Here is a 57,671-nt window from a genome sequence, read left to right on the forward strand (position 1 = left end):
GCGGGGAAATTTCAGCGTTTTGGCATTACTCAACAGCTATTCGCGCTGAAGAAGCCGATCCTGATAAGCGATGCCACCAGTCAGTACCTTCAGACCGCTCAATCAGCACCCTCGTGAATGAGGCGGGTTAATATGCCTACGGCGCTCGACTGGGGCGTGGATGGCCGCCTTTACGTCACTGAGGTGAGCGGGGACGTGAAGGTACTGACAGTCGCTTTTGGCGACCCCAACCCGAACGATGGGGACAATGCAGCGAGCTTCTATGTCACCGAAGCCGAAACCATTTCGCTGATAAAGACCATTCCCAACCATAATGACGATGGTTCGAGCAGCGGCTCGAATAGTCGCGAGGTCACTGGAATCGACGTGACCGCTCAGTTCGATGAAAACGGCGCTCCGGTCCTTGTCAACGGCAAACCTGCAGTTACCGTTTATGTCACGTCAAGCGATAGCCGCATTGGTGCAGGCGGCGGCGGAGGCGATACCGGGCTGGACACGAATTCAGGGATCATCACGCGCCTGACCCAGACAGAAGATGGCTGGGATGCGGTGGATCTCGTTCGTGGCTTGGCTCGTTCCGAGGAAAATCACGCTCTCAATGGGCTCGAGGTCATCCAGGAGCTCGATGAAAATGGTCATCTGGTAAGCGAGCGGCTCATTGTGGCGAGTGGCGGCAACTCCAATACCGGTGCGCCATCGAACAACTTTGCCGGCCAGCAGGAGACCGCTTATAGCGGTGCCATCCTTGAAGTCGATCTCGACCAACTCAAGACGATGGAAATCAAGACGGATGGCGGTCGACAATATATTTATGACGTACCGACGCTCGACGATCCCTCTCGTGCCGGTGCGGAGGATAGCAACGAACCGTTCGGCGGCAACGATGGATTCAATGGTGGCAAGATCGATCCCGATGGCCCGGTGCAGATCTATTCTGCGGGATACCGCAACTCTTATGACGTGGAGGTCACCGAAGACGGGCGTGTCTGGACTTACGATAACGGCTCCAACAACAGCTGGGGCGGCCGGCCCATCGGTGAAGCAGGGGATAACGGCAGTACTACTGACAAAGCACAGCAAGCCGGCTATATCGCCACCAACCTGAACAATGGCGACGGTAACGGTAGCGACACCATCAACCTCGAGAACGGTTGGAATCCCAAGAACTACGATCAGTTCCACGAGATCACGCGTTCTGACGATCTTGCCGGACGCATTCTCTCCGCTGGGCAGGGTGGGGCCGCGACTTACACCATGACGCACCCGGATTTCGATGAGCCGCTGACCCTGGTTTATGGAGGCCATCCCAATCCGACGCGCGCCAGCGGGGGGAAGCCGGTTTGCTGTTCACCCCCAAGAACGGAGTCGAGGACGCTTTTCTGCTGGTATCCGAGGACCACTACGATGCGGTCATCGATTGGTTCACCACCGTCGAGAACGCGTCTGGCGGGGCAGGTGCAGGAGAACTGACGAGTCGCGTGATCAGCGTGGCCCCGGGAGAGCTGTATTACATCACCGAGAATGGCAATGCCTATCTGGTCAGCGAAAATCCCGGCAGTCCATCGAGTATTCAAGGGTCGAGCGTGCTGGGCGAAGCCGGCATACCCTCGGATTTCGATGATGTCGTGGCTGCACTGAACCCCATCGAAGGTAATTATCTGGAAGGTGGCTATACCGATGGTTCGCTCGATACGGGGCTCGGATCCATCAATGGTCTGACAGAGTACACCTCGACTGTCTTCGATGACGGAAACACCAAGATGTCGGGAGCGATCCTGGCATCGCAGTACGGCGGCGGTGATCTGATCGTGATGGGGCGCGATGAGAACGGTGTCATGCAGACTGCAAGCGGCTCAGGAGCGACGAAAGCGGCCGATCGAATCACGCTGGAGCTGACCGGCAGTCCCTTGGGCCTGACTTCGATCGGTGATGATCTATCCGCCTGGGACAATCAGTCGGCATTTCGTGGCTCGGTCTGGGCCTCCGTTTACAGCGGTAGCGGTACCAAGGTCGAGATCCTGCAGCCGAACAATGGTGCCGTGCCGCTGGCAGGCTCGGAAGTCAGTGATTCGACGGATCATGATCTCGACGGCGTGGACAATATCCATGACCCCTTCGAGTACAGCGCCACGAATGGCCTCGAACTCACGCCTGACAAGGCAATCATCCTGGATTTTCAACCGACCGAGGCGCCTTATCCGGGAACGCTCGCGGATACCGGTCTGATGGGCGCGGCGCTGGATGGTTCAACGCCCAACCAGGACGCCAATCCCGATCAGGGCACTTCGGGGCTATTCGATAACGGCGGCAATATCATTCCTGGCGCCAACGCGCCGATCTTCCAGATCAAGAACGTGGTTCCCGGCAGCGTGGTCGGTTCGGAAAACGGGGTTCGCGACGCCATGCATGTGGGTGTCAATCCCAGCGACGATGTGCAACGTCTGGTCGCGACCACGCAGGTACAGAACTGGATACCCACGGCAGGAGGCGTGGCGGAGGGACAGCTGACCGGCATCATGTTCGGTGACGGCACGCAAGCCAACTTCGTGCGCTTCGTATTCGGCGAGGTGAATGGCGAGCCGGGTTTCGAGGTCGGCTACGAAATCGGCGACAGCAACTATCAAACCTTGGCGCAGGTGGCTTTGCCGGCGCTGGCCGCTAGCGGGACCGCCGAGGTCGAACTGCGCCTCGAAATCGACATGGCGAACGATTTCGCCCTCCATGCCGATTATCGTCTCAATGGTCAAGACGAGTTCACCGCTTTGCCGCTAGAAGGCTTCACCCTGCCTGAAGGGGTATTACAGGACATCCTGACCGGCTCGCACACCATCGGCGATGACGATACCCAGCTATCATCGGGAGCGGCTTTCGGTTTCCTTGCCGAAACCAGCGAAGGTGCACCGCTGGCACCGGTCAACTTCAACAACCTGCACATCCACGGATTCGGCAACGAGATCGCGGCCAGCACCGCAGAAGGTGTCGGCACCGCGGGCTCTGGTGGCGTGGATACCATTCTTTATACGGGTACCGATACCCAACTGGCACCGCTCGACGGTAGCGTCGAGAACTTCGATGGCTCCGGCTCCGCGGCAGACTTCCATGCCTCGGGCAATAGCGGCGCCAACGTAATGATCGCCGGGAGTGGAGACAATACGTTTACCGGGGGCGGCGGTGCCGACAGCTTCCAGGGGACGCTGGATAATCTCGACGGCACGGAAATCACCGATTTCTCTGCCGACGATGAAGTCGTGGTCCAGGGTGCTTCGTTCGATGCCAGCGACGTGAGCTATCAAGCCGGATCGGCGATCATCACCATCAATGGCGAGACGGCGATCACCTTCAGCGGCGAGGATTTTGCCGACTTCGATCCCAGCACCGGCGCATCCGTATTCAATTTTACGTCCACCGCCAACGGCACGCGCATTACCACGGCGACTGGGTTGACCCCGGTTGCCGCCATCAGCTCGGGCGGGCCCGATATCAACGGTGTCACCCTGCGTGATCAGCAGATCGATTTCCTGTCCGACATGACCAATGCCGAGATCAGTGGCTGGGTCAGCGGTGTCGCCTCCAAGAATTACGTCAATGCAATCGACGTCGATGGCAGCGTACCCGATGCGCTGCATCAGTCCGAGCGTTCGGCAGTGGATACCGGGGAGTGGGGGTATTCGATTCCAGTCGAGAACGGCGAGTACCTGATCGATATGTACTTCGCCGAGATCTACCACGGGGTGGAAAACGGCAATGGTACCGGCGCGCGCGTTTTTGATATCAGCGTCGAAGACGCACTGGTGGAGGATGACTACGACATCATTGGTGATGTCGGCAGCGCCGCTACCGAAGTGGTCAAGACCTATGCCGTCACCGTCACTGACGGTGTGCTCGACATCGGCTTCGATGCCTCGGTCAACCAGGCCAAGATCAGCGGCCTGGCGGTATGGAAGGTGGGCGGCGCCTATGTACCATCCGAGGATGCGACACCGCCGGAAGTGGTCTCGATAACGCTTGATCAACCGCTCGATAACGACAGCGCCATTCTGGCCACGGTCGTGGTGACCGATAATGCAGGCATCGACGTACAGTCCATCACCGGTGATGAACTGATCTTTACCGGATATACGCCAGGAGACGTCTCGCTGGCAACCGGCAGCGACGCGATTACGCTCAGTAGCGATGGCAAGACGGCCACGATCCAGTATCTGATTTCTCCGCCATCGGACAGCAATGCATGGAGCAGTGGTTCGTTCGAGGTGGGCGTTGCCGCCGGTAGCTACACCGATACCGCGGGACTTGGCGTTGCCGCCTACGAGACCGACGCCTTCATCGTCACGAACCTGGACAGTCTGGTAAAGGGCGCGCTGCAACGTGCCATCAATGTCGGCCCGACTAGCGACTCTATCGATAACAGCCTCGAAGGCGATGACAAGCACACCTACGGCGGTGCGATTACCGACGACCCGATTCTGGGTATCGCTCTCGAAGCGGACAATCCCAATTACTACTCGCCAGGCACCAAGACAGGCAGCAATATCGACGGCAAGGCCGGAACCACCGGTAGCAACAGCGGAGGTATCGATCTCGACGGTTCGGCCTACCATACCTATCGGGACTCTTCCGCCGGTTCGTATACTGCCACCTACGAAGTGCCCAATGGTGTCTATGTCGTCGAGCTGCATTTCGCCGAGCTTTACCAGTCCCAGGCGGGGCAGCGCCAAGGTGACTACACGATCCAGGGCGAGATATTCGCCGAAAACTTCGATGCCTTCACCCAGGCAGGCGGCGCCGACAAGCCGGTTGTCCTGACCAAGAACGTCATCGTCACCGACGGCAAGATCGTGATCGACGTCAGTGCGGATACCGGCGAGCCGGGCTTCAACGCCATCGCCATCTATCAGGCCGTCGATGGCGACATGCCGGTCGCCAGCATTCTGTCGATCGATGCACCGGAATCGAGCGATGGGCAAGTGATCGTCAGTGTTCGATATACCGACGATGACGCCATTGCGCAGGCGCAGATCGATGCCAATGACATAACGGTCTCGTCTTCGGCCGGCGGTGCGCCGGTGTCTCCTTCACTGGTGGCTTACGACGATGCCAGTGGCGTAGCCACCTATACCTTCGATGCACCGAACGGCGGCTGGCAGACCGGGACCCTCACCGCTTCGGTCGCCGCCAATGCGGTGCTCGATGGCGATGACAATGGCAACGGCGCGACAGCCAGCTCGGTCTACGCCAACTACTCGACCGACGGTGCCATTCTCGAACTTGATTTCGAGAATCCCGGATCGCCGCTCGAGGAGGGTGGTTTCGACGGCACGCTGGGCAATGTCTCGGATGACTCCGTGGTGACGACCGTCGAAGATGGCGAGCTGGTCGTGTGGACGTCCAACGGCGACATCTCCCAGGCGGCCAACCCCAGTGCCAATGACTTCGTCAAGCACGTGGCATTGGGCAGCGAATCCCTCAACGAGATCAATATCTCGTCACGCTTCGATAACCCCTTCCCCGAGGCGCTCGCAGGGCAGGGGCTGGATACCACGACCGTGCCCAACTATGCCCAGCAAGGCATCGTCTTTGGCTTGGGTAGCCAGAACAGCAACCAACTGATCAAGCTGGTGTTCGGCGGCAACGGTGGCACGGTGGTACAGATATGGTCGAAGGGCAGTATCGACACGCGCATCGGTCTGGAGGACATGTTGAGCGATGCCTCAACAGGACTGGCGGATATCGCCAAGGTCGAGCTCACGCTTTCCATCGACAAGGCCGCGGGCACCGTAACACCAATTGCGACGTTCTTTGATGCTAACGATAGCGTTCTGGGTGGGCTGCGCGCCGAGCCGACCGAGGGTTTCGCAACGGCAGTCGCAGAAACCCTGCCGGCCGCGGTATTGGCCAACCTGACTGACCCCAGCGGGGAAACGGCTGTCGGGGTGACCTCGACCGATTACAACAATCCGGTGGGATCCTTCAAGGCCAGTTGGGAGCACCTCAACGTGACCTCGCCGGACCTGAGCGATCAGCCCGGTTCGCAGATCGCGATTTCCATCGCAGAGGCTCCAACCGTTGTCGAAAACGGCGATGACGGTACGACCGCGCTGAGTTTCGGTCTGAACGCCTCGGGGGGCTTCAGCGGCGAGGTCGAACTGGAGCTGACCGTCGATGATACGGCCGAGACCCGCACGGCGAGCTTCAGCGACGGCCTCGGGACGCTGGCAGTCGAGGTGGCCAACGATGATCAGGATAACGGTCCGGAGGATGTCACTGTCACCCTGACCGGTGTCGATGACACCGCCTTCACCATCGATGCCGGGTCCGCCTCGGCAACCGGTAGCGTTACCGAGGATGATGCTGATATGAATGCTTCAACGGTCAATCTCGAGTTCAATGATGGCGACACGCTCGAAGAGTTGTTCGATGGCGTCACCGATGGTTCGAAAACCGATACCGAAGAAACCGGCACGGCCACGATTACCGATGGTAATCTGATCATCGGGACCACCGACGGCGATGCCGGAGGCGGCAACGATGCCAATGACAACTACTACACCAGCGTGTCTGGAGGAGACGGTTTCAGTGCTTCGCTGAAGTTCGGCAACCCCTTCCCGACACTGCCGGCGCAGTATTCTCAGCTCGGCATGAATGTCAGTCTCAGCCAGAACGAGTATTTGAAGGTCACGTTCGGCAATACCGGCGGCGGCCAGCAGATCGAGTACTCCTACGAGAATGGCGGAGTGCAGACCAAGCAGACCTTCGGCCTGCCCAGCGGTGTCAGCATCGCGCAGATTGCCGACGTGGTCATTGCGCTCGACGCGAGTGTGGCCAACGACGTGGCGACCTTCTCGGGCAGCATGACCTTCCTCGACGCGTCGGGGCAGGCTTTGGGTTCGACCGCGCTACCGGCGCTCGCTCTGCCGGACGGGCCGCTCAATACGGCCATTGTTACCGAGGGGGCAACGTTCGGGGTGGGAGTCACGCAGACCTCTATCGGTAGCGGTCCGAACTTCGATGCCAGCTATGACTATCTGCGCATTCAGCCAAATGATGGGGAAGCACCGGATGATTCTGCTTCGGAAGAGGATATCGATGGAGATGGTATCGCCAATCAGGATGACGGTGATGTAGACGGTGACGGTGTCAGCAACGGGGACGATGTCTTTGCCTACGACGCTGACGACGGTCAGCCTCTCGCCGATGGCGATAACCTGCGACTGGACTTCGATGTCGACGGAACGCCGTATCAGAATGGCTTTACGGGCGTGATGGCCAGCTCGAACCCGGCGTTCGATGAGGAAGATACTGGAGCAGGGGTGGTCAAGAATGGCCAGCTTAGAGTGACGACGACCAGCGGTGATACCGGGAGTGCCAACACGCCGCAGAACGACTATCACCTTGGCATCGTCCGTGAGGGCGGCTTTGTGCTGGAGACGGTGGTCGATAACCCATTCACCACGACGCCAGGCAGCTACTCGCAACTGGGCATTGCCGTCAGCGTCAACAGCGACGACTTCGTGAAGCTGGTCTTCGGCAGCGTGGGGCAGGATATCGAGTTCTCGACACGTGACAGCGATGTCGAAGCCAAACTTGGCGCCGATTTCCCGGGGGGGTATGGTTTTGCGGACTTCGACAAGGCTAAGCTGGTCATGGAGGTCGTCGTCGATAACAGTGGCAATGCGACGGCCAATGCCACGATCACCTTGCTGGATAGCGCTGGAGCGGCGTTACCCAACAATGCCAGTGTCACGATCAACGGGCTTGACCTCACCGGCTCGCTTGAGCAGGCCATCATCAGCCCGACGGCCTCGGTAGGCGTCGGGGTCACCCATACCCACGGTGGCGCAACCCCCTTCACCGCCGCCTATGACTATCTCGAGGTCACGGCAATGGAAGTCGACGACGATACGGACACCCCCCCGGTACCAGCCACGCAGATCGAGGAGATATTCGACGCATCCAATCTCGACCTCGGCGACGCTTACGGGCAAGGCGATATCGGTTCGGCGCTCGTGACGGTGACGCCAGGCAACAACAATGTCCAGATATCGAACTACGGCAACGACTCGTTCAAGGTCCAGAATACCGGCGACAAGAAGATCGCGGCCGTGTTCTTCGATGTCACTACGGCCCTTTACGGCGATAGCGTCTTCGATCCCGATGGCAAGGGAGGAGACACTACGTTCAAGGAGTGGGCGATCAATAGTGATGGTAACACCGGTGCCATTCAGCCCAGCGGCTATGAGCATTACTTCCTGCCGGGCGCCGATCCCGATCCGTCCAATCCGAACGATAACGGCGGCTTCCGGGGCGCCCTGGTGAAGTTCTCCGCGACGGACGATGGCGGCTTTACCAATGGCGAAGTGGTCGGCTTCAGCGGGGATATGGACCCCAATTCCATTGCCGGCTTCGACAAGGGTGGGGCTGCGGGCGTCGATACCGGTTCGGTTCCGGCATGGGATGTCGGGGGCGTTTCCGGCGCAGAGCTCATCGGTTCCAACGTCTACATCAAGTTCACTGACGGCAGCACGGCCAGTGGCCAACTGATGAGCGATGGCAGTCAGGCGGGCGCGCAGGTTCAGATTACCGAGGCGTCGCCGAACCTGACGGCGGAGCTGTCCGTCAACGGGGTGTCATCCGGCGGCCAAGGTACCTATGGCGGAGTGGTACCGTCTGTCATCGTCAGCGGCCCGGCAGGTGAATGGGTCAGGGTGGTGATGACCAAGGGCCATCAGCCGGTAGCCAACGACCAGAACAATATCGTCGATACCGTCGAGGAACGCTTGGCTGACAAGGATTTCCCGGCTAACAACGCGGCGGAGTTCCAGATCGTTGATGTTCAACTCGGGGCAAGCGGCACTGCAGACGTCTCACAAGCATTCACCTACGGTGATTTCCTCAATGGCACGTCCAGCTTTGGTGGGGATGACACCCTCCCGCTTGGCTTTGTAGCATCAGTCATTGACAACCCGAATACCTCCGAAGGATTGGCGCTGGGTCCGGTCTCGCAACCCATCTATATGGTCTCCAATGGCACGCCGGTCGATGGCAGCAATCCGGTCGATACCGAGCCCTTCGTTAATCATTCGATAGATGATCAGACGATTAAGTTCGAAGACGGATTTGTGTTCGAGATTCCTGATGATGTTTTCGTCGATCTTGATGGTGATGAGCTTACGTATGAAGCTCTGAATCTTCCCGATGGCGTCTTGTTCGATGCTCAAACAAAGACTTTCTCAGGCATGCCGACTTCTGGCGAAGGCAGGTACTCGCTGGAAGTTCAGGTAGTCGATGAGGATGGCGCCTCCGCTACAACAGGCTTTGAGTTAGTGGTGTTGCCTGAAGGACAGAGTGAGCCCGGTGATTATTTTGTAGCCGCAATCGAGCAAGCTAGCGATGACGTCGAGCAGGGCTTTAGTGTTTCTAGCCCTGATCTCGAAATAGGATCCTACGTTGTCGGCCTGCAATTTACTGTACCCGATAATATCAATCTGGATAACGGGGATACTATAGGCAGCGCGGTTATCAACTGGGTGTCTGATAGGTCGCACTCGGCGAACACGACCCTGACTTTCTCTGTAGAAGATACGCTCAACGGTGATGGGTTCGGCTCGGTTACTGACCGAAACTATCTCGCAGAAGAGGAAGTGTGGCAGGCTTCAGGAACCTGGCAGGACGGTGAAAACATCACTGCGGGTATCGACTTGGCGAATCAACTTAACTCTCTTGTTGCTCAGAATGGGCTTAGCGCAGGAGATGTAATCACGGTCAAGGTAGAAGGTGCTGGGGGTACTCGATACATCGAGGCGGCCGGTGGTGATCGCACTGCCCCAACGCTTGCCATTACTATGGCGGATTACGCAAGTATTAACCAGTCGAGTAATGATGCAGCCTACATGCTAGGGAATGGCGAACTTAATGAAACGATGTCTGTAAATAGTGATGTTGATGATATGAGTGCTATGTCAATCAGCGATGAAGTTGGTCTGCTTGGCATCAACGAGAGTGCTATGGGAGGAGAAGTTTTATAAGACAGCAGGTGTCGGGCCCCGGGTAATGTAGGTGCCTATCCAGAAGAGGCCCCGATAACCATTACCATAGCCTGATAACATCTTTTGCACATGGAGCCTCAGGGGTTGGAAGGCCGAGCAGTTTAGATAAACGACGCGCTTTCCCCTGTTGCTTTCATGGATGGCCCGGGAGTGGCGCGTTCTTGATAGGCGGCACGTTCTGGATAGGTGGCATGTTCTTGAGAGAAAGTCGAATCTCGGTGCATGGCTGAATATCGGGAGGTAGCGAGTGAAGATTGGAGCGCCTAAGGGGCCGGCGTTGCCGGGTTGGCTGCCATGCGGCGGGTCAATCCGCTTGATGTCCTGCGTACCCATCTGGCGCAGCAGGTAATCGAGGCGCCGTCGCCCAGCGCGCCTCCCGTTTGTCTCTCCTGTTCATCCCGATCGATGCCTGATCGGATATGTCCCGATGACGGAATGCCGGCTCCTGCAGCCGGCTTTTTTGGGAGGCTGGTCGACGTTTCAGTACTAAGCTCTGTCTGAAAAATCGACGAGCGATGGCCAGACAAGGCAAAAATCGGCGAAAAAGCGGAGTTTACAGGGAAGTAAATGAGCCTTTTGAGCCGATTTTTAACGCAGTATGGGCGAGCGCAGGCATTTTTCAGACAAAGCGTAACCGCGTTGCCGCGCCAAATTCGTCGTGCAAGGCGCGGGATGCAGAAAAGCGGGCTTCCTTGTCGAATCCAGTAGCAATAAGTCATTCATTATATGTTTGATAACGGAAACCGTAGGTCCGGCTTTTAATATTTAAAACAAGAGTTTAGTGCTGTTTTTAAACATAACGCTTTGGTTATGCCTGCCATAAAATATTGATCGGGTTGGTTTTTCTCCTAAACGCTTGATTCGCCTGATGGATCTCCGGAAAACTGTGGGCACCTACCGCAGTGTCCTGCGATAAACGATGACGACTTTCCTGCCATGGCTTTCCGTAAATGGTCAAGGCGTGGTGCGTCATTGCTATACGACTATCGATATACAGCATGAGGAGTATCGGTGCATGGCTGACCATCGGGAGAGAGGCCAATGAAGATCGGGGCGCCCAAGGAGCTCGCCAGGGGAGAAGCGCGAGTGGCGCTGACGCCGGAGAGCGCGCAGCAGATACAGAAGTTGGGGCACGAGTGCCTGATCGAGAGCGGCGCCGGCAAGCTCGCCGGCTTCGGTGACGACGCGTACCGGCAGGTCGGCGTCAGCGTGGTCGATAGCGCGGCGTCGCTGTGGCAAGAGGCGGACGTGGTGATCAAGGTTCGGGAGCCGGTCGAGTCGGAAATCGACCAGCTGAAAGCGGGCCAGACGTTGATCACTTTCTTCTGGCCGGCACAGAACGAGGCGAATCTGGAGCGCTGCCGAGCCAAAGGCGCGACGGTCATCGCCATGGACATGGTCCCGCGTATCTCGCGTGCCCAGAAGATGGACGCGCTCTCCAGTACCGCCAATATCGCCGGCTATCGTGCCGTGATCGAAGCGGGCAACCAGTTTGGGCGCTTCTTCACCGGTCAGGTGACCGCGGCCGGCAAGGTGCCGCCGGCCAAGGTGCTGATCGTCGGTGCCGGCGTCGCCGGACTGGCGGCCATCGGCACCGCGACGAGCCTGGGCGCGGTGGTTCGTGCCTTCGACGTGCGCCCGGAAGTCGCCGAGCAGATCGAGTCGATGGGCGCGGAGTTCCTGTTCCTCGATTTCGAGGAGAGCCAGGACGGCTCGGACACCGGCGGCTACGCCGCGCCCTCCAGCCCCGAGTTCCGCGAGAAGCAGCTGGCGCTGTTCCGCGAACAGGCACCTGAGGTGGATATCGTCATCACCACCGCGCTGATTCCCGGTCGCCCCGCGCCGAAACTGTGGCTCGAGGACATGGTCGCGGCGATGAAGCCCGGTTCGGTGATCGTCGACCTGGCGGCGGAGAAGGGCGGCAACTGCGATTTGACCGTGCCCGATGAGCGTATCGTCACCGACAACGGCGTGATCGTGGTCGGCTATACGGATTTCCCGTCGCGGATGGCGACACAGGCGTCGCTGCTTTACGCCACCAACATTCGCCACATGTTGACCGACCTGACGCCGGAGAAGGACGGCGTGCTGGTGCACGACATGGAAGACGACGTCATTCGCGGCGCGACGGTGACCCATGCCGGCGAGATCACCTTCCCGCCACCGCCGCCCAAGGTGAAGGCGATCGGTGCCGCCAAGCCCAAGGAGAAGGTCAAGGAGCCGACGCCGGAAGAGAAGAAGGCGGCCGAGCACGCCGCCTTCGTGGCCCAGAGCAAGCGCCAGATCGGCATCCTGGTCGCTGGCGGCGTACTGATGTGGCTGCTGGGGCTGGTCGCGCCAGCATCGTTCATGCAGCACTTCATCGTCTTCGTGCTGGCCTGCTTCGTCGGCTTCCAGGTGATCTGGAACGTCAGCCACTCCCTGCATACGCCGCTGATGGCGGTGACCAATGCCATTTCGGGCATCGTGATTCTGGGTGCCGTGTTGCAGATCGGCTCCGGCAGCTGGGTGGTGGCGCTGTTGGCAGGGCTTTCGGTGCTGATCGCCTCGATCAACATCGTCGGCGGCTTCCTGGTGACCCGCCGCATGCTCGCCATGTTCCAGAAATCCTGATCCGCGGAGAATCGATATGTTGCAACACGAGTTCGTTTCCGCCGCGGCGATCGCGGCGAGTGTCCTGTTCATCCTCTCGCTGGGGGGATTGAGCAACCAGGAGAAAGCCAAGCGTGCGGTCTGGTACGGCATCGTCGGCATGGCGATTGCCGTGGTCTTCACCGCGCTGGGCCCGAAGGTCGGCGGCTATGGCTGGATGATCCCGATGATGCTGATCGGCGGGCTGATCGGCGTGTGGCTGTCGCGCAAGGTCGAGATGACCGAAATGCCCCAACTGGTAGCGGCGCTGCACAGCTTCGTCGGCTTGGCTGCGGTCTTCATCGGCTGGAATGCCGAACTGGAGCGCGCGCGAGTCATGGCGATCAAGGCGGCCGGCGTCTCTTTCGATGGCCTGTCGGCGTTTGCCTCGACGCTGGCCCACAAGACCCCGGCGGAACTCGCCTTCCTGCAGGGTGAGGTGGTGCTGGGTGTCTTCATCGGCGCGGTCACCTTCACCGGCTCCGTGGTGGCGTTCGGCAAGCTGGCAGGCAAGATCGGTGGCAAGCCGCACAAGCTGCCCGGCGGGCACCTGCTGAATGCCGGAGCGGTAGCGCTGTGTCTGTTGCTGGCCATCGCTTACTTCAACGGCGCCGGGTTCTGGACACTGCTGCTGCTGGCGGCGCTGGCGTTCTTCATCGGCTGGCACCTGATCATGGGCATCGGCGGTGCCGACATGCCGGTGGTGGTTTCCATGCTCAACAGCTACTCGGGCTGGGCTGCCGCGGCGATCGGCTTCACGCTCTCCAATGACCTGCTGATCGTGACCGGCGCGCTGGTTGGCTCGTCCGGGGCGATTCTCTCCTACATCATGTGCAAGGCGATGAACCGCAACTTCGTCAGCGTCATCCTGGGCGGCTTCGGTGGACCGCAGGGGCCTGCGGCCGAGATCGAGGGCGAGCAGGTCGCCATCGACGCCGGCGGGGTGGCCAGCGCGCTCAACGACGCCGACAGCGTGATCATCGTGCCCGGCTACGGCATGGCCGTGGCGCAGGCGCAGAATGCGGTCAGCGATCTGGTGCGCAAGCTGCGTGCGGCCGGCAAGGAGGTTCGCTTCGGCATCCATCCGGTGGCCGGGCGCCTGCCGGGCCATATGAACGTGCTGCTGGCCGAAGCCCGTGTGCCGTACGACATCGTGCTGGAGATGGACGAGATCAACGACGACTTCGCCAACACCGATGTGGTGATCGTCATCGGCTCCAACGATATCGTCAATCCCGCGGCCCAGGAAGATCCCGCGAGCCCGATCGCCGGCATGCCGGTACTGAGAGTCTGGGAGTCGAAGCAGGTCTTCGTCTGCAAGCGCGGGCAGGGGACCGGCTACTCGGGCATCGAGAATCCGCTGTTCTTCAAGGACAATACGCGCATGCTCTACGGTGACGCCCGGTCCAGCATCGACTCCCTCGTCGGGATGATCGACTAGCCCCGGCGATGTCTGGCTGAACGCGTTTCCTGCACGATCAACGCCCCGTTTTCGGGGCGTTTTTTCGTTACACTGTGGGTATCGCTCATCGTCAATGGAACGGCTATGTCGGATAAAAACGAGTCGGATAAAAACGAGTCGGATAAAACCAGGTCAGGCAAGAACGGGTCGGAAGAACGCATGACGGTCGCGGTACTCGGCGGGGGCAGCTTCGGTACCGCCATCGCCAGCATCGCCGCCGATAATGGCGCCGAGGTTCGTCAGTGGCTGCGCGACGAAGCGCTGGTGGAACAGATCAATCGCGAACACCGCAACGGTCGCTACCTGCCCGATTACTCGATCAATCCGGCAGTGGTCGCATCCACCGATCTGGCGGAGACGGTTGCCGAAGCTGCCGTGGTTTTCATCGCGATTCCCTCCAAGGCCTTCCGCAAGGTGTTGCAGCAGGCGCGGCCGTACCTGCGGCCCGAGCAGATTCTGGTCAGTACCACCAAGGGGATCGAGGCGGACGGCTTCAAGCTGATGAGTCAGGTGATCGAGGAAGAGACGGGCTCTTCGCACATCGGAGCGCTGTCCGGCCCGAACCTGGCTGCCGAGATCGCTCAGAAGCAGCTGACGGCGACGGTGATCGCCAGCGACGATCCCGTCACGCGGGCCTACGTGCAGGCGGCGCTGGGGTGCAGTTATTTCCGCGTCTACGCCGGCAACGATCGCTACGGCGCCGAGCTGGGCGGTTCGCTCAAGAACATCTACGCCATCGCGGCCGGCATGGCCGCCGCGCTGGGCATGGGCGAGAACACGCGCAGCATGCTGATGACCCGCGCGCTGGCGGAGATGAGCCGGTTCGCCGTCGCGCTCGGCGCCAACCCGATGACCTTCCTGGGACTCTCCGGCGTTGGTGATCTGATCGTCACCTGTTCTTCCGAGCTCTCGCGCAACTATCGCGTCGGCTACGCGCTGGGGCAGGGGCACGATCTCGATTCCGCCATCGAAGTGCTCGGTCAGGTGGCCGAAGGCGTCAATACGGTCAAGCTGGTGTGCGAGAAGGCGCATCAGGAAGATATCTACATGCCGCTGGCGCAGGGGCTTTATCGGGTCATGTTCGACGGCATTCCGGCCAAGGACATGGCCAAGGCGCTGATGGAGAGCGAGCAGAGCAGCGACGTCGAATTCATGCTGTCGCGGGAGTCGGTATCCCGCGCTCACGAACTCGCGCCGGATCCCGAGTGATGGGCTGGCTCGCGGTAGTCCGGCATGGAGAGGCAGGGCCGGGCAGCCCGGATGCGGCGCGTCGGTTGACGACCCGCGGGGAGGGCGAGGCCGCGGAGGCGGGCCGATGGCTGGCCTCGCGACAGACGCTGGCCGGCGCCACGATCTGGGTCAGCCCCTACGATCGGGCACAGCAGACCGCACGGGCGGTTGCCGAAGCCATGCACGGCGAAGTCGAGACGGTCGGCGGCGTGACGCCGGACGATGATGTCGGCGCGCTGATCGAACGGCTGACCCTGTTCGATGCGACGCGGCCCTTGATCGTCGTCAGCCACATGCCGCTGGTCGGGGTGCTCACGGGTCGTCTGACCGAGGGGCGCTCCAACGCAGGCGTCATGTTCCCCACGGCAGGTATTGCATTGCTGGAAGCGGATGTCTGGGCAGCCGGATGTGCGTCGTTGAAGGCTTTCTTCTCTCCCTCTTAGGGTGGCGGTTTCAGCTCGACGACAACTGGCAAATGGGCGGAGGCATGTTTGCGCTATCACCTTGACAGCATTCATGTTCGCCAAAAGGGCAGAAGGTCTGATGTCGAGAATCGAGCGTCGAACTGAATGGATTTCGTATGGATGAACAGTCTGATGAGTAGTCACGTCGATGGACGATAGCGGCGATAAACCACGTTCCTCGCGCTCGACCGGCAGCGCACGGCTGACCGATGTGGCTCGCGTTGCAGGCGTGGCGCCGATGACAGTGTCGCGAGCGCTCAACCGCCCCGAGCTGGTGAGCGAAAGCACGCGACTACGTGTTCAGCGAGCGGTGCTCGAAACCGGTTACGTGCCCAATCGGGTCGCCGGCGCGCTGGCGTCGAGTCGGAGCCGGCTAGTGGCGCTACTGGTGCCGACCGTGGCGCACTCGCTGTTCGCTGAAGTCGTGCAGACGGTGATGGGGGCGCTCTCTTCCCAGGGCTATCAGGTGCTGCTGGGTCTGGTCGGTTATACGCCGGAGCAGGAGGAGACGATTCTCGAGACCGTGTTGAGCCGCCGTCCCGACGGGATCGTACTCACCGGCTGTCGCCATTCGGCGCTGACCCGCCAGCGGCTCAAGGCGGCCGAGGTGCCGCTGGTCGAGATCTGGGACATGACCGATGATCCGCTGGACATGCTGGTCGGCTTCTCCCATGAAGCGGTGGGGCGCGCCGTGGCCGAGCATCTGCTGTCACGGGGTTATCGGCGCTTCGGCATCATCAGTGCCGACGATTCTCGCGCGAAGCTGCGGGTCGCCGGTTTCGTGTCGGGGCTCGAGAGCGCCGGCATTGGGGAGTACCAGCTGCGGGAAGTCGGTACGCCTTCGAGCATGCCCTGGGGGCGGGAGAAGAGCGCCGAACTGCTCGATCGCCATGCGCTGGATGCCATCGTCTGCAGCTCGGATATCCTCGCGCTGGGGGTATTGTCGGAGGCGCAGAGTCGCGGGCTGACGGTGCCGGGGCAACTGGCGATCATGGGATTTGGCGACAGCAGTTATGCTGCCGCCAGCTTCCCGGCGTTGAGTACCGTACGTATCGACGGCGCTGCCATCGGCCTGCGGGCGGCCGAGCATCTGTTGCAGCGCATGGCACAGCCGACGTTCGAGCGGGCCGGGCAGGTTCTGGATGTCGGCTTCGAGATCGTCGATCGGGATACCACCTGAGCCGCTTCGGCATGCGGCACGGTGCCGTCGCGAGTCGTCATCCTTTGGTCGTAATCGCAGGGTGGCCTCTTTGTCATACAAATTGATTGCGCTAACATCCCGTCCGTTAGCGGCTCGGCATTTTCGATGATAGCGCAATCATATCGGCGCCGAGCAGATCGGGAGGAGAGTCTCTCAGCCACATCCATGAGGTAGTCCGATGTCCAACGATGCCATTAGCTGGATCCGTTTTTCCCATGTCCTGTTGCCGCTGGCGACACCCATCAGCGACGCGAAGGTACTGACCGGCCGCCAGAAGCCGATGACCGAAGTGTCGTTTTTGTTCACCGAGATCGAAACGCGTGATGGCCATCAGGGGATCGGCTTCAGCTACTCCAAGCGTGCCGGGGGATATGGCCAGTTCGCCCATGCCCAGGAGATCGCGCCGGCCATTCTGGGCGAAGATCCCAACGACACCGGCAAACTGTGGCAGAAGCTGGTGTGGGCCGGGGCATCGGTAGGGCGCAGCGGTCTTTCGACGCAGGCGATTGCCTCGGTCGATGTCGGGCTGTGGGATCTCAAGGCCAAGCGCGCCGGGCTGCCGCTGGCCAAGCTGCTGGGGGCGCATCGCGACTCCGTGCAGTGCTACAACACCTCCGGTGGCTTTCTGCATACGCCAATCGAAGAGGTCAAGGAGAACGCGACGCGATCTCTCGAGAACGGCATCAAGGGCGTCAAGATCAAGGTGGGACAGCCCGACATGCGGATCGACCTTCAGCGCGTCGAGGCCGTGCGCAAGCATCTCGGTGACGACGTGCCGTTGATGATCGACGCCAACCAGCAGTGGGATCGCGCCACGGCCCTGCGCTTCGGCCGGGCCATGGAGCAGTACAATCTGGTCTGGATCGAGGAGCCGCTGGACGCCTACGACGTGGAAGGTCACGCGGCGCTGGCCAGTGCTCTCGACACGCCGATCGCCACTGGCGAGATGCTGGCCAGTGTGGGCGAGCACATGGAGCTGATCAAGCATCGCAGCGCCGACATCATCCAGCCGGATGCTCCGCGGATCGGCGGGATCACCCAGTTCCTGAAACTGGCGACGCTGGCGGACGCTGCCGGCCTGCAACTGGCGCCTCACTTCGCGATGGAGATTCACCTTCATCTGGCCGCCGCCTATCCCGCCGAGCCCTGGGTCGAGCACTTCGACTGGCTGGAGCCGCTGTTCAACGAGCGCCTGGAAACCCGGGACGGCCGCATGCTGGTGCCGGATCGCCCGGGCCTGGGGATCACCCTGACCGAGCAGGCGCGGAAGTGGACGGTCAACAGCGCCGAATTCGGCAAGCGCGGCTGAAAAAAGTGCCTGCGCTCGGTCATACGGCGTTAAAAATCGACGCGAAAGTACTCATTTACACCCACGTAAACTCCGTCTTTCGCGTCAATTTTTGCCTTAGCTACGCGCCCCGGTATGACCGTCGCTCGGCAACTTTTTTACGGAATCGGCCGGGTAATTCCCGACAGTTTGTTGTACGAGGAGTGCAATATGAATTTCCCCAAAGTCAGCAAGATGACGGTGGTGCCGGTCGCCGGGTACGACAGTTTTCTGCTCAACCTGAGTGGCGGCCACGCGCCGTGGTTCATTCGTTGTCTATTGATTCTCGAGGACGATGCCGGCAACCAGGGCGTCGGCGAGATCCCGTCCAGCGAGGGGATTCTCAAGGGGCTGGAACAGTGTCGTCCGCTGGTCGAGGGAGCGGCGGTCAACGAGGTCAAGCAGACGCTCAACCGCTCGCGCCTGCTGCTGGCGAGCAACGGGCGGGAGGAACGGGGGCGCCAGACGTTCGATCTGCGCGTGGCGGTGCACGTGCTGACCGCCATCGAATCGGCGCTGTTCGATCTCTACGGCCAGGCGTTGGGTCAGCCGGTGGCGGACCTGCTGGGGCGATTCGGCCGCCAGCGCGATGAAGTCGAAGCGCTGGGCTACCTGTTCCTGCTGGGCGACCCGGACAAGACCGATTTGCCGTATCCCAAGCCCGAGAATCCGGTCGATGCGTGGGACGAGGTCCGCTGTCGGGAGGCGCTGACGCCGGATGCGGTGGCCAATCTGGCCAAGGCGGCCTATGAGCGTTACGGTTTCAAGGACTTCAAGCTCAAGGGTGGCGTGCTGCGGGGCGAAGAGGAGGCCGACTGCATCCGTGCACTGCACGGCGCCTTCCCCGAAGCCCGGCTGACGCTGGATCCCAACGGGGCCTGGAAGCTCGACGAGGCGGTTCGGATTCTCGATCCGATCAAGCACATCCTCAGCTATGCCGAAGATCCCTGCGGGCAGGAAGAGAGCTGGTCCGGACGCGAGGTGATGGCCGAGTTCAAGAAGCGCACCGGCTTGCCCACCGCCACCAACATGATCGCGACCGACTTCAAGCAGCTGCAGTACGCGGTGGCGCTCAATGCCGTCGACATTCCGCTGGCGGACTGTCATTTCTGGACCATGCAGGGCGCGGTGATGGTCGGTGAGCTGTGTGACGAGTGGGGAATGACCTGGGGCTCGCACTCCAACAACCACTTCGATGTCTCGCTGGCGATGATGACCCACGTGGCGGCAGCGTGCCCGGGCAATATCACGGCCATCGATACACACTGGATCTGGCAGGACGGCCAGCGCCTGACCGAGGAGCCTTTCGCGATCCGCGGAGGCAAGCTGACTGTGCCGAAGACGCCGGGGCTCGGGGTCAAGCTCGACATGGCTCAGGTCGAAAAGGCCCATGCCCTCTACAAGTCGCTCGACGTGCGTAGCCGCAACGATGCGATGGCAATGCAGTATCTGATCGATGGCTGGTCGTTCGATCCCAAGCGGCCAGCGCTGGTGCGCTGACTTCCCGTCAGTCACCCTCGCGGCTCGATATCGATAGATCAAGGCAGCATCTTCGGATGCTGCCTTTTTACGTTCGATGACGATCAGAGCCAACCGATTCCCGAAGGCAGCTATCGTACCGGTTGGATCCACTAATATGAAACTGTCTTTTTTTCAATAGTTTACAGAAATAACTAACATTATATCTCGCTGATGGTTCGCCATTATCTGCCAATTCCAAAGTCTAATATTACGTCAAGTATGATGTATGGCATTCTGCGTTTCGACAATCACAATTCGCTTTGAGTCGAGCGAGGGAGTCATATGATGGCAAGACGTTTTTGGGGCAATCTTTCCGCTTCGCTACCCGCGGTCGCCGTCGCTGGCGCGCTATCTGTCGCGGCCTTTCCTGCTCACGCGGAAAACTGGAGAGGGTGGAACGTTCATCCGGACGGCTACCCGAACTCGGTCGCGTTGAAGTCTTTTGCCGACGAGGTTTCCGAGAAGACGGAAGGAAGAATCAACCCTCGCGTATACAACAATGCGGTGCTGGGCGATCAGCCTGATGCCATCGACCAGGCCCGTAGCGGTGCCCTGGATTTCGGTAACTTCAACATGGGGCCTATGGGCCCGATCGTACCCGAAACCAACGTGCTGTCGTTGCCGTTTCTGTTCGATAGCGTCGATCAAATGTACCGCGTCATGGATGGGGAAATCGGCCAGCGCTTCGCTGATGCTCTTGCGGAAAAGGATCTGATCGCTCTGTCCTGGTTCGGCTCCGGGGCACGCAGTTTCTATAACACCGATCACCCGATCGAAGAGCCGGACGATGTGAAGGGGCTCAAGCTTCGCGTCATGAATAACGACCTTTACGTGCAGATGGTCGACGCCCTCGGCGGTAATGCGACGCCGATGTCCTACGGCGAAGTGTTCCAGTCGTTGAAGACCGGCGTCATCGATGGGGCCGAGAACAACTACCCGTCGTTCGACTCCAGCAACCATTACGAGGTCGCCAAGTACTTCTCCGAAACCGGCCACCTGATCATTCCCGAATGTCTGTGCATCGCCGAGTCCAGCTGGAACGAGCTCTCCGACGAGGACAAGTCGATCGTTCGCACGGCTGCCGAGAATGCGGCGAAGGAACAGCGTGAGCTGTGGGCCGAAGGCGCGAAGAAGAGCCGTGAAGAAGTCGAGGCTGCAGGCGTGAAGGTCAACCAGGTCAAGGACAAGGCCGAGTTCCAGAAGCGGATGGAGCCGATTTATCAGGCCTTCATCAAGGAAAATCCTGACCTCGAATCACTGATTGATGATATCCGCAATACCCAATAAGCCGCCAATGGTGACGAGCCTCTGCTGACAGGGGCTCGTCTTTCGTCTTCGATATCAACTAGGGAAACCCATCGTGGATAACGTCCCGGATTCGGCCACCAATCCTGACACGGTGTCAGACAGGGTGCTGGACGGTTTGGCGCGTTTATGCCTGATCGTTGCTGGCGTGCTGCTGGTGTTCCTGATTTTCTCGTTCGGCTGGCTGGTTTTCGGCCGCTACGTGCTCAATGATACCCCGACCTGGATCGAGCAGTCCTCGCTGTTGATCGTGGTCTATATCACCTGCCTCGGTGCGGGTGCCGGTGTACGTTTCAATTCCCACCTGAGCATCGACTTTCTGCGTGAAGGCGCGCCGCGAATTCCGCGGGTGATCATGCACGCCATTTCCGACGGATTCGTGCTGCTCTTCGGTGGATTCATGGCATGGCAGGGCTGGTTGATGATGATGAACAACGCCGGCCGCCCGATCCCGATGATCGGACTCTCCGAAAGTTGGCGAGCCGCGCCTCTGGTAGCTTGTGGCGTGCTCCTGGTGATTTTCACCTGCGCCAATCTCATTCAACGCATCACGCGTACCGGCCGGGCAGGGAGCTGACACTATGGGGCTTGCGATTCTTTTCGGCGTCTTTTTCCTCGGGCTGATCGTGGGGGCGCCGATCGCGTTCGCGGTGGGGCTGGCCTCGATCGTGACGTTTCTCTACGAGGGGCTGCCGCTGTTCGTGGGGTTCCAGCGAATCGTCTCGGGCATTTCGGTGTTTTCGCTGCTGGCGATTCCGTTTTTCATCTTTGCGGGTGAGCTGATGCTGCACGGCGGCATCTCGAGCCGCCTGGTGCGGTTTGCCTCGGCTGCGGTCGGCCGCGTCCGCGGTGGCCTAGGGATGGTCAACGTAAGCTCGTCCATGCTGTTCGGCGGCATCTCCGGCTCTGCCGTCGCCGATACCTCGGCGCTGGGCTCCATTCTGATTCCGGTGATGAAGGAAAAGGGCTACGACACCGACTATGCGGTCAACGTGACGGTGACCTCCTCGATTGCCGGCGTGGTGATTCCGCCCAGCCACAACATGATTCTCTACGCGGTGGCGGCCGGTGGCGGGATCTCGGTCACCCAGCTGTTCGTGGCCGGTATCGTGCCCGGTATTCTCATGTGCCTGGCGCTGGCGCTGGCGGTGGCGGCCTATGTGGTGGCGGTCAAGCGCGGCTACGGCGGTGAACCCTTCCCGGGCTGGTACGCGCTGCTGATCAGCTTCGTCGCGTCGCTGCCGGGCCTGCTGACGGCGGTGATCATCGTCGGCGGCGTGTTGTCCGGCATCCTTACGGTGACCGAGTCCGGCGCGTTCGGCGCGATCTATGCCATCGTGATCACCGGGCTCGTCTACCGTGAACTCCGCTGGGAGTCGTTCAAGAAGGCGGTCTACCAGGCCGTCAAGACGACGGCGCTGGTGATGATCCTGGTCGGTTGCGCCTCGGCGTTTTCCTACCTGCTGGCGCTCTACAACGTGCCGGAAATGCTCGCCAATACGCTGACATCGCTCTCCGACAACCCCATCGTCGTGTTGCTGATGCTCAACCTGCTGTTGCTGGCGCTCGGCATGATCATGGACATGGCGCCGCTGATCTTGATCTGCACGCCGATTTTCCTGCCGGTGGCACAGCAGTTCGGCATGGACCCCATCCAGTTCGGCATCCTGATGATGATGAACCTGGGCATCGGCTTGTGTACGCCGCCAGTCGGCGGGTGTCTGTTCGTCGGTAGTGCAATCGGCGGGATCAAGATCGAGCAGACCGTCAAGACCATCTGGCCTTTCTATCTGGCGCTGTTCGTGGTGCTGATGCTGGTGACCTACGTGCCGGCGGTCTCCTTGACGTTGCCCAACCTGCTGCAGTGACGCGACAGCACAAGCTCGGTCTTCGAACTATTCGACATCCCTAGGGCGGCTACCGGACAACTGGCCGTCCAAACCAACAGGAGAGATCAACATGCTGAATCGATTACTGGTGACCGGCGCCGCCGGTGGCGTTGGCAAAGCCATCCGTCCGCATCTGGCGAAGCTGGCCCGGCACGTGCGTCTGTCGGACATCGAGGCAATCGACAACGCTGAGGAGCACGAGGAGATCGTCGCTTGCGATCTGGCCGACGCGGCAGCGGTGGCAAGGCTCGTCAGCGATTGTGATGGTATCGTCCACCTGGGCGGCATTTCGGTAGAGAAGCCGTGGGAAGGGATCCTGCAGGCCAATATCATCGGGACCTATAATCTCTACGAGGCGGCCCGGAAGCAGGGCAAGCCGCGCATCGTCTTTGCCAGCTCGAACCATACCATCGGTTTCTACGAGCGCTCGACGCGGATCGATAGCCAGGTCCCGCGTCGGCCGGATTCGCTCTACGGAGTTTCCAAATGCTTTGGCGAGGACCTGGCGAGCCTCTATTTCGACAAGTTCGCGATCGAGACGCTGAGCGTGCGCATTGGCTCCTGCTTCCCCAAGCCCAAGGACACGCGCATGTTGGCCACCTGGCTGGGTGTCGAGGATTTCGTGGCGCTGCTGGAGCGGGCGTTCGTCGCGCCCAAGCTGGGGTATACCGTGGTCTATGGCGCTTCAGGCAATGCCGAGCAGTGGTGGGACAATCGCCATGCGCAGTTCCTCGGTTGGGCGCCGCAGGAGAGCTCGGCACCATGGCGGGCCGAGGTCGAGGCCGAGGCGGCCAAAGCGCCTCAGGACCCGACGGACCCGGCGGTGGTCTATCAGGGCGGCAAGTTCGTGACGCTGGGTCACCCCGACGACGAAACGTGATCCGGGCCGGGGCCGGTCGAGCTGGTATGCTATTCACCTCGAACGTCATACAGCACCGACCGCCCCGAGTGATCGCGGACGCCGGCGTCGGACAGGAAAATCGATAAGGTAGGCAGCACGATGGAGCAGACCAAGGCTTGGGAGATAAAGCGCATCTCTTCTCAGGAGAGTCTATCGCGCCAGATCGCCCGACAGCTGGAAGCCCTGATCACTCAGGGGCATATCGAGGTGGGGGAAAAACTGCCGACCGAGAGCCAGCTGTGCGACATGTTCGGTGTCAGTCGGACGGCGGTGCGCGAGGCGATCGCTCACCTCAAGTCGATGGGCCTGGTCGAGACGCGTCGGGGTATTGGCACGCGCGTTCTGCGCTCTGCGCCGGATCACCAGTTTCCGGCAAGACGCATCAACGCCACCACGGTGGAAGACATTCTGCACGTGCTGGAAATGCGCATGACGCTGGATGCCCAGGCGGCGGCGCTGGCGGCCGAACGGCGCACGCCGGAGGATGTCGCGGCGATGCAGAGCGCTCACGAACGGTTCCTGGCGGCCTGCGAGACGGGTAGTCAGGCTCGCCACGAGGACTATGTCTTCCACCGGGCGATCGTCGAAGCCACGCACAACCCGTTCTTCGTCTCGCTGTACGATCAACTCAACGAAGGCGCTATCCCCCGGACCAAACTTCTGTCCGTCGAGCTCGACCCCGAAGCCATATCTTACTATCTTGAAAGGGTGGCTCGTGAGCACGCCGAGATCCTGCAGGCGATCGTCTCAGGGCAGACGGAAGCCGCACGGGACGCCATGCACCGCCATCTTCAACGGGCGTACGACAACTACGCCGCGTATCAGGATCGCTCCGAAGCTTGATCTCTTGCCGGCCCGGGCGATAAAGGCGGGCCGATCGATTCGAGATATCGTTCGATTGCACTGCCGTCCCACGGGGCGGCGGTGTCTTTCTGTTGGCATTGGCGTCCCGGCATTCGAGCGTTTTCGACATCCCAGCTTTCTCTAACATCCCAGCTTTCTCTAGGAGGCAATGTGAATCTGACTGGCGAACTATTGATCGGACAGCAAACCGTCAAGGGGACCCGCGATCCGATCGTCGCGATCAATGTGGCGACGGGCGAGCGCTTGCCGACCGAGTTTTTCGGCGGCACTTCCGAAGACGTGGCGCGAGCGTGCGAACTCGCCTGGTCGGCATTCGATACCTATCGCGAAACCTCACTCGAAGAACGAGCCAGATTTCTCGAGACGATCGCCGACGAGATCGAGGCGATCGGTGACGACCTGATCGAGCGGGCCGTGGCCGAGTCCGGGCTGCCTCAGGGGCGCATCCAGGGCGAGCGCGGACGCACCTGCGGGCAGCTGCGCCTGTTCGCCAAGACCGTGCGCGCCGGCGAGTGGCTCGACGTTCGCATCGACCCGGCCTTGCCGGATCGCCAGCCGATGCCGCGGGTCGATCTGCGTCAGCGCCACATCGCCTTGGGGCCGGTGGCCGTGTTCGGTGCCAGCAATTTCCCGCTGGCGTTCTCCGTCGCTGGTGGCGATACCGCGTCGGCATTGGCCGCGGGTTGTCCGGTGATTGTCAAGGGGCACCCGGCGCATCCCGGCACCTGCGAGCTGGTCGGTCGCGCCGTGCAGGCCGCCGTCAGGAAGTGCGGTCTGCCCGAGGGCGTATTCTCGATGCTGCACGATTCCAGCTTCGAGGTAGGGCAGGCGCTGGTCGCCGACCCGCGGATCAAGGCAGCGGGCTTCACCGGGTCGCGTAAGGGTGGTCTGGCACTGCTGGAGATTGCCCAGCGTCGTCCGGAACCGATCCCGTTCTATGCGGAAATGAGCAGCATCAACCCCGTGTTCCTGTTGCCGGCCGCGCTGAGTGCACGCGCCAAGGCGCTGGGCGAGGCGTTCGTGGGCTCGCTCAACATGGGGGCCGGGCAGTTCTGCACCAACCCGGGTCTGGTGATCGCGATCGAGGGGCCGGATCTCGACGCGTTCATCGAGTCCGCCAGCGAAACGCTCAAGGCCAGCACGGCCCAAACGATGCTGACGCCGGGTATTCACCAAGCCTACGGCCAGGGTGTAAGCGCGCTGGCGGCGAACGGCAAGGTTCGCGAGGTGGCGCGGGGACTGGAGGGCGAAGGCGCCAACCAGTGCCAGAGCGGCCTGTTCGTGGCTGCCGGCGAGGACGTGATCGCCGATGCCTCGCTGCAGGCGGAAGTCTTCGGCGCCTCTTCGCTGATCGTGGCCTGCCGCGACGCGGCGGAAGTCAAGCGTGTCGCCGAGAGCCTAGAAGGCCAGTTGACGGCAACGCTGCAGATGGATGACGCCGATTACGAGGCCGCCAAGGCACTGCTGCCGACGCTCGAACGCAAGGCGGGCCGTATCATGGCCAACGGCTGGCCGACCGGGGTGGAAGTGTGCGATGCCATGGTTCACGGCGGCCCGTTTCCGGCGACTTCCGACTCGCGCACCACGTCCGTGGGCACCGCAGCGATCTTCCGCTTCCTGCGTCCGGTCTGTTACCAGGACCTGCCGGATACGCTGCTGCCGGAAGCCGTGCGCGAGAGCAATCCGCTGAAGCTGCGTCGCCTCGTCGACGGCGAACGCGAACGCTGATCTCGTCAGCTTGTGTGCCAATCAACGGCATGACGATGACAGGCTGATAAGATAGGGTAATGAGAAGGGCCGCTCGATAGAGCGGCCCTTTTTTCGTCCGGCATCTTTCGTCCGGCATCCGGCATCCGGCAGCGTTCGGGCTATACCAGCCCCAGCCATTTCAGCAGGAACAGCCCCAGGCTGAGGGTGAACATCGACGCGAAGGTCGTGATGACGATGATATTGGCAGCCAGCTTGTCGTTGCTCTTGAACGCCTTGGCCATGACGAAACTGGCCGCTGCCCCCGGGCAACCCAGGTAGAGGAAGATGATCCCCAGTGCCGGGCCGTGAATCCCCACGGCGAGGGCGCCCAGCACCCCGAGCAGGGGAACCCACACCAGCTTCCACAGGCTGGCGTCGAGGGCGATGGTGCTGCTGCGCTTGAACGCGCTGACGGAAAGCGTGCCGCCGATGCAGATCAATCCCAACGGCAGCGACATGCCGGCAAGATAGCCGCCCGAGGTCATGACCCAGCCGGGGAGTTCGATATCCGATAGTGCCACCGGGATCGCGAAGACGACGCTCAGGATGAGCGGATTCTTGGCCATATTCTTGATCAGGCTGCGGAAGTCCGTGGCGACCTCGTCGCTGTAGAGCGACAGGATGAAGACCGAGAAGATGTTGTAGATGACAATGACCGCGCCGGCCAGCACCCCGCCTACGGAAAGGCCGTAGTCGCCGTACTGGCCGGCCGCCAGGGCGAGCCCGACGATGCCGTTGTTGGCGCGGAATGCTCCCTGGGTGAAGATGCCTCTTTCCACGCGGGGGTGCCGCCAGATCGCCCAGGCCCAGGCGAGAAAGAAGCTGATGATGGTGTAGCCGATGAAATAGCCGATCAGCTCCGGCTGCAGGGCGCGACTCAGGTCCGCCTTGATGATGCTCAGAAACAGCAGCGCCGGCATGGTGACCTTGAACACCAGCATCGATGCTGTGGTGATGAAGTGGGAATCGATCCAGCCGAGCCGCTTGAGACCAAGCCCCAGGAAGACCATCAGAAAGACCGGCAGCGTGATTTCCAGCGTATGGGTAAAAGCGGCCAACAGCCCCATGATTCACTCTCCGCCGCGGACTAACCAGAAGCCGACCACGAGCGCCGCGATCAGCAGCGCCCAAAACAAGCGGTTACGCAGACGGGTATCGCGGTGGGATCCTTTGCGAGACACAGTACAATCCTTGCTGGGTAAAAGGGTCGAATGCCGCCGGGACGCGAGCCCGTTTCATGATCGTGACCGTCGAATCCTGTCAGCGGCGATCATGGCCGATGCCACCCGAATGTCGAGCGACGATATCGTGAGGCATGGGCGTTGGGGACGTTCGACCGGGTCGTGAATTTGAAGCCATGCATTTATAGCCGATTAGCCGATAGTCTAAGGGAATTCAGATGTCGATGCTGCGTTATCCACTGGTCTTTGCCCACGCCAACGGGTTTACCGGTGCCAGTTACCGGACGCTGTTGTCGCCGTTGGCGACGCATTTCGAACTGCATCCGCTGGACCGCCTGGCGCATGATCCCCAGTTCCCGGTAGGGCGGAACTGGCTGGCATTGCGCGAAGAGTACCTGTCGGCCACCGAGTCGTTGTCGACGCCGATCGTCGCCGTGGGGCACTCCATGGGCGGCGTGCTTTCGATCATGGCTGCCTCCAAGTCGCCGGATCGCTTTCGCGCCGTGGTGGCTCTGGATCCGCCGCTGCTGCTCGGGCGGGACGCCTGGATGTTGAAGTTCGCCAAGCTCGCCGGCTTCGTCGACCGGGTGACGCCGGCCGGCAAGACGCTGCGCCGTCGCGAGGTCTGGCCCAGCCGGGAAGCGATGGCCGCTTCGCTGCGTCGCCGTTCGTTGTTCCAGGGCTTTACCGAAACCGCGATGGAGGATTACGTCACCGGGGCGACGACCATCGTCGACGATAGCGGCGCGGCGAAGCTGCGCTATGCACCGCGTACCGAGGCCGCCGTGTTTCGCCACCTGCCGGATCATCTCACCTCGGTGCTACGCAAGATCGAGGTGCCGCTGACCGTGATCGCCGGTGAAGACTCCGATCTGCTGACGCCCGAGCGGCGACGCACGCTCTCGCGGCTGGGCATTCGGTTGCGCTGTGTGCCCGGTGGTCACATGTTTCCGTTCGAGCATCCGCAAGCGACCCGTCAGGAGATTCTGGAGGCCATCGACGACATGCTGGGAGAAGGTTCTTGAAGGCACGAGAAATGATTCTGGGTGAAGGGCGTCTGGCCGCGTTGAGCTGGGGCGACGATGCCGCGCCCACCTGGGTCGCCCTGCACGGCTGGCTCGATAACGCCGCGACGTTTTCCCGCCTGGCGCCGGCGCTGGCCACTGCGCTGGGGATTCGCCTGGTGGCGCTGGACCTGCCGGGGCACGGCCATTCACCGCATCGTGGCGTGCGGGCCGAGTACCCGTTGTGGGGTTACATGCCGGACGTGCTCGAAGCCGTGGACGCCCTGGAGCTGAGCTCGACGACATTCGTCGGCCACTCGATGGGCGCCGGCGTTGCCAGTCTGATCGCTGCCGCCGCGCCGGAGCGGGTCGACGGACTGGTGTTGATCGACGGGCTCGCCTCGACCACCAGCGAACCCGGCGAGACGGTGACGCAGCTGCAGGCGGCGTTGCGGGCGCGGCGGCGTTCGCGCAGCGCTGCCGGCAGCTATGCGAGCGTCGACGAGGCGGTCGCGGCGAGGGTTCATGGTGGCGTCACCCGGATCGATGCCGATACCGCGCGGCCCATCGTCGAGCGTAATCTCGGCCGGCAGGAGGACGGGCGCTACTACTGGCGGACCGACCGGCGTCTGGTCCATCCGTCGCTGCTGCGCTGGACGCCGGACCAGATGCTGGCGACGGTGGCTGCCATTCGCGCCCCGGTGCTACTGGTGCAGGCCACTGCCGGCGTGTTGACGCAGCGGCCGCACCTTGGCGAGGCCTGTCGCCGGATCGGCAGGTTCGAGCGGCGCCTCGTCTCTGGCGGACATCATCTGCATCTGGAGGGCATCAGAGTGGCGCAGGTCGCCTCGGAAATCGTACGCTGGTATCAATCGACGGTCGTGGAGTCCATGTCATGAAACCTCGTGTCTCGTTGGTACTGGGGAGCGGCGGCGCACGGGGCTATGCCCACATCGGCGTGATCGAGGAGCTCGAGGCGCGAGGCTACGAGATCGCGTCGATCTCCGGCTGCTCCATGGGTGCCTTGATCGGCGGCATCTACGCCGCCGGCAAGCTCGACGGCTACCGTGACTGGGTCTGCCAGCTCGACTATTTCGACGTGTTGCGCCTGGTCGACATCACCTGGAGCGCCATGGGGGCCATGCGTGCCGGCAGGGTGATGACCAAGCTGGAAGCGCTGGTCGGGGATATCCGTATCGAGGACCTGCCGATGCCGTTCACGGCGGTGGCAACGGATCTGAGCCGCCAGCGGGAAGTGTGGTTCCAGAGTGGCCCGCTGCTGCGCGCGATCCGCGCCTCGATCGCGGTACCCGGCATCATCACCCCGGTCCAGGACAACGGCCATGTGCTGGTCGATGGAGGGCTGCTGAATCCGCTGCCGATCATTCCCACGGTTTCCGTCAACGCGGACATCGTGCTGGCGGTCAATGCTACCGCCCAGACGCCGACGCCCGTGACACTGGAAGATCTGCTGCCCGCCGACCAGGCGGCCCAGGAACATGCCCGTGAAATCGAACGCGAAGCCGAAGGCCAGAGCTTCAGCGGCTGGCTGAAGAACGTGCGCACGCGGGTGCAAGGGATGGTCTCGTCGTTCAGCGACGAAGAGGAAGCCTCGGAAAACACCAGTTGGTCGAGCCAGACCGAGCGCGCCTGGAGCAAGCTCGACATGATGCTGGCCTCGTTCGATATCACCCAGGCCGCGCTGGCCAAGTACAAGATCGCCGGTTATCCGCCCGACATTCTGATCGAGGTGCCCAAGAGTGTGTGCGGCGCTTACGAGTTCCATCGCGCCGAGGCGCTGATCGAGCTGGGGCGCTATCTTGCCTCCCAGGCCTTGGATCGCCACGAGCGCCAGCGGGACCGGACGTCTGTCGCCGCCGAACCGGCCGATGGCCACCGCCACCCGGCCAGCAGCGCCGACCCGCAGGGGCGTCTACCGCTGCCGCTATCCTCGCCCAAGCGCCACGGTTGACGCCGCTCGTCAGTCGCCGCGTGTGCGCAGCAGCACGTAGAGGGCGCCGGTGCCGCCATCGATCTCGCTCGCCGAGCAGAAGGCCAGCACCCGCGACCAGTTCTTGAGCCAGGTGTTGACGTGGCTCTTGATCACCGGGTAATCCGCGCCGCTACCGCGATAACCGCGTGCCTTGCCATGTACCACCAGCACGCAGCGAACCCGGCTGGCGATGGCGTCGTCGATGAACGATTCGAGCTCGACACGGGCTTCGTCGAGGGTGTAGCCATGAAGGTCGAGCCCGCCTTCCCAGGCGATGTGACCGCGCTTGAGCTGGGCAAAGGTTCGCGGTGGCAAATCCGGAATCGAGAACTCCAGGCGCTGATGCGGCGTGACCGCCTCGACGCCGCCATCCGATAACCGGGATTGCACGACTGGCGACGCCTGTTCGGCGGCTTCACGCCGCGCGTCGGCGTTGAGCGCGTCGCGTCGCGGGCGACCCGTGGCCGCGCGGTTGAGTCTGAGCCGCTGAACGCCGGCCGCTTCCAGTGCTTGGCGGAAGGCGTTGTGATCGTCGTCGTCGCTCGAGGAGTGGGTCATTGCCATTGTGCCTTTGCTGACCGCTGTCTTTGGCTTGAGTGATTCAGCGGGCGGAAGGGTAACCGATTCCGCGCGTCATGACATGGCCGGCTGTGAACGCGCGAGCCTTGCGCGTACAATCGTCGTCCGTTTTCCAGCCAGATGCGAGTTCCTTCCATGTCGCCACCGCAGTCGACCCTGACGCTAGCGGACGATGCCATCGTCGAAGACCTGTTCAGCGTGCGGGACTGCCTGCGCTGGGCCACCACCGAATTCCATGCCCATCGGCTGCATTTCGGCCATGGCACCGACAGCGCCTGGGACGAAGCGGTTGCCTTGGTGCTGGGCGCGCTGCATCTGCCGTGGGACATCGACCCGGCCGTGCTCGACGCGCGTCTGCTGGGCATCGAGCGGCGCCGGGTCGTCGCGCTGGTGAGAAGCCGCATCGAGTCGCGTCGGCCGTTGCCCTACCTGCTCGGCGAGGCGTTTTTCGCCGGCTTCCCGTTCGAGGTCGACGAGCGGGTGCTGATTCCCCGTTCGCCCATCGCCGAGCTGATCGAGCAGGGCTTCTCGGCCTGGTTCGATGACCTGCCGCCGGCGCACGTGCTCGACCTGTGCACCGGCTCCGGCTGTATCGGCATTGCCACGGCGCTCTACCTGCCCACCTGCGAGGTGGATCTGGTCGATATCAGCGTGGAAGCGCTCGAGGTCGCCAAGGCGAATATCGTGCGTCATGATGTCGGGCTGCGCGTTCGCGCGGTGGCGTCCGACCTGTTCGAAGGCGTCGCGGGGCAGCATTACGATCTGATCGTCAGCAATCCGCCCTATGTCGACACTCGCGATCTGGCGGCCATGCCGGCGGAGTATCGTCACGAGCCCGATCTGGCGCTGGGCGCTGGTCGCGATGGCCTCGACATCGTCCGACGCATCCTGCGCGAAGCCCGCGCCTACCTGAACGACGGCGGCATGCTGATCGTCGAAGTGGGCAACTCCCAGCGTCATCTGGAGGCGGCTTTCCCGGAAGTGCCGTTCCTGTGGCTGGAGTTCGAACGCGGCGGGGAAGGGGTCTTTGCGCTGAGCGCCGAGGATCTCGATACCTACGCGGATCACTTCGCCGCGTCTCATCCGGCCTGAACCTGAATCTTTCTTCCCTTTCCTGAGGATCGCGCATGTCCGGCAACACCTTCGGCAAACTGTTCACCGTCACCACCTTCGGTGAGAGTCACGGCCCCGCGCTGGGTGCCATCGTCGACGGCTGCCCGCCGGGGCTCGAACTCAGCGAGGCGGATCTGCAGCGCGACCTGGACCGCCGCCGGCCGGGCTCGTCGCGCCATACCACCCAGCGCCGCGAGCCGGATCAGGTCCGGATCCTCTCCGGGGTGTTCGAAGGCCGCACCACGGGCACGCCGATCGGACTGATGATCGAGAATACCGACCAGCGCTCCAAGGACTATTCCAAGATCGCCGAGCAGTTCCGTCCGGCCCACGCCGATTACACCTATCATCACAAGTACGGCATTCGCGACTATCGCGGCGGTGGCCGCTCCAGTGCGCGGGAGACCGCCATGCGCGTTGCCGCCGGCGCCATCGCCAAATCATGGCTCGCACGGCAGGGTATCCGGGTGCGTGGCTACATGAGCCAGCTCGGCCCCATCGCGATCGGCTTCAAGGGATGGGAGGGCGTCGACGACAACCCGTTCTTCTGCCCGGATCCGGACAAGCTGCCGGAACTCGAGGCCTACATGGATCAGCTGCGCCGCGACCAGGACTCGGTGGGCGCCAGGATCACGGTCGTCGCCGAAGGCGTGCCGGTGGGGCTGGGCGAGCCGGTCTTCGATCGTCTGGATGCCGATCTGGCCCACGGGCTGATGAGCATCAACGCGGTGAAGGGCGTCGAGATCGGCGACGGTTTTGATGTGGTGACCCAGCGTGGCACCGAGCATCGCGATGAAATGACGCCGGCAGGGTTCCTGTCCAATCACGCTGGCGGTGTGCTCGGCGGCATCTCCAGCGGCCAGCCCATCGTCGCGCATCTGGCGCTCAAGCCGACCTCCAGCATCACCCAGCCGGGGCGTTCGATCGACATTCACGGCGAGCCGGTGGAGGTCGTCACCAAGGGGCGTCACGATCCCTGTGTCGGTATCCGCGCCACGCCGATCGCCGAGGCGATGATGGCGCTGACGCTGATGGATCACCTGCTGCGCCATCGTGCCCAGAACGGCGACGTTCGCGTCGACACGCCGCGCCTCGGACTTGTCTGAGAACTGGCTGCGCTCGGCCATGCAGCGTTATAAATCGACTCGGCATGCTCATTGACACCAGTAAACTACGCTGCCTCGTCGATTTTGATTCGCTACGCTCACCCTTCGGGCCAGCCTTCGGCCGTTACTCCCTACGGTCGTTGCGCCTTGCCTGACCATCGCTCGCCGAGTTCCTCCGTGTTCAAAATTTTTCAAGAGGGTTCCTCGGAGCTATTGGTACGACAAAATCGTCACATCGATGAATCCCTATCCTCCTGCTGCCTGTCTCGCTGTTGGCGCTCCTTGACCTTGCGCTGGCGCAACTGCTGGCGGTAGCCATAGGTGGCGCCGCGGATCGTCTCGTCGCTCTCCAGGCTCGACCCGAGTGCGCCGGCCACGGTCGCCACCGATGTCGCCAGCCAGGCCAGCGCCGGAAAGGCGAGCCAGCCGACCGATCGGCCGACCGTTGACTCCAGCAGGCTGGCGGGAACGAACAACACGACCGCCACCAGAAACAGTGCGAAGAGGATGACGTAATAGCACGCCACGCCCGCCAGTAGCGTCATGACCGTGGTCAGATTGTAGAATCGGGTCAACCGGGCGTTGTGGGTATAGTGCTGTGGTTCCCATAAGCCGTGATCGAGGATCAACCAGACGATCATGGCGACGATCGCGGCGATCATCAGGGCGACGAAGCGATAGAGTTCATAGGCAGCGCTGAGTTTCCACAGCGTCGGGAAGATCAGCCCGTAAGCCCCGGTGGCGAAGGCGACCGCAACGATCCGCCGGAACGCGGGCAGGATCGTCCAGGGGCGGTTCGCTCTGACCATGCCGCCCAGCAGCTTGGCGTAGCCCGGCCACTTGGTGGCACTGACGAAACGGACGTCGACGTTCTTCTCGCTGTCATCGGCTGGTGTGACACGTTTTATCGGCACCAGGCGCTCGAAGAGCCGCGAACCCATCAGCTCGCGGGCGTTGCTGTTACGGAGACCGCTCTGCTCGCGGGCCTCGCGTCCGTCCTCCATATGCTGCTGCTGGCGTTCACGGTCGTGGCGGTCGCTGCCGTGATGCATCTCGTTGACCAGGTGCAGGATCGCCTCGCGCAGGCGCTGCCTCAGGGGCGAGATGCCCAATGCCGGCAGGGAGATGATCGCGACGCCCAGGTTTTCGCTGGCTTCCGCGAGCGCCATGCGATCGCCACGCAGGAGCGGCAGGTCGGTGATGCAGACCGCGTAATCCCAGCCGTTGGCGCGCTTGATGTTTTCGCCCTGCTCGATGACGTCAGCGGTCGAGTCGTCGGCGCCGATCAGCGGATCGGTGAGGCAGTCGACCCGCCACTGGTGACGATCGTCGGTATGGCGTGCGAGCAGTTCGGGAAGCTCGTCGGCGATGAGATTGGCGGTCCGCTCCGGCAGTTCCGGCGCCGGGACCAGGCCCAGACGCAGGGTGCTTGAGGGAGTGTCCTGCTGTCGTGCCGATTTCCGGGGGCTGCCCCGGTCTTCCTGCTCCATGGGTGACTGCTCCTTGATCCGAGTCCGCGGTTGATTGTGCCCTGGGCGGGTGTGACTAAGCGTAGTCGCTTCGTGGGACTTCGGCGGCCCTGAGCGCGTCGAGTTCCGCGATCATCGCGCGCCCGGCGTTGGAGAGCGTGCGCTGCTTGTGCACCAGATAGCCCAGCCGGCGCTCGATCGGCGGGTGCGCCACCGGCAGTACCGCGATGTCGTCGTCGACCATGCTTTCCGGCAGCACGCTCCAGCCCAGCCCGATACCCGCCATCATCTTCAGTGTCTCCAGGTAATTGGTGGAAAGTGCCACATCGATGTTCAATCCCGCGCGACTGAACGATCCCACCACGATATCGCGAGTGAACGTGAGCGGCCCCGGCAGCACCGCCGGATAGTCCACCAGCGTCGACAGCGCCAGCTCGCCGCGTGCCGCCAGAGAATGGTCGGGCGCGGCGACGAAGCGCAATCGGTCGATCCACACCGGCACCGATTCCACCTGCGGATTGGGCCGGGGCGATAGCGTCACCACGGCCAGTTCGATCTCGCCGGCAACGACGCCATGGTAGGCCTGTTCGGAATCGAGAAAGCGCAGATCCAGATCGACGTCCGGGTAGCGCTGGGTGAACGCCTTGAGTACCGGAGGAAGCCGGTGCAGGCCGACGTGGTGGCTGGTGGCGAGCGTCAGGCTGCCTTCGACGCTGCCGCTCAGGTTGCTCAGTGTGCGCCGGCTATCCTCTACCAGCTGCAGGATCTGGCGGGCGCGGGGCAGCAGCAGCCGGCCGGCCTCGGTCAGGCTGACGCGGCGATTGATGCGGTCGAAGAGCTTGGCGCCGGTCTGATGTTCCAGCGTGGCGATGCGCTTGCTGATGGCCGGCTGGGTGAGGTGCAGTTGCTCGCCGGCGAGCGAAAACGACGTCGTGTCGGCGACCGCGATGAAGGCTTGCAGGCTCTGGGTGTCCATGGCGTCGTTCGCTTTCCGTCCGAGGCATTGATGAATCACGAATCAATGAATTCTGTTATGGAATCCAAAGCATAATCAAGATGAATTGATTTTATGCATGACGGCACCGTATCTTGGTCGCCACACCATTCGCGAGGCGCTGTCACGGCGTCGCGATTCGCAAGCGTTACGTCACCAAGCTGCCTCAGACAGCGTGACGGAGGAGATAACACACATGGCAAGCCAGACGCTCTACGACAAACTCTGGGCGCAGCACCTGGTGACTCAGCGCGACGACGGTTCGGCGCTGATCTACATCGATCGTCACCTGCTGCACGAAGTCACCTCGCCGCAGGCGTTCGAAGGGCTGCGTCTGACCGGCCGCAAGCCGTGGCGCCGCGACGCCAACCTGGCGACGCCGGACCACAACGTGCCGACCACGCTCAAGGAGCGCAGCGCCGGTAACGCCGGGATTCTCGACGATGTCTCGCGCATTCAGGTGGAAACCCTGGATGCCAACTGCGAGAGCTTCGAGATCGAGGAGTTCCGCATCAACGACGAACGCCAGGGCATCGTTCACGTGGTCGGGCCGGAGCAGGGCGCCACGCTGCCGGGGATGACCGTGGTCTGCGGCGATTCCCACACCGCGACCCACGGCGCCTTCGCTGCGCTTTCCCACGGCATCGGCACGTCCGAGGTCGAGCACGTGCTCGCCACCCAGTGCCTGATCGCCCAGAAAATGAAGAACATGCAGGTGCGCGTGGAAGGCAAGCTGGGCCTCGGCGTCACCGCCAAGGATATCGTGCTGGCGATCATCGGCCGTATCGGCACCGCTGGCGGCACCGGGTACGCCATCGAGTTTGCCGGCAGCGCGATCCGCGAGCTTTCCATGGAAGGCCGCATGACGATCTGCAACATGGCGATCGAAGCTGGCGCCCGCGTGGGACTGGTGGCGGTGGATGACACCACGATCGATTACCTGAAGGGTCGCCCCTATGCACCCACTGCCGAGCAGTGGCCGGCGGCGGTCGAAGCCTGGCGTGATCTGGTCTCCGACGACGGCGCGCACTTCGACAAGGTCGTCGAACTCGACGCCGCCGAGATCGAGCCGCAGGTGACCTGGGGCACCAGCCCGGAAATGGTCGCCAACGTTTCCGCCGCGGTGCCCGATCCGGCCAGTGCCGATGACGAGACCGTCACTCAGGGCATGACGCGTGCGCTGGAGTACATGGGGCTCAGCGCCGGGCAGAAGATCACCGATATCCGGCTCGACAAGGTGTTCATCGGCTCCTGCACCAACTCGCGGATCGAGGATCTGCGCGAAGCCGCCAAGGTCGCCCGGGGGCGCAAGGTCGCCGACAACATCCAGCTGGCGATGGTGGTGCCGGGCTCCGGGCTGGTGAAGCGGTTGGCCGAAGCCGAAGGGCTCGACAAGGTCTTCATCGAAGCGGGCTTCGAGTGGCGCGAGCCGGGCTGCTCGATGTGTCTGGCGATGAACGCCGACAAGCTGGGCGCCGGCGAGCGTTGCGCATCGACCTCCAATCGCAACTTCGAGGGGCGTCAGGGTTATGGCGGGCGTACACACCTGGTGAGCCCGGCAATGGCGGCGGCCGCCGCCATCGAAGGTCACTTCGTGGATGTCCGAAGCTATGACTATGATCGCGCCGATGCGATGAGTGCCTAAGGAGGCCAGACGATGAAAAAGTTCGAACGCCTGCAGGGTCTGGTCGCGCCGCTGGATCGCGCCAATGTCGATACCGACCTGATCATTCCCAAACAATTTCTGAAGTCGATCAAGCGTACCGGCTTCGGCCCCAACCTGTTCGACGAGTTGCGCTATCTCGACGAAGGTTATCCGGGCCAGGACGCCTCCAATCGTCCGCTCAATCCGGATTTCGTGCTCAATCAGCCGCGCTATCGCGACGCGCAGGTGCTGCTGGCACGGCGCAATTTCGGCTGCGGCAGCTCGCGCGAGCATGCCCCTTGGGCGCTGGACGATTTCGGCTTCCGCGTGGTGATCGCGCCGAGCTTCGCCGATATCTTCTACAACAACTCGTTCAAGAACGGCATCTTGCTGATCACGCTCGACGAGGCGACGGTGGACCGGCTGTTCCAGGAAACGGAAGCCAACGAAGGTTATCGTCTCAATATCGATCTCGAAGGACAGCAGGTGATCACGCCGAACGGCGAGGCGATTCCGTTCGAGGTCGATGCGTTCCGCAAGCACTGCCTGCTGGAAGGTCTCGACGATATCGGTCTGACGCTCGAGCAGTCCGGCGCCATCCGCGACTATGAAAGCCGTCATCGTGCGGCGAATCCGTGGCTGTTCCGCGATGCGTGACTCAGGTAAGAGTGGTGGTCACAGCGATGTGGTCGAACGCCAGTTCGGCGGTCAGGCGAACGCCTATCTGTCGAGCCAGGTGCACGCCCAGGGCGCCGAGTTCGCCCAGTTGCGGGAGCGTGTCGCAAGGCTCGACGCGCCCCGCGTGCTGGATCTCGGCTGCGGTGCAGGGCATGTCAGCTTTCAGGTCGCCGATCTGGCAGCGGAGGTCGTGGCTTATGATCTCTCGCCGCGAATGCTCGAGGTGGTCGGCGAGGCGACCCGCGAGCGCGGCTTCGGCAATATCCGCACGGTACAGGGCGTCGCCGAGTCGCTGCCGTTCGCCGACGATAGTTTCGATGTCGTCTGTAGCCGTTTCTCCGCCCATCACTGGCGCGATGTGGGGCTGGCGCTGCGCGAGGCGAGGCGCGTCCTCAAGCCCGGCGGTCTGGCGGGTTTCATCGACGTCGCCGCTTCCGAGCAGCCGCTGTTCGACAGCTTTCTGCAGACCGTCGAGATGCTGCGGGATACCAGTCATGTACGCGACTACGCGCCGAGTGAGTGGGCGCAGATGGTTGGCGAGGCCGGGCTCGTGGTGACGGCCAGTTCGCGCCAGCGACTGCGGCTGGATTTCGATACCTGGATTGCGCGAATGCGTACGCCCGACGTCATGCGCGACGCGATCCGTCATCTGCAGCAGCAGGTGGGTCAGGAAGTCCGCGATGCCTTCGAGATCGGCGATGATGGCTCCTTCACCACGGACATGCTGGTGCTGTGGGCCACGAAGTGACAAGTCAAGGAACACGTTCGAGGAAAATGCATGAGCAAGAAGATTCTGGTGTTGCCCGGCGATGGCATCGGCCCGGAAATCACCGCCGAGGCGGTCAAGATCCTGAATGCCTGCCGTGAGGCGGGGCTGGACGCCGAGCTGGAAGAGGCGCTGGTCGGCGGCGCCGGTTTTGATGCCGAGGGGCATCCGTTGCCCGAGTCCACGCTGGCAAAAGCCAAGGCCGCCGATGCGATCCTGCTCGGCGCCGTGGGCGGCCCCAAGTGGGATACGCTGGAAGATCTGAGCAAGCGTCCCGAAAAGGGGCTGCTGGGGCTGCGCAAGAACCTCAACCTGTTCGGCAACCTGCGCCCGGCGCTGCTCTATCCGCAGCTGGCCGAGGCGTCGACGCTGAAGCCGGAAGTCGTCTCCGGGCTCGATATCATGATCGTGCGCGAGCTGACCGGCGGTATCTATTTCGGCCAGCCGCGCGGCATCGAGGAGCGCGACGGTGAGCGGGTCGGGTTCAATACCTACGTCTACTCCGAGTCCGAGATCGAGCGCATCGGTCGCGTCGCCTTCGAGATGGCGCAGAAGCGGGGCAAGAAGCTCTGCTCGGTGGACAAGGCCAACGTGCTGGAAGTCACCATCCTGTGGCGCGAAGTGATGAATCGGCTGGCCCCGGAATACCCGGACGTCGAGCTGTCGCACATGTACGTCGACAACGCCGCGATGCAGCTGGTGCGCGCGCCCAAGCAGTTTGATGTGGTGGTGACCGGCAACATGTTCGGCGACATTCTGTCCGATGCGGCGGCCATGCTCACCGGTTCGATCGGCATGCTGCCGTCCGCGTCGCTCAACGAGAAGCAGCAGGGCATGTACGAGCCGTGTCACGGCAGCGCGCCGGATATCGCAGGCCAAGGCCTCGCCAACCCGCTGGCGACGATTCTGTCGGTGGCGATGATGCTGCGCTACTCGCTGGGCGAGCCGGCGCTGGCCGATCGTATCGAGCGCGCCGTGGGCAAGGTGCTGGATCAGGGCCTACGCACCGCGGACATCGCCTATCCGGGCACCCGCCAGGTTTCCACCAGCGAAATGGGCGACGCGGTGCTGGCGGCTTTTGCCGAGTCCTGAGCCGAATGCGCTAAACTGGTATCATTCACGTCTTCACTTGCTGATGATGCGACGACCAAAATGGGTCGTCGTGTCACATCCATAGTTACTAAAAGTGCCAGTTGGATCGGCGAGCGGAGTCAAGCGCGAGGCGCACGGAGCGCAGGATCCCGAGCATATGGGCTATATGTGAGGTTTCCGAGCACCGCGCAACGAAGCGATTGATCCGCGTAGCCATTCAAATGGTGCTTTTTCTAAAAAATTCGGGGTACGCCATTATGTTGAAAGTCGGATTCGTCGGCTGGCGCGGTATGGTCGGTTCCGTGCTGATGCAACGGATGCTGGACGACAATGATTTCGCCGGGCTCGAGCCGGTCTTCTTCTCCACCTCCCAGGCCGGTCAGGCCGGGCCGGGTATCGGCGTCGAAGTGCCGGCGCTTAAGGATGCCAACGACATCGAATCGCTCAAGGCGATGGACGTGATCGTGACGTGCCAGGGAGGTGACTACACCAGCGCAGTCTATAAGCCGCTGCGTGAGGCTGGCTGGAAGGGCTACTGGATCGATGCGGCCAGTACCCTGCGCATGGCGGACGAGTCGACCATCGTGCTCGATCCGGTCAACCGTCACGTGATCGATGCCCAGCTGGCCAAGGGCGCCAAGACCTTCGTCGGCGGCAACTGCACCGTGAGCCTGATGTTGATGGGCCTGGGCGGGCTGTTCGAGGCCGACCTGGTCGAGTGGATGACCTCCATGACCTATCAGGCCGCTTCCGGTTCCGGCGCCAAGCACATGCGCGAACTGCTGTCTCAGATGGGCTCGCTGCACTCGGCCGTCGCTACTGATCTCGCCACGCCGTCCAGCGCCATTCTCGACATCGATCGCGACGTTACCGCTCGCATGCGCAGCGGCGAGTTCCCGGTCGACAACTTCGGCGCGCCGCTGGCCGGCAGCCTGTTGCCGTGGATCGACAAGGCGATGGACAACGGCCAGAGCAAGGAAGAGTGGAAAGGCGGCGTCGAGACCAACAAGATTCTGGCGACCGGCGACAACCCGGTTCCCATCGACGGTCTCTGCGTGCGGATCGGCGCGATGCGTTCGCACAGCCAGGCATTCACCATCAAGCTCAAGCAGGACGTGCCGCTCGACGAGATCGAGGATCGGCTGGCCAAGCACAACGACTGGGTCCAGGTCGTGCCCAACGACAAGGACGAGACGTTGAAGCATCTGACGCCGGCGGCCGTCAGCGGCACGCTTACCGTGCCTGTCGGTCGCCTGCGCAAGCTGGCCATGGGCGGCGAATATCTCACCGCGTTCAGCGTCGGCGACCAGCTGCTGTGGGGCGCCGCCGAGCCGCTGAAGCGCATGCTCAAGATCCTCCGCGAACAAGCCTGAGCATCACGCCGACATGAGTTGTCCGAGCCCCGCCAGTGACACTGGCGGGGCTCTTTGCTATTCAGGCCGTGGCGCCATATTCAAGTTTATCCAGTCCTTGCCGATGAGTGAGTCGAGGCTTACCCCAATTCGTCGGCGAGGAAACCATGCGGCAACGGCTTACAACGATCACCGGCGGGCTCTGCCTGGTGCTTGCCTCGTCGGTCCATGCCCTCGGCATCGGCGATCCACAGCAGGTATCACCGCTCAACCGGCCGCTGCACGTGGTGCTGCCCCTGACCGATGGAAGCGGCCTCGAGGCCTCGCAGATATCGGTAGCCGTTGCCGATGACGCGGCTTACCGGCAATCCGGATTGTCCCGCAGCCCCTTGGTGGACGCGCTGTCGGCCAAGGTCGTGCGCCGTGACGGCGATCTGGCACTGATTCTCGATAGCTCGCGCCGCGTGCGGGAGCCGTTTCTCGATCTGCTGCTGGTGGTGACCTGGCCAGGCGGTCAGTGGCGGCGCGATGTATCGCTGCTGTTCGACCCCGTCGACTACGCCAGTTCGCAGCCACTGCTGAATGGCGATCGCGATCCCGCGTCGGGATATCCGGTAGCGCGGGGCGTGGTAACGCAGGCCACGGCGATGCGAAGCTCTGCTGCCGGGCCTGCCGACGCCGTCGAACCAGCATTGAGCGATCCGCCCGCATGGCCCACACAAGTCACCGTTCGCCCCGGCGATTCACTATCCACCCTGGCGGCTTCACTGTTGCCTCGAACCGGGGTTGGCCGCCAGCCGCTGATGCTGGCCCTGTATCGCTCCAACCCCGGCGCCTTCATCGAGGGAGACGTCGATCGGCTGCGGGCTGGCGTCAGCCTGGAAGTGCCCGCAATCGCGGCCGTGACCGATATCTCGCCATGGGAGGCGGCATCCCGGCTCGGCGAGCTCGCCCGTCAAACGGATGACGGGCGCCCGATGATCGATATCGTGGCGCGCGCTGCGGCTTCGGAGGCGTCCGACCCCGATCGGCTCGCTGCACTGACACAACAGTTAGCCGACCTGACTGCCATCACCGAACGCCAACGCGCGACGATTGCTGCGTTGCAATCCGAGCGTGACGCGCTGCAGGGCGCGCTCGCGGCCGTCGCTGAGCCATCCACGACGGCAACAAACGCAAACAATGCAAACGCAACCGATGGCGCCTCTGGGCAGGAAAGCGTGCAGAGCGGCACTCCTGTCGTCAGTGCTGTCGCCATTGCGGCTGCGCAGGCCGCGGCCCCGGCGCCTTCCCGCGCGGAGCCGCCCGAGACCGCTGCCAGCGAAAAGACCGTAACGGCATCGACCGGGCCGGCGCCCGCGTCGTCACCTTCGCTATGGCAGCGGCTGCTGGGGCATCTCGACTGGATCGGCGGCGGAGTCCTGATCGTCCTGCTGCTGCTATGGATCTGGGAACGACGCCGCCGTGCGCGTCACGAAGTCGACGAGCCCGCCGATGAGGTGGTGCCGGATGCCGCCGATCCGTCCCCGCTGGCGTCCAGTCGCCAGGCTGCGGTATCGGTAGCGCCGCGTCGGTCGCTGCCGGAAGTGGATGTCGACTCGGTCTCGATCAGTCAGGCGGATATCTTCATGGCTTATGGGCGCCATGCCGAGGCGCGCGACTGGCTGCGCCAGCAACTGGCCCAGAAAGAGAATGCGCAATTTCGCCTGGGGTTGTTGAGAGCTTTGGGCGAGTTGCGTGACATGGACGCGCTGGAACAGGCGCTCGCCGGCTTCGGTGACGACGCCACTCCCGAACAGCGCCGGGAAGGGCAGGCTCTGGTCGATGATTATCGTGCCCGCTACGTCGAGGAGAGCTGGCAGGAGGCGACCGGCGAAACGGAAGAGGAGGGCGAGACGGCCCCGCAGGATACGGTGGAGGATGTCGACGCGTTGTTCGAGTCGCAGGCCAGTCAGGTCGAGTCCGGCGCAGTTCGTGACGAGGCCGATGAGGTGCGTACCAATACCGATGAGGTTCGGCCCGAGACCGACGCGGTGCGTGACGAGACCGATGAGCCCGCCGTGCGTTCGGAAGCCTCGTCCCCGGCTGAATCCGCTTCCCGGACCAATTCCATGTCGGTGCTGTTCGATGACGATCTGACACCGTCTGCCGAGTCTTCGACCCTCACCCATATCGACTACGAAGCCCCAAAGCTGGAACTGGACGCCGGGCGGCGCGAGGTCACGTCGCCAGCGGATTCGGCATCCTCCTCGCTGGACGGCGGGAGCGAGGCATCGTCGCTGACGATGCCGGACATCGATTTTTCCGCCCTCTCGCTGGAATCAACGAGCGAGATGGCACCAGACGGCGGGTCTTGGGCGGACACGGGCAGCGATCGTCCCGAGGTGCCGGATGTCGCTTCGCCGGCGCGTAGCGGCGAGACGCGTGACACGCTTCGGGAAGTTCCTGCGGGGTGGGATGTCGAGGAGGTGGAATTCGAGCCGTCGCATCGGGATAATGGGCGCCCCTAACGACTTTGGGCTGCACAGGTTTCGATGGCGTTTTTCTCCCGGCAGGACGACAACCAGCCGCTCAGCGGTCGCTTGGCCCTCGGCGTCGAGTATGACGGTACGCGTTACTGTGGCTGGCAGCGGTTGCGCCATGCCGACTCGGTGCAGGGCGCGCTCGAGGCGGCATTGAGCAAGATCGCCGCCACGCCCGTGCGTGTGCTCTGCAGCGGCCGCACCGATAGCGGCGTCCATGCCACGCGCCAGATCGTTCATTTCGATGCGCCGGTGGTGCGTACCCAGAAAGCCTGGCTGTTCGGCGCCAATGCCCAGTTGCCGCGCGATATCGCGGTACGCTGGCTGACGCCGGTTTCCGACGATTTTCACGCTCGCTTTTCGGCCCTGGCAAGACGTTACCGCTATATCATCCTCAACCAGCCGACGCGCCCGGTGATGGAGCGTCACAATGTGACCTGGTGTCGCGAGCCGCTGGATGCGGAGCGCATGCATCGCGCCGCCCAGGCATTGGTCGGCGAGCATGATTTCTCCAGCTACCGCGCCGCCGGCTGTCAATCGAAGGTGCCGATTCGCCATTTGCATTTCATCGACGTCCGCCGTTTCGGGCCGATCGTGATGCTCGATGTGCAGGCCAACGCCTTTCTTCATCACATGATTCGCAACATCGCTGGCGTACTGATGGCGGTCGGCCGGGGGAATGAGGACGAGGCGTACCCCGCGCGGCTGTTGTTGCTCAGGGATCGCAAGTCGGGCAACGTGACGGCGCCGGCCTGCGGCCTGCATTTCGTCGATGTGCGCTTCGATGAGCGCTTCGCGCTGCCGGAAGAACCGGTGGGCCCGCACCTGCTATCCTTTCTCGGTGAATGGACCGGTGAACGTGGCGAAATCCCGGATACGCCGCTGATGCGCCGCCGTCGCGTGTGGCCGAAATGGATCGATGATCAGGGCCGGGTAGTCGATCAGCCTCCCCAGGCCTGCTTGGAGACCACGTCATGAATCCCGTCAGGATCAAGATCTGCGGTTTGACCCGTCGTGAAGACATCGCGGCGGCCGTTGCCAGCGGGGCCGATGCACTCGGCTTCGTGATGTGGCCGGGAAGCGCGCGCGCGCTCGATCTCGATACGCTCGCGTCGCTCAGCGCCTCGGTGTCGCCGTTCGTGACACGTGTGGGGCTGTTCGTCGGCCCGAGCGTGGCCGATGTCGAGATGTGTCTGCCTTATCTCGACCTGCTACAGTTCCATGGTGACGAGTCGCCCGAATTCTGCGCGCGTTTCGGCAAGCCCTGGATCAAGGCGCTGCGCATGCACGATGATATCGATCTGCAGGCAGCAGTCGATACCTACGCCGGTGCCGGCGCGCTGCTGCTCGATGCCTATCGCCCCGGCGTGCCCGGTGGCACCGGGAAAACCTTCGACTGGCAGCGTATCCCGGCGGATCTGGCGAAACCCGTCATTCTCGCCGGCGGCCTGACGCCGGACAACGTCGCCGACGCCGTGGCGCAGGTACGACCCTATGCGGTCGATGTCTCCGGCGGCGTTGAAGCGATGCACCCTGTCGACACGTCTTCCGTGGCGTCGTCGCCTGAGACGGGCACGCGAAAGGGAATCAAGGATGCCTCTCGCATCCGAGCCTTCTGCGAACGCGTACAGGCGATGAACGTTTCGCTCGCGTCGGCACCGTCCAGTGCCGATCCAGTCACGTCCCATTCATCCACCGCCACATCATGAGGGTCCCTTCGTGAGCCGATTCCACGATTTGACGCAACTGCCGGATGCTCGCGGCCACTTCGGTCCTTACGGTGGCCGCTTCGTTTCCGAGACCTTGAGTTTCGCTCTCGAAGAGCTCGAAAACATCTATGCGAGTCTCAAGAACGATCCCGAATTCCAGGCGGAGTTCGACTATGACCTGAAGCATTACGTCGGCCGGCCGTCGCCGCTCTACCACGCCGAACGCTGGTCGCGCGAGATCGGTGGTGCGCAGATCTGGCTCAAGCGCGAGGATCTGAATCACACCGGCGCGCACAAGGTGAACAACACCATCGGTCAGGCGCTGCTGGCCAAGAAGGCCGGCAAGCCGCGCGTGATCGCCGAGACCGGTGCCGGTCAGCACGGCGTCGCCACGGCGACGGTTGCCGCGCGCCTGGGGCTGAAGTGCGAGATCTACATGGGCGCCGAGGACGTCGAGCGCCAGAAGCTGAACGTCTACCGCATGCATCTGCTGGGCGCCAAGGTGGTGCCGGTGGAGTCCGGCTCGCGCACGCTCAAGGATGCCATGAACGAGGCGCTGCGCGACTGGGTCACCAACGTCGACGACACCTTCTACATCATCGGCACGGTGGCGGGTCCGCACCCCTATCCGATGCTGGTGCGCGATTTCAGCGCAGTCGTCGGCCGCGAGGCGCGTCGTCAGTCGCTCGAGCAGATCGGTCGGTTGCCCGACGCGCTGGTGGCCTGCGTCGGCGGTGGTTCCAACGCCATGGGCCTGTTCTATCCGTTCGTCGAGGATGACGATGTCGCCATGTACGGCGTCGAGGCCGGTGGTGAAGGCGTCGCCACCGGGCGCCACGCCGCGCCGCTGACCGCCAATGCGCCTCGCGGCGTGCTCCACGGCAACCGGACCTACCTGATGTCCGACGAGGGCGGGCAGGTCGCTGACACGCAGTCGATCTCCGCCGGTCTCGACTATCCCGGCGTCGGCCCCGAGCACGCGCTGTGGAAGGATGTCGGTCGCGTGCGCTACGTGGCGGCGGACGACAACGAGGTGCTGGCGGCCTTCCGTGAGCTGACGCTCGTTGAAGGCATCATGCCGGCGCTGGAGTCGTCGCATGCCCTGGCTCACGCCAAGAAGCTGGCAGGGGAGATGTCCCCGGAGCAGCATATCGTCGTCAACCTGTCCGGGCGTGGTGACAAGGATATCCATACCGTCGCCAAACTCGACGGAATCGAATTTTGATGGCCGGCGCCGACAGGACGATGGCCGGCGACATGACTCGAGGGCGACATGAATCGTATTGAACACAACCGTATCGACCAGCGCTTTGCCGAACTGAAGGCTCAGGGCCGTACGGCGCTCATTCCCTATATCACCGCTGGCGACCCGGCTCCGGCGCACACGGTCGATTTCATGCATGCCTGCGTGGAAGCTGGCGCTGACGTGATCGAGCTGGGTGTGCCGTTCTCGGACCCGATGGCCGATGGTCCGGTAATCCAGAAGGCCTGCGAGCGGGCGCTGGTACACGGCACGCGACTGCAGCATGTGCTGGAGATGGTCGCTGAATTCCGCCAGCGGGACAGCGAAACGCCCGTGGTGCTGATGGGGTATCTCAATCCCATCGAGCGGATGGGGTATGACGTCTTCACGCGCCAGGCCCAGGCTTCCGGGGTCGATGGCGTGCTGGTGGTCGACATGCCCCCGGAGGAGGCGGGCGATAACGCCGCACTGTTCGCGGAGCACGGCCTGCAGTCGATCTTCCTGCTGGCGCCGACGACCTCCGAGGCGCGCGCTCGCGCGATCTGCGAACACGGCGAGGGCTACCTCTACTACGTCTCTCTCAAGGGCGTGACCGGGGCCGCCACGCTGGACGCCGACGCCGTCGGCGAGCAGTTGAACAAGTTGCGCCGTATCACCGAACTGCCGCTATGCGTCGGGTTCGGCATTCGTGACGGCGCGACGGCGGCCGCCATCGGCCGTGTCGCCGATGGCGTGATCGTCGGCAGCGCCCTGGTCGGACGCATCGCCGAGCATGCCGATGACCCGGCGTCCATTCCCGCCGCGCTGAAATCGATTCTCGGCGAGATGCGCGAAGCGCTCGACCGGGAAGCGGCCGGCTGAGCCGCTGCCGCCGATTTGGTATCATTCAGCGTTTGCGGTTGTCGCGACAGCCGTTCGTCGCGGTTGTCGTCATTACTTTTTATGTCGTCATTACTTTCTATTTAGGCAAATAGGGAATCGTTCCTGACATGAGCTGGCTAGACAAGATCGTCCCGTCGATGAGCCGCATCCAGCGCAACGACCGCCGCGCCAGCGTGCCGGACGGCCTGTGGCGCAAGTGCCCGAACTGTGAATCGGTGCTCTATCTTCCCGAGCTGGAGAAGCACCAGAACGTTTGTCCCAAATGTCAGCATCATCTGCGGCTGACCGCGCGCAAGCGTCTCAACTGGTTCCTTGATGCCGAAGGGCGTGAAGAGATCGCGGGGGATCTTCAGCCGAGCGACCGCCTCAAGTTCCGGGACTCCAAGAAGTACAAGGATCGCCTGGCATCGGCCCAGAAAGCGACCGACGAGAACGACGCGCTGATCGCCATGCGCGGCACGCTGGATGACCTGCCCGTCGTCGCGGTAGCGTTCGAGTTCTCCTTCATGGGCGGCTCCATGGGCGCCGTGGTCGGCGAGAAGTTCGTCCGTGCCGCCACGCTGGCCCTGGAAGAAGAGATTCCGCTGGTCTGCTTCGCTGCCTCCGGCGGCGCCCGCATGCAGGAAGCGCTGTTCTCGCTGATGCAGATGGCCAAGACTTCCGCGGCGCTGGAGAAGCTCAAGCTGGCCGGCGTACCCTACATCTCCGTGCTCACTGATCCGGTCTTCGGGGGCGTTTCGGCGTCGCTGGCGATGCTGGGTGACCTCAACGTGGCCGAGCCCAATGCGCTCATCGGGTTTGCCGGCCCGCGCGTCATCGAGCAGACGGTGCGAGAGACATTGCCGGAAGGCTTCCAGCGCAGCGAATTCCTGCTCGAACACGGCACCGTGGACATGATCATCCCGCGTCCCGAGATGCGTGAGCGGTTGGGCAGCATTCTGCGCAAGCTGACGCACCAACCGCCGGCTGGCCAGGTCGCGGACGAGAGCGAGGATTTCTCGCCGCTGGCCGACGAGCCGGACGCGATCCAGGCACCCCGTTGAGGAACCGCTGACCCATGAGTGCCACCCTCGACGACTGGCTGGCGCGTCTTGAGCGCCAGCATCCGGTCTCCATCGACATGGGGCTCGAACGGGTGGCGGTGGTTGCCGAACGGCTGGGGCTGATGCAGGGTCCGATCGCACAGCGGGTGGTGACGGTCGCCGGCACCAACGGCAAGGGCTCCACCGTGGCCATGCTCGAGCGCCTCGCTCGGGCTCACGGCCTGTCCACGGCCAGCTACACTTCGCCTCATCTGCTGCGCTACAACGAGCGGCTCTGCTTCGATGGCGTCGCGGCCGACGACGCCACCCTGATCGCCGGGTTCGAACGCGTCGAATCGGCACGCCTGGCCGGCGATCCCGTCAGTCTCACCTACTTCGAGGCCGGAACCCTGGCTGCGCTGGTTGCGATCGCCGAGGCGCGCCCCCAACTGGCCATTCTCGAGGTCGGGCTCGGCGGCCGTCTGGATGCGGTCAACGTGATCGACAGCGACATCGCCGTCATCACCACCATCGCCCAGGATCATGCGGACTTTCTCGGCACCGACCTCGACGTCATCGGATTCGAGAAGGCCGGTATTCTCCGCCAGGGGCGACCGGCGGTGCTCGGCAGCCGCGCATTGCCGCCCAGTGTCTCGCAGCGCATCGACGCGCTTGAGATACCCGCTTACTGGCTGGGGCGCGATTTCGATCATCAAGACGTCGATGGCAGCGAGTGGCGCTGGCAGGGCCGAGGGGCGAAGGGTCTTCGCTATCGACTCGATAGCTTGCCTGATCCGGGGCTGCCGCTCGACAATGCCGCCGTCGCGTTCCAGGTGCTCGGCCTGTGCGGCATCGTGCCGCAGCCCGCCGAGTCCCGCCAGGCGATGTCCACCGTCGCGCTGACGGGCCGGTTGCAGTGGTTGGGGAACTGGTGCTTCGACGTGGCGCACAATCCCCATGCCGCGCATTATGTGGCAGCGAGGCTAGCGTCGCGATCGCCGGCGCCGCGTCGCCGTATCGGCCTGCTCGGCGTCCTCCAGGACAAGGATGCAGCGGCACTGATCGAGGCGCTGTCCCCGGTGATCGATGCCTGGCTGCCGGTAGGGCTGGCAGGCCCGCGCGGTCGCTCGGGCGAGGCACTGGCCGAATCCATCACCGGTCGAGGCGGCGAGGTGCTGGCGACCGCTTCGTCGCCGGCAGCGGGCGTCGACTGGCTGGCATCACGTCTTGCACCCGATGAAGAAGTGTTAGTATGCGGTTCGTTTCTGACCGTGGCCGGCGCGCTGGAAGCGCTGACGGCGCTGGCCGGCGACGAAGTGTAGTGAAGGCGGTCGCCGGGGCGATCGATCGGATGTCGAGTCCTGGTCAAGAAGATCAAGGTGCTATCAAGGAGGTCAAGGTCCCATGAAGTACGGATGGCGTGAACGTATCAGTGGTGCGGTCATTCTCGTCGCATTGGGGGCCATTTTTCTGCCGATGCTGTTCGACGATCCCGAGCCGCGTCAGCAGGAGCCGGGCCCGGTCATGGTCATCGAGCAGCCGATCGAGGGCGGCGAAACTCGTCAGCGCATCATCGAATCGCCCGAACCGCCGGCATCGGTCGCCGCCAACGGCAATCAGGGTGCCGGCAACGGCGGCAGCATGAGCGCTGATGGTGGCAGCGCGGGCGACAACACCGTGCCGGAGCCGGATACGCGTAGCCAGCTCGGTGCCGGCAGCGAGGATTCGTTCGGCCAGAGCGGCACGACTTCCGGCGACGACAGCGATCCGATCGCCGAGATCGCGCAGGCGGAGCAGAGCCAGCCGCAACCGCGTCCGGCCGAACCGGAACCCTCGGCGCCGGTGCAGTCCTCGTCGCAGCCGTCCTCCACGCAGCAGGCATCGGCACCCGAGCGCACTGCCGCCAGCAGCGATGGCGGCTGGGTCGTGCAGGTCGGCAGCTTCGGACAGGCGGACAACGCATCACGCCTGACCGCCAAGCTCAAGGAGCAGGGCTTCGCGGCCTATTCGCAGCCGCGGGACAACAACCTGACCACGGTCTACGTTGGCCCGTTCTCCTCGTCGGATGCCGGCGAGAAGGCGCGATCCGAGCTCAAGCAGGCCGCCAATATCCAGGGACTGCTGATTCGCAAACCGGGTAGCTGATGACTTTGACCTGGCTCGACTACGCTTTCCTGCTGGTATTGACGATATCGATGCTGGCAGGTTTCATGCGTGGCCTGGTACGGGAGGCGCTGGGACTCGGCGCCTGGATCGTGGCGCTGCTGGCGGCGCGGATATTCGCCAAGCCGATCGCCGATCTCCTGGAGCCCTACATCTCGCATCCCGATGCGCGTCTGGTACTGGGGTTCGTGCTGATCATCTTCGTGGTGGTGATGATCTGCGGATTCATCATCCGCCTGCTCAATGCGGCGATCGAGTGGGTCGGCATGGGATTCTTCAACCGCGTGGCCGGAGCGATCTTCGGTCTGGCTCGCGGCGGGGCGATCCTGGTGATCGTCACGGTCGTCATAGGCTTGACGCCGCTGGCCCAGTTGCAGGCCTGGCAGCAGGCGCAGTTGAGACCATCGTTCGAGTCGTTGCGGACCTGGGCGGTGGTTCAGCTGCAGAGCTGGGACGTCGACCCGTCCGCCGCCGAAGAGGCGATGCGGCACCTGCCGATGACGCTACCGGGGCGAGACGACGCTTCATCCAGCTCTTCATACAGTCAGGACGGGCAGGGGGTGACGATTCCCGCCCCTGTTCCGGCCGAAAAACCGGCGCCCTGAATGGGTGCGACCAAGCGAGGTAAGTCGGCATGTGCGGTATCGTAGGCCTCATGGCCAATGAAGCGGTCAATCAGTTGATCTATGACGCGTTGACGGTCTTGCAGCACCGCGGACAGGATGCCGCCGGCATGATGACCTGGGATGAAGGTCGCTTTCTGCTGCGCAAGAACAACGGGCTGGTACGGGACGTGTTCCATACGCGTCACATGAAGCGGCTGAAGGGCAATGTGGGCATCGGTCATGTCCGCTACCCGACCGCCGGTACGGCGAGCGAGGCCGAATCCCAGCCTTTCTATGTCAATTCGCCCTACGGCATCACCCTGGCCCACAACGGCAACCTGACCAACTCCGATCAGCTCAAGCAGGAGCTGTTCTCCTCCGATCTGCGCCATATCAATACCAGCTCGGACTCCGAGGTGCTGCTCAACGTGTTCGCGCACGAACTGGGCAAGCAGGGACTGTATCTGACGCCGGAGGATATCTTCGATGCGCTGCGCCGCGTTCACCGGCGCTGCAGCGGGGGTTACGCCGCCGTGTCGATCATCAACGGCTTCGGGCTGGTGGCGTTTCGCGATCCCCACGGCATTCGTCCGGTCGTCTACGGTACGCGTCAGACGCCCGAGGGCCAGGAGGTGATGATCGCCTCCGAGTCGGTGGCGCTCGATGTGGCCGGCTTCGAGCTGGTGCGGGACCTGGCGCCGGGCGAAGCGATCTTCGTCGACATGGACAAGAACATCCATACGCAGATGTGCGCCGACAAGCCGCGGCTGACCCCGTGCATCTTCGAGCACGTCTATCTGGCGCGGCCCGATTCCATGCTCGATGGCGCTTATGTCTACGGTACCCGGATGCAGATGGGCCGCAAGCTGGGCGACCGCATCCAGCGCGAGTGGCCGGATCACGACATCGACGTGGTGATTCCGATTCCCGATACCTCCCGGACCACGGCGCTGGAACTGGCCCAGCACATCGGCGTGACGTTCCGCGAAGGTTTCATGAAGAACCGCTACATCGGCCGGACGTTCATCATGCCCGGGCAGACCCAGCGCAAGAAGTCGGTCCGCCAGAAGCTCAACGCCATCGCCAGCGAGTTCGAAGGCAAGAACGTGATGCTGGTGGACGACTCGATCGTGCGCGGGACGACCTGCAAGCAGATCATCCAGATGGCCCGCGATGCCGGCGCCAACAAGGTCTACTTCGCCTCCGCCGCGCCGGCTGTGCGTTACCCCAACGTCTACGGTATCGATATGCCGGTCGCCACCGAACTGGTCGCTCATGGCCGCACCGATGCCGAAGTGGGCGAACTGATTGGCGCCGACCGGCTGATCTACCAGGATCTCGAGGATCTCAAGGCGGCATGCCGCGAGGTCAACCCGGCGCTGGACGATTTCGACTGTTCGGTCTTCGACGGCAACTACGTCACGGGCGATGTCGACGAGGACTATTTCACGGCGCTGGAAGCGGCGCGTAACGATGCTGCCAAGTCCGGTCGCGAGAGCCTCAATGCCGTCGTCGATCTGCACAACGACAGCGAGGACGATTGATCGCCAGGGCGATCGAACCTGGGCCTGGCCGCATGTGCCGGGCTCTCACGGGATCTTGGAAACCTCTGATTAACTATTCCGCTGGGCAATACGGTGTGAAAAATCAACTCAAAAGGCTCATTTACATCCTCGTAAACTCCGCTGTTTCGTTGATTTTTGCCTTGTCTTGCCTGCGCTCATGACGTTAATCAGAGGCTCCCTTGTTTTTCAGGAGCTGAAGGATGAGTTTTGACGACGCCCCCACGCCGGGGTTGGAAACACCGGGTCTGGAAGCATCGGGCCTGGAAACGTTAGGCCTGGAGACGCTGGCAATTCGTGCGGGGCATGAGCGCACCCACGAGCAGGAACACGGCGAGCCGATTTTTCCGACCTCCAGCTTCGTCTACGGCAGTGCGGCGGAAGCGGCGCGCAAGTTCAAGGGCGAGGAGCCGGGCAACGTCTACTCCCGCTTCACCAACCCGACGGTGCGCAATTTCGAGCGGCGTCTGGCGGCGCTCGAGGGCGGCGAGCGCTGCGTCGCCACCAGCTCCGGCATGGCAGCGATTCTCTCCACCGTGCTGGCGCTACTCAAGGCCGGCGACGAGGTGATCGTCTCGCGTTCGGTGTTCGGCTCGACCATTGCGCTGTTCGACAAGTACCTGGCCAAGTTCGGCGTCGTCCCGCGCTATGTCGAGCTCAACGACCTGGCGCAGTGGGAAGCGGCGATCACGCCGAAGACCAGGCTGCTGTTTGCCGAAACCCCGTCTAATCCGCTCAACGAGCTGGTCGATGTCGCGGCGCTGGCCGAACTGGCGCACCGTCACGACGCTTGGCTGGCGATCGACAACTGCTTCCTGACGCCGGCACTGCAGCGGCCGCTGGATCTGGGTGCGGATCTGGTCATTCACTCCGCCACCAAGTATCTCGATGGTCAGGGCCGGGCGATCGGCGGTGCCGTGGTCGGGCGCGATGCCGAGCTTGAACAGCTTTACGGCGTGGTGCGTACCTGCGGCCCCTGCATGAGCCCGTTCAACGCCTGGATCTTCCTCAAGGGGCTGGAAACGCTCAGCCTGCGCATGCAGGCGCATAGCCGCAACGCACAGGCCATGGCGGAATGGCTCGAGTCCCAGCCCGCCATCGAGCGCGTCTATTACAGCGGGCTCGAGAGTCACCCGCAGCATGCGCTGGCCAAGCGCCAGCAGCAGGGGTTCGGTGCGGTCATGGGGGTCGAGGTGAAGGGCGGCCAGGAGGCCGCGTGGAAGGTCATCGATAATACGCGAGTGATGTCGATCACCGGTAACCTGGGCGACGTCAAGACGACGATCACTCACCCTGGCACCACCACCCATGGCCGTCTCACCGACGAACAGCGCGCTTCTGCCGGCATCCGTGATGGCCTGATTCGCATCGCCGTCGGGCTGGAAACGCTGGACGATCTCAAGGCCGATCTCGAACGCGGATTGAATCTGCTCTAGGCGGCTGAACGGGCTCGGTTCGTCGTCTTCGAAAATCGGGTGCCGGGCTCGGGGAATGCCCTTGGCAGCGGCTTTCCGATGGCAGGCAAGGCTCCGGCGTCTTCGCTGGAGCCTTGTCGTTTCTGTCCGACGAGTTCCGGCCGGCTACGTCTATCTATCGCTCATGCATGGGGCCATACTGAGTTTGCCACAACGGTCTGGCTGTCTGAAAAAGTCAGTGAATCGCCGTAGCCATCAGGTTCGCTAAATTGACTTTATGAGGAACCCGTCATGAGTAAAGGGCAAGATCGTAAAAAGAACACCAAGAAGAAACCCCTTCTCACCGCAAAAGAGAAGAAAGCAGCAAAAGTATCCAAGAAGTCGACAACGAGTATCTTCGACAAGTGAGTTGCCAAGGCCATCGGGTTTCCGGTGGCCTTGCTCTATTCCCCTCCCTGTTTTTCCACTCTATAGCTGCTCTTCGTCGTAATCTGATCATGTGCGAGGCTATTGTTTCCCTTTCGTCACTAATCGGTTTACGAATCCCGGCCTAGCTTCCCTTTCGGCAAACCGTATGCTGAGTGAAGAACAACGGGAGAACGTACCGTGTGGAAAAATACGCGATCGGGTTGGGGGTGGGTCAGCATTGCCGTTCACTGGGCGAGCGCGCTGGCGATTTTCGGCCTGTTCGCGCTGGGCTGGTGGATGACCGGGCTGGGCTATTACGATCACTGGTATCACCTGGCGCCATGGTGGCATAAATCGATCGGCATCATGGTGCTGCTGGTCAGCGTCTTTCGGGTCGTCTGGCGACTGGTGCAGCCGACGCCGGCCGCCCATGGCAAACCGCTGGAGCAACGGGCGGCGCATGTCGGGCACGGGCTGATCTACGCGCTGATGTTCGTGGTGATGATCTCCGGCTATCTGATTTCCACCGCGGAAGGCGAGGGGATCAGCGTGTTCGGCTGGTTCACGGTGCCGGCGCTGGTCTCGGGGCTGCCGGATCAGGCCGTGCTGGCAGGTGACGTCCACTGGTACGCGGCCTGGGCGTTGGTCATTCTGGCACTCGGTCATGGGCTGGCAGCGTTCAAGCATCACTGGATGGATCGTCAGGATACGCTGACCCGCATGTTGACCTCCCGTGCGGCCAGACGCCGCTGAGGATTTCATTTCCGGCTCTGGCCGTCGGCTGCCGTCGCCAGGACCGGACCGTTTGGCAAGATGACTCAAACCGCTTCGAGGAGCATGACGATGTTGAAGAAGACTGCACTGGCAACGCTGATCGCCGCCGCTTCGGCAATGCCGCTGGCCCAGGCACAGGCCGCCGACTACCAGATCGACACCGAGGGTCAACACGCCTTCATCCAGTTCAAGATCAGCCATCTGGGATATTCGTACATTCTGGGCGACTTCAAGTCGTTCGACGGGGGCTTCAGCTACGATCCCGAGTCGCCGGACGACGCCAGCGTCAATGTCACCGTGGATGTGAACAGCCTGGAAACCAACCACGCCGAGCGGAACAAGCACATTCTGAGCGGTGACTTCCTCGACGCGAGCGAATTCCCGCAGGCGACGTTCAAGTCCACCGGCTTCGATGTCGACGACAACGGTGACGAGGCCGAGATGACCGGCGACCTGACGATCCATGGCGTCACCAAGTCGGTGACGTTCGAGGTCGATCATATCGGCGGCGGCGACGACCCGTGGGGCGGCTACCGCCAGGGCTTCGAGGCAACGACGGAGCTCAACCTGGCCGACTACGATATCGACATGAGCGCTTTCCCCGAGTCGATGCGTACACTGGAACTCTATGTGGTGCTGGAAGGCATCCGCCAGTAACGAGGCTCGGGCCATGAGCCTCGCCTGAAGCAAGTGGTTCGATAGACGCGATCCCGGCCCTGGCGCCGGGATCGTGCGTTATGCGCTGCCGTTTTCGGGAAGGTGTTCAACAGCCCGCGCGGGCAATATCTCGCGGCTATGCGTTGCCCAGGTAGTGCGCCACCTCGCGGCGATCTCGGCGATGCTTCCAGCGCCGGACCCAGCGGCCGCGACACCATAGCGAGCCGCGCCAGGCGATGTCGCGGAGATCGCCCAGATTGAGTGCCTTCCAGCGTTCGAATTGATCGTAGCGCAGCGTCCGGGGCTCGCCGCTGAGTGTCTGATCCAGCGATTCCAGCAGCAGTGCCGCTCGCTCGCGTGTCGTCAGCGGATGATCGCGATCTGGCGGCGTCTCCCGGGCCAGGAACAGTCGCGAATCCTCACGGCTGCGTAACATGGGGCCGACGTCGAGGTGGCCCGTCTCGTCAGGCGTCAGGTCGAAGAGAGCCTGTGCCGGTGAAGGCCGCAGGTGGTCGGTGACCAGCAGCAGATCGGCATCGACCGCGCTGCCATCGTCCAGTATCAGTTGATGTCGATCGTAGCGGGTCGCCGTCGCGACCAGTTCCAGACGCAAGCCTCGGCGCAGCAGCCGCTTCATCAGCCAGCGATTGGCCCGCTGGCAGGCGCCGGGCAGCGGGCGGCGGTCGTTACCGATCAGGGTGACCGGAAGCCGGCGGCCATAGCGTTCACCCAGCGCCAGCAGGTTGGCCGCGAGTTCGACACCGGCAGGGCCGCCACCGATGACGGCGACGGCGGGAAGCGAGCCCGTAGCGTTGGCAAGACGGGTTTCCAGCTGCTGGCGTAACTGCCAGAGATCGTCGGCGGCAGCGGTGAACACGCCTTTGGCGCTATAGAAGCCGGGAATGGCATGCTCGTCGAGAACGGGCGGCAGGTCGAGCGACAGCCAGTCGTAATCGAGCTGACGGCCGCCACCGAGCGTGATTCGGCGCTTCTGGCGCTCGACCTGGATCACCTCGGCGCGAACATGGGCGCCGCCGTGGGCGACGATGCGGTCCGCCGGCAAGCGAACGTCTTCGCGCTGCCACTCGCCGCCCAGCATCCCGCCGAGCCAGTCCGAGAAAGCGAAGTCCTGTTGCGTCACCAGTGTGAC

43 protein-coding genes (1 of these 43 running past the window's edge) are annotated in these 57,671 nt (G+C 62.8%); 38 read left to right on the forward strand and 5 right to left on the reverse strand.

Annotation, left to right across the window (positions count from 1 at the left end; translation table 11 throughout):
- Positions 1–195: 195 nt before the first annotated feature.
- From R3F72_RS07585 to R3F72_RS07655, 15 genes are all read left to right on the forward strand, one after another.
- Positions 196–1,470 carry a hypothetical protein gene (locus R3F72_RS07585; RefSeq protein ID WP_332779338.1) on the forward strand — a complete coding sequence of 425 codons (1,275 nt, stop codon included), beginning with the start codon at positions 196–198 and terminating at the stop codon, positions 1,468–1,470.
- A gap of 1,658 nt (positions 1,471–3,128) precedes the next feature.
- The gene (locus R3F72_RS07590; RefSeq protein WP_332779383.1) at positions 3,129–10,022 is read left to right on the forward strand and encodes a malectin domain-containing carbohydrate-binding protein; all 6,894 of its coding nucleotides are present in this window, start codon (positions 3,129–3,131) and stop codon (positions 10,020–10,022) included.
- A gap of 1,062 nt (positions 10,023–11,084) precedes the next feature.
- A complete protein-coding gene (locus R3F72_RS07595) occupies positions 11,085–12,656 on the forward strand; it encodes a Re/Si-specific NAD(P)(+) transhydrogenase subunit alpha (protein ID WP_332779339.1) in 1,572 nt (523 codons plus the stop codon).
- Between the two features lie 16 nt (positions 12,657–12,672).
- Positions 12,673–14,115 (forward strand): NAD(P)(+) transhydrogenase (Re/Si-specific) subunit beta, encoded by a 1,443-nt coding sequence (locus tag R3F72_RS07600; RefSeq protein WP_332779340.1) that lies wholly within the window; start codon positions 12,673–12,675, stop codon positions 14,113–14,115.
- A gap of 180 nt (positions 14,116–14,295) precedes the next feature.
- The gene (locus tag R3F72_RS07605; protein WP_087719031.1) at positions 14,296–15,345 is read left to right on the forward strand and encodes an NAD(P)H-dependent glycerol-3-phosphate dehydrogenase; all 1,050 of its coding nucleotides are present in this window, start codon (positions 14,296–14,298) and stop codon (positions 15,343–15,345) included.
- The gene (sixA, locus tag R3F72_RS07610) at positions 15,345–15,809 is read left to right on the forward strand and encodes a phosphohistidine phosphatase SixA (RefSeq protein ID WP_303853040.1); all 465 of its coding nucleotides are present in this window, start codon (positions 15,345–15,347) and stop codon (positions 15,807–15,809) included. The genes R3F72_RS07605 and sixA overlap by 1 nt, the downstream gene beginning before the upstream one ends.
- A 232-nt stretch (positions 15,810–16,041) precedes the next feature.
- The gene (locus R3F72_RS07615) at positions 16,042–17,010 is read left to right on the forward strand and encodes a LacI family DNA-binding transcriptional regulator (RefSeq protein WP_218776994.1); all 969 of its coding nucleotides are present in this window, start codon (positions 16,042–16,044) and stop codon (positions 17,008–17,010) included.
- A gap of 199 nt (positions 17,011–17,209) precedes the next feature.
- Complete coding sequence (locus tag R3F72_RS07620; RefSeq protein ID WP_087718949.1) at positions 17,210–18,340, forward strand: L-talarate/galactarate dehydratase; 1,131 nt, start codon at positions 17,210–17,212, stop codon at positions 18,338–18,340.
- A 189-nt stretch (positions 18,341–18,529) separates the two neighbouring features.
- Positions 18,530–19,858, forward strand: a complete 1,329-nt coding sequence (locus R3F72_RS07625; protein ID WP_332779341.1) for an enolase C-terminal domain-like protein — start codon at positions 18,530–18,532, stop codon at positions 19,856–19,858.
- Positions 19,859–20,164: 306 nt separating this feature from the next.
- On the forward strand, positions 20,165–21,166 hold the full coding sequence (locus tag R3F72_RS07630) for a TRAP transporter substrate-binding protein (protein WP_087719032.1): 1,002 nt from the start codon (positions 20,165–20,167) through the stop codon (positions 21,164–21,166).
- Between the two features lie 73 nt (positions 21,167–21,239).
- Positions 21,240–21,761: a TRAP transporter small permease gene (locus R3F72_RS07635; RefSeq protein ID WP_087718951.1), complete on the forward strand. Its 522-nt coding sequence runs from the start codon at positions 21,240–21,242 to the stop codon at positions 21,759–21,761.
- A gap of 4 nt (positions 21,762–21,765) precedes the next feature.
- Positions 21,766–23,052, forward strand: coding sequence for a TRAP transporter large permease (locus R3F72_RS07640; protein WP_332779342.1), 1,287 nt, complete (start codon positions 21,766–21,768; stop codon positions 23,050–23,052).
- A 91-nt stretch (positions 23,053–23,143) separates the two neighbouring features.
- On the forward strand, positions 23,144–23,953 hold the full coding sequence (locus R3F72_RS07645) for an NAD-dependent epimerase/dehydratase family protein (RefSeq protein ID WP_332779343.1): 810 nt from the start codon (positions 23,144–23,146) through the stop codon (positions 23,951–23,953).
- 120 nt (positions 23,954–24,073) lie between these two features.
- Entirely contained in the window at positions 24,074–24,817 is a 744-nt protein-coding gene (locus tag R3F72_RS07650; RefSeq protein ID WP_087718954.1) for a FadR/GntR family transcriptional regulator, read from the forward strand.
- Between the two features lie 171 nt (positions 24,818–24,988).
- The gene (locus tag R3F72_RS07655; protein ID WP_332779344.1) at positions 24,989–26,566 is read left to right on the forward strand and encodes an aldehyde dehydrogenase (NADP(+)); all 1,578 of its coding nucleotides are present in this window, start codon (positions 24,989–24,991) and stop codon (positions 26,564–26,566) included.
- Positions 26,567–26,706: 140 nt separating this feature from the next.
- On the opposite strand, the gene R3F72_RS07660 is transcribed toward R3F72_RS07655, so the two are convergent.
- Positions 26,707–27,654, reverse strand: a complete 948-nt coding sequence (locus R3F72_RS07660) for an AEC family transporter (protein WP_332779345.1) — start codon at positions 27,652–27,654, stop codon at positions 26,707–26,709.
- Between the two features lie 332 nt (positions 27,655–27,986).
- On the opposite strand from R3F72_RS07660, the gene R3F72_RS07665 reads away from it, so the two are divergent.
- From R3F72_RS07665 to R3F72_RS07675, 3 genes are read left to right on the forward strand one after another with little or no spacing between them, the layout of a single operon-like run.
- Positions 27,987–28,793, forward strand: a complete 807-nt coding sequence (locus tag R3F72_RS07665; protein ID WP_332779346.1) for an alpha/beta fold hydrolase — start codon at positions 27,987–27,989, stop codon at positions 28,791–28,793.
- On the forward strand, positions 28,790–29,671 hold the full coding sequence (locus tag R3F72_RS07670) for an alpha/beta fold hydrolase (protein ID WP_332779347.1): 882 nt from the start codon (positions 28,790–28,792) through the stop codon (positions 29,669–29,671). The genes R3F72_RS07665 and R3F72_RS07670 overlap by 4 nt, the downstream gene beginning before the upstream one ends.
- Positions 29,668–30,744, forward strand: coding sequence for a patatin-like phospholipase family protein (locus R3F72_RS07675; protein ID WP_332779348.1), 1,077 nt, complete (start codon positions 29,668–29,670; stop codon positions 30,742–30,744). Before R3F72_RS07670 ends, R3F72_RS07675 begins: the two co-directional genes overlap by 4 nt.
- A 9-nt stretch (positions 30,745–30,753) precedes the next feature.
- Here R3F72_RS07675 and R3F72_RS07680 read toward each other — a convergent pair whose 3' ends face one another.
- A complete protein-coding gene (locus R3F72_RS07680; RefSeq protein WP_303855448.1) occupies positions 30,754–31,323 on the reverse strand; it encodes a Smr/MutS family protein in 570 nt (189 codons plus the stop codon).
- A 156-nt stretch (positions 31,324–31,479) separates the two neighbouring features.
- Here R3F72_RS07680 and prmB point away from each other — a divergent pair, with 156 nt between their 5' ends.
- Entirely contained in the window at positions 31,480–32,436 is a 957-nt protein-coding gene (gene prmB, locus R3F72_RS07685) for a 50S ribosomal protein L3 N(5)-glutamine methyltransferase (RefSeq protein WP_332779349.1), read from the forward strand.
- Between the two features lie 35 nt (positions 32,437–32,471).
- A complete protein-coding gene (aroC, locus tag R3F72_RS07690) occupies positions 32,472–33,563 on the forward strand; it encodes a chorismate synthase (RefSeq protein ID WP_332779350.1) in 1,092 nt (363 codons plus the stop codon).
- A 230-nt stretch (positions 33,564–33,793) separates the two neighbouring features.
- On the opposite strand, the gene R3F72_RS07695 is transcribed toward aroC, so the two are convergent.
- Together R3F72_RS07695 and R3F72_RS07700 are read right to left on the reverse strand one after the other, a co-directional pair.
- Positions 33,794–35,053 (reverse strand): hypothetical protein, encoded by a 1,260-nt coding sequence (locus R3F72_RS07695; RefSeq protein ID WP_332779351.1) that lies wholly within the window; start codon positions 35,051–35,053, stop codon positions 33,794–33,796.
- A 55-nt stretch (positions 35,054–35,108) separates the two neighbouring features.
- Complete coding sequence (locus tag R3F72_RS07700; RefSeq protein WP_332779352.1) at positions 35,109–36,008, reverse strand: LysR family transcriptional regulator; 900 nt, start codon at positions 36,006–36,008, stop codon at positions 35,109–35,111.
- A gap of 214 nt (positions 36,009–36,222) precedes the next feature.
- Between R3F72_RS07700 and leuC the strand changes: the two genes are divergently transcribed.
- From leuC to R3F72_RS07790, 18 genes are all read left to right on the forward strand, one after another.
- A complete protein-coding gene (gene leuC / locus R3F72_RS07705) occupies positions 36,223–37,671 on the forward strand; it encodes a 3-isopropylmalate dehydratase large subunit (protein ID WP_087718965.1) in 1,449 nt (482 codons plus the stop codon).
- A 12-nt stretch (positions 37,672–37,683) separates the two neighbouring features.
- On the forward strand, positions 37,684–38,328 hold the full coding sequence (gene leuD, locus R3F72_RS07710; RefSeq protein WP_332779353.1) for a 3-isopropylmalate dehydratase small subunit: 645 nt from the start codon (positions 37,684–37,686) through the stop codon (positions 38,326–38,328).
- On the forward strand, positions 38,321–39,097 hold the full coding sequence (locus R3F72_RS07715; RefSeq protein WP_332779354.1) for a class I SAM-dependent methyltransferase: 777 nt from the start codon (positions 38,321–38,323) through the stop codon (positions 39,095–39,097). Before leuD ends, R3F72_RS07715 begins: the two co-directional genes overlap by 8 nt.
- A 30-nt stretch (positions 39,098–39,127) precedes the next feature.
- A complete protein-coding gene (leuB, locus tag R3F72_RS07720) occupies positions 39,128–40,207 on the forward strand; it encodes a 3-isopropylmalate dehydrogenase (protein WP_303855461.1) in 1,080 nt (359 codons plus the stop codon).
- Between the two features lie 257 nt (positions 40,208–40,464).
- Positions 40,465–41,580 carry an aspartate-semialdehyde dehydrogenase gene (gene asd, locus R3F72_RS07725; protein WP_332779355.1) on the forward strand — a complete coding sequence of 372 codons (1,116 nt, stop codon included), beginning with the start codon at positions 40,465–40,467 and terminating at the stop codon, positions 41,578–41,580.
- Between the two features lie 146 nt (positions 41,581–41,726).
- On the forward strand, positions 41,727–44,069 hold the full coding sequence (locus R3F72_RS07730) for a type IV pilus assembly protein FimV (RefSeq protein ID WP_303855465.1): 2,343 nt from the start codon (positions 41,727–41,729) through the stop codon (positions 44,067–44,069).
- 24 nt (positions 44,070–44,093) lie between these two features.
- A complete protein-coding gene (gene truA, locus R3F72_RS07735; RefSeq protein WP_332779356.1) occupies positions 44,094–45,059 on the forward strand; it encodes a tRNA pseudouridine(38-40) synthase TruA in 966 nt (321 codons plus the stop codon).
- Positions 45,056–45,790, forward strand: coding sequence for a phosphoribosylanthranilate isomerase (locus tag R3F72_RS07740; protein WP_087718972.1), 735 nt, complete (start codon positions 45,056–45,058; stop codon positions 45,788–45,790). Before truA ends, R3F72_RS07740 begins: the two co-directional genes overlap by 4 nt.
- Positions 45,791–45,800: 10 nt before the next feature.
- On the forward strand, positions 45,801–47,015 hold the full coding sequence (gene trpB, locus R3F72_RS07745) for a tryptophan synthase subunit beta (RefSeq protein WP_087718973.1): 1,215 nt from the start codon (positions 45,801–45,803) through the stop codon (positions 47,013–47,015).
- A 48-nt stretch (positions 47,016–47,063) separates the two neighbouring features.
- Positions 47,064–47,894 carry a tryptophan synthase subunit alpha gene (gene trpA / locus R3F72_RS07750; protein WP_087718974.1) on the forward strand — a complete coding sequence of 277 codons (831 nt, stop codon included), beginning with the start codon at positions 47,064–47,066 and terminating at the stop codon, positions 47,892–47,894.
- A 128-nt stretch (positions 47,895–48,022) separates the two neighbouring features.
- Complete coding sequence (accD, locus tag R3F72_RS07755) at positions 48,023–48,958, forward strand: acetyl-CoA carboxylase, carboxyltransferase subunit beta (protein WP_256961205.1); 936 nt, start codon at positions 48,023–48,025, stop codon at positions 48,956–48,958.
- Positions 48,959–48,972: 14 nt separating this feature from the next.
- Positions 48,973–50,259 carry a bifunctional folylpolyglutamate synthase/dihydrofolate synthase gene (locus R3F72_RS07760; protein WP_332779357.1) on the forward strand — a complete coding sequence of 429 codons (1,287 nt, stop codon included), beginning with the start codon at positions 48,973–48,975 and terminating at the stop codon, positions 50,257–50,259.
- Between the two features lie 82 nt (positions 50,260–50,341).
- A complete protein-coding gene (locus R3F72_RS07765; protein WP_303856735.1) occupies positions 50,342–51,082 on the forward strand; it encodes an SPOR domain-containing protein in 741 nt (246 codons plus the stop codon).
- On the forward strand, positions 51,082–51,705 hold the full coding sequence (locus tag R3F72_RS07770) for a CvpA family protein (RefSeq protein WP_087718977.1): 624 nt from the start codon (positions 51,082–51,084) through the stop codon (positions 51,703–51,705). Before R3F72_RS07765 ends, R3F72_RS07770 begins: the two co-directional genes overlap by 1 nt.
- Positions 51,706–51,734: 29 nt before the next feature.
- Positions 51,735–53,249 (forward strand): amidophosphoribosyltransferase, encoded by a 1,515-nt coding sequence (gene purF / locus R3F72_RS07775; RefSeq protein ID WP_332779358.1) that lies wholly within the window; start codon positions 51,735–51,737, stop codon positions 53,247–53,249.
- A gap of 221 nt (positions 53,250–53,470) precedes the next feature.
- A complete protein-coding gene (locus tag R3F72_RS07780) occupies positions 53,471–54,703 on the forward strand; it encodes an O-succinylhomoserine sulfhydrylase (RefSeq protein WP_332779359.1) in 1,233 nt (410 codons plus the stop codon).
- A 585-nt stretch (positions 54,704–55,288) separates the two neighbouring features.
- The gene (locus R3F72_RS07785; protein ID WP_332779360.1) at positions 55,289–55,843 is read left to right on the forward strand and encodes a cytochrome b; all 555 of its coding nucleotides are present in this window, start codon (positions 55,289–55,291) and stop codon (positions 55,841–55,843) included.
- Between the two features lie 90 nt (positions 55,844–55,933).
- Positions 55,934–56,521 (forward strand): YceI family protein, encoded by a 588-nt coding sequence (locus tag R3F72_RS07790; RefSeq protein ID WP_303856685.1) that lies wholly within the window; start codon positions 55,934–55,936, stop codon positions 56,519–56,521.
- A 136-nt stretch (positions 56,522–56,657) separates the two neighbouring features.
- Here the strand turns inward: R3F72_RS07790 and R3F72_RS07795 are convergent, their stop codons facing one another.
- A protein-coding gene (locus R3F72_RS07795; protein WP_332779361.1) for an NAD(P)/FAD-dependent oxidoreductase crosses the window boundary here: on the reverse strand, positions 56,658–57,671 show its 3' portion. Its footprint extends 129 nt past the window's final position; 1,014 of the gene's 1,143 nt are visible here — the last part of the coding sequence; its start codon lies off the right edge, out of view; the stop codon is at positions 56,658–56,660.

Source organism: Salinicola sp. 4072 (genome assembly GCF_036663415.1).
In the GTDB taxonomy this organism is placed as follows: domain Bacteria; phylum Pseudomonadota; class Gammaproteobacteria; order Pseudomonadales; family Halomonadaceae; genus Salinicola; species Salinicola salarius_A.

Bases quoted from the DNA above. Each gene is read 5' to 3' on its own strand.
- R3F72_RS07590 (WP_332779383.1), top strand. From the start codon at position 3,129: ATGATCGCCGGGAGTGGAGACAATACGTTTACCGGGGGCGGCGGTGCC.
- R3F72_RS07595 (WP_332779339.1), top strand. From the start codon at position 11,085: ATGAAGATCGGGGCGCCCAAGGAGCTCGCCAGGGGAGAAGCGCGAGTG.
- R3F72_RS07600 (WP_332779340.1), top strand. From the start codon at position 12,673: ATGTTGCAACACGAGTTCGTTTCCGCCGCGGCGATCGCGGCGAGTGTC.
- R3F72_RS07605 (WP_087719031.1), top strand. From the start codon at position 14,296: ATGACGGTCGCGGTACTCGGCGGGGGCAGCTTCGGTACCGCCATCGCC.
- sixA (WP_303853040.1), top strand. From the start codon at position 15,345: ATGGGCTGGCTCGCGGTAGTCCGGCATGGAGAGGCAGGGCCGGGCAGC.
- R3F72_RS07620 (WP_087718949.1), top strand. From the start codon at position 17,210: ATGTCCAACGATGCCATTAGCTGGATCCGTTTTTCCCATGTCCTGTTG.
- R3F72_RS07625 (WP_332779341.1), top strand. From the start codon at position 18,530: ATGAATTTCCCCAAAGTCAGCAAGATGACGGTGGTGCCGGTCGCCGGG.
- R3F72_RS07630 (WP_087719032.1), top strand. From the start codon at position 20,165: ATGGCAAGACGTTTTTGGGGCAATCTTTCCGCTTCGCTACCCGCGGTC.
- R3F72_RS07640 (WP_332779342.1), top strand. From the start codon at position 21,766: ATGGGGCTTGCGATTCTTTTCGGCGTCTTTTTCCTCGGGCTGATCGTG.
- R3F72_RS07645 (WP_332779343.1), top strand. From the start codon at position 23,144: ATGCTGAATCGATTACTGGTGACCGGCGCCGCCGGTGGCGTTGGCAAA.
- R3F72_RS07650 (WP_087718954.1), top strand. From the start codon at position 24,074: ATGGAGCAGACCAAGGCTTGGGAGATAAAGCGCATCTCTTCTCAGGAG.
- R3F72_RS07660 (WP_332779345.1), bottom strand. From the start codon at position 27,654: ATGGGGCTGTTGGCCGCTTTTACCCATACGCTGGAAATCACGCTGCCG.
- R3F72_RS07665 (WP_332779346.1), top strand. From the start codon at position 27,987: ATGTCGATGCTGCGTTATCCACTGGTCTTTGCCCACGCCAACGGGTTT.
- R3F72_RS07675 (WP_332779348.1), top strand. From the start codon at position 29,668: ATGAAACCTCGTGTCTCGTTGGTACTGGGGAGCGGCGGCGCACGGGGC.
- R3F72_RS07680 (WP_303855448.1), bottom strand. From the start codon at position 31,323: ATGACCCACTCCTCGAGCGACGACGACGATCACAACGCCTTCCGCCAA.
- prmB (WP_332779349.1), top strand. From the start codon at position 31,480: ATGTCGCCACCGCAGTCGACCCTGACGCTAGCGGACGATGCCATCGTC.
- aroC (WP_332779350.1), top strand. From the start codon at position 32,472: ATGTCCGGCAACACCTTCGGCAAACTGTTCACCGTCACCACCTTCGGT.
- R3F72_RS07695 (WP_332779351.1), bottom strand. From the start codon at position 35,053: ATGGAGCAGGAAGACCGGGGCAGCCCCCGGAAATCGGCACGACAGCAG.
- R3F72_RS07700 (WP_332779352.1), bottom strand. From the start codon at position 36,008: ATGGACACCCAGAGCCTGCAAGCCTTCATCGCGGTCGCCGACACGACG.
- leuC (WP_087718965.1), top strand. From the start codon at position 36,223: ATGGCAAGCCAGACGCTCTACGACAAACTCTGGGCGCAGCACCTGGTG.
- leuD (WP_332779353.1), top strand. From the start codon at position 37,684: ATGAAAAAGTTCGAACGCCTGCAGGGTCTGGTCGCGCCGCTGGATCGC.
- R3F72_RS07715 (WP_332779354.1), top strand. From the start codon at position 38,321: ATGCGTGACTCAGGTAAGAGTGGTGGTCACAGCGATGTGGTCGAACGC.
- leuB (WP_303855461.1), top strand. From the start codon at position 39,128: ATGAGCAAGAAGATTCTGGTGTTGCCCGGCGATGGCATCGGCCCGGAA.
- asd (WP_332779355.1), top strand. From the start codon at position 40,465: ATGTTGAAAGTCGGATTCGTCGGCTGGCGCGGTATGGTCGGTTCCGTG.
- R3F72_RS07730 (WP_303855465.1), top strand. From the start codon at position 41,727: ATGCGGCAACGGCTTACAACGATCACCGGCGGGCTCTGCCTGGTGCTT.
- truA (WP_332779356.1), top strand. From the start codon at position 44,094: ATGGCGTTTTTCTCCCGGCAGGACGACAACCAGCCGCTCAGCGGTCGC.
- R3F72_RS07740 (WP_087718972.1), top strand. From the start codon at position 45,056: ATGAATCCCGTCAGGATCAAGATCTGCGGTTTGACCCGTCGTGAAGAC.
- trpA (WP_087718974.1), top strand. From the start codon at position 47,064: ATGAATCGTATTGAACACAACCGTATCGACCAGCGCTTTGCCGAACTG.
- accD (WP_256961205.1), top strand. From the start codon at position 48,023: ATGAGCTGGCTAGACAAGATCGTCCCGTCGATGAGCCGCATCCAGCGC.
- R3F72_RS07760 (WP_332779357.1), top strand. From the start codon at position 48,973: ATGAGTGCCACCCTCGACGACTGGCTGGCGCGTCTTGAGCGCCAGCAT.
- R3F72_RS07765 (WP_303856735.1), top strand. From the start codon at position 50,342: ATGAAGTACGGATGGCGTGAACGTATCAGTGGTGCGGTCATTCTCGTC.
- R3F72_RS07770 (WP_087718977.1), top strand. From the start codon at position 51,082: ATGACTTTGACCTGGCTCGACTACGCTTTCCTGCTGGTATTGACGATA.
- purF (WP_332779358.1), top strand. From the start codon at position 51,735: ATGTGCGGTATCGTAGGCCTCATGGCCAATGAAGCGGTCAATCAGTTG.
- R3F72_RS07780 (WP_332779359.1), top strand. From the start codon at position 53,471: ATGAGTTTTGACGACGCCCCCACGCCGGGGTTGGAAACACCGGGTCTG.
- R3F72_RS07790 (WP_303856685.1), top strand. From the start codon at position 55,934: ATGTTGAAGAAGACTGCACTGGCAACGCTGATCGCCGCCGCTTCGGCA.